The organism is Streptomyces sp. NPDC034085 (assembly GCF_055575555.1).
The window spans coordinates 115027-170075 of the sequence record NZ_JBVISL010000012.1 but is presented as its reverse complement, the minus strand read 5'-3'; the positions used below and the strand labels follow the sequence as shown (position 1 = coordinate 170075).

General features: G+C 72.7%; 55 protein-coding genes (2 of these 55 only partly in view). 23 read left to right on the top strand and 32 right to left on the bottom strand.

What is annotated here, in order from left to right; genetic code table 11:
* From ACZ501_RS30990 to ACZ501_RS30975, 4 genes are all read right to left on the bottom strand, one after another.
* Nucleotides 1-1091, bottom strand: the 5' portion of a protein-coding gene (locus ACZ501_RS30990; RefSeq protein WP_468799875.1) for an aromatic acid exporter family protein. Its footprint begins 31 nt before the window's first position; 1091 of the gene's 1122 nt are visible here — the first part of the coding sequence; it begins with the start codon at nucleotides 1089-1091; its stop codon lies off the left edge, out of view.
* 164 nt (nucleotides 1092-1255) lie between these two features.
* A complete protein-coding gene (locus tag ACZ501_RS30985) occupies nucleotides 1256-2005 on the bottom strand; it encodes an anti-sigma factor (protein ID WP_468799873.1) in 750 nt (249 codons plus the stop codon).
* Entirely contained in the window at nucleotides 2002-2589 is a 588-nt protein-coding gene (gene sigK / locus ACZ501_RS30980; RefSeq protein WP_468799932.1) for an ECF RNA polymerase sigma factor SigK, read from the bottom strand. The genes ACZ501_RS30985 and sigK overlap by 4 nt, the downstream gene beginning before the upstream one ends.
* A 359-nt stretch (nucleotides 2590-2948) precedes the next feature.
* Nucleotides 2949-3905 carry a helix-turn-helix transcriptional regulator gene (locus ACZ501_RS30975; RefSeq protein WP_468799871.1) on the bottom strand — a complete coding sequence of 319 codons (957 nt, stop codon included), beginning with the start codon at nucleotides 3903-3905 and terminating at the stop codon, nucleotides 2949-2951.
* A 93-nt stretch (nucleotides 3906-3998) separates the two neighbouring features.
* Here ACZ501_RS30975 and ACZ501_RS30970 point away from each other — a divergent pair, with 93 nt between their 5' ends.
* Complete coding sequence (locus tag ACZ501_RS30970; protein ID WP_468799869.1) at nucleotides 3999-4718, top strand: NADPH-dependent F420 reductase; 720 nt, start codon at nucleotides 3999-4001, stop codon at nucleotides 4716-4718.
* Nucleotides 4719-4727: 9 nt separating this feature from the next.
* Here the strand turns inward: ACZ501_RS30970 and ACZ501_RS30965 are convergent, their stop codons facing one another.
* The 3 genes from ACZ501_RS30965 to ACZ501_RS30955 form a co-directional block, all read right to left on the bottom strand.
* Entirely contained in the window at nucleotides 4728-5981 is a 1254-nt protein-coding gene (locus ACZ501_RS30965) for a flavin-containing monooxygenase (protein WP_468799867.1), read from the bottom strand.
* Between the two features lie 119 nt (nucleotides 5982-6100).
* Nucleotides 6101-6895: a bestrophin-like domain gene (locus ACZ501_RS30960; RefSeq protein ID WP_361608983.1), complete on the bottom strand. Its 795-nt coding sequence runs from the start codon at nucleotides 6893-6895 to the stop codon at nucleotides 6101-6103.
* A gap of 111 nt (nucleotides 6896-7006) precedes the next feature.
* Complete coding sequence (locus ACZ501_RS30955; protein WP_468799865.1) at nucleotides 7007-8071, bottom strand: alpha/beta hydrolase family protein; 1065 nt, start codon at nucleotides 8069-8071, stop codon at nucleotides 7007-7009.
* Nucleotides 8072-8178: 107 nt separating this feature from the next.
* Between ACZ501_RS30955 and ACZ501_RS30950 the strand changes: the two genes are divergently transcribed.
* Complete coding sequence (locus tag ACZ501_RS30950; RefSeq protein ID WP_361608987.1) at nucleotides 8179-8823, top strand: GNAT family N-acetyltransferase; 645 nt, start codon at nucleotides 8179-8181, stop codon at nucleotides 8821-8823.
* On the top strand, nucleotides 8820-9722 hold the full coding sequence (locus ACZ501_RS30945; protein ID WP_468799863.1) for a PaaX family transcriptional regulator C-terminal domain-containing protein: 903 nt from the start codon (nucleotides 8820-8822) through the stop codon (nucleotides 9720-9722). The genes ACZ501_RS30950 and ACZ501_RS30945 overlap by 4 nt, the downstream gene beginning before the upstream one ends.
* A 14-nt stretch (nucleotides 9723-9736) precedes the next feature.
* Here ACZ501_RS30945 and ACZ501_RS30940 read toward each other — a convergent pair whose 3' ends face one another.
* Nucleotides 9737-10906, bottom strand: coding sequence for a carboxylate-amine ligase (locus ACZ501_RS30940; protein ID WP_468799861.1), 1170 nt, complete (start codon nucleotides 10904-10906; stop codon nucleotides 9737-9739).
* Nucleotides 10907-11140: 234 nt separating this feature from the next.
* Here ACZ501_RS30940 and ACZ501_RS30935 point away from each other — a divergent pair, with 234 nt between their 5' ends.
* The 3 genes from ACZ501_RS30935 (at nucleotide 11141) to ACZ501_RS30925 (ending at nucleotide 14787) form a co-directional block, all read left to right on the top strand.
* The gene (locus ACZ501_RS30935; protein ID WP_468799859.1) at nucleotides 11141-12487 is read left to right on the top strand and encodes a serine/threonine-protein kinase; all 1347 of its coding nucleotides are present in this window, start codon (nucleotides 11141-11143) and stop codon (nucleotides 12485-12487) included.
* 208 nt (nucleotides 12488-12695) lie between these two features.
* Complete coding sequence (ctaD, locus tag ACZ501_RS30930) at nucleotides 12696-14435, top strand: aa3-type cytochrome oxidase subunit I (protein WP_468799857.1); 1740 nt, start codon at nucleotides 12696-12698, stop codon at nucleotides 14433-14435.
* A 4-nt stretch (nucleotides 14436-14439) separates the two neighbouring features.
* Nucleotides 14440-14787: a hypothetical protein gene (locus ACZ501_RS30925; protein WP_468799855.1), complete on the top strand. Its 348-nt coding sequence runs from the start codon at nucleotides 14440-14442 to the stop codon at nucleotides 14785-14787.
* 8 nt (nucleotides 14788-14795) lie between these two features.
* On the opposite strand, the gene ACZ501_RS30920 is transcribed toward ACZ501_RS30925, so the two are convergent.
* From ACZ501_RS30920 to ACZ501_RS30910, 3 genes are all read right to left on the bottom strand, one after another.
* Nucleotides 14796-15902 carry a DUF1360 domain-containing protein gene (locus ACZ501_RS30920; RefSeq protein WP_468799853.1) on the bottom strand — a complete coding sequence of 369 codons (1107 nt, stop codon included), beginning with the start codon at nucleotides 15900-15902 and terminating at the stop codon, nucleotides 14796-14798.
* 318 nt (nucleotides 15903-16220) lie between these two features.
* Nucleotides 16221-16775 carry a phosphatase PAP2 family protein gene (locus ACZ501_RS30915; protein WP_361609692.1) on the bottom strand — a complete coding sequence of 185 codons (555 nt, stop codon included), beginning with the start codon at nucleotides 16773-16775 and terminating at the stop codon, nucleotides 16221-16223.
* A gap of 126 nt (nucleotides 16776-16901) precedes the next feature.
* Nucleotides 16902-17276, bottom strand: a complete 375-nt coding sequence (locus ACZ501_RS30910) for an STAS domain-containing protein (RefSeq protein WP_361609694.1) — start codon at nucleotides 17274-17276, stop codon at nucleotides 16902-16904.
* Nucleotides 17277-17648: 372 nt separating this feature from the next.
* On the opposite strand from ACZ501_RS30910, the gene ACZ501_RS30905 reads away from it, so the two are divergent.
* Complete coding sequence (locus ACZ501_RS30905; RefSeq protein WP_361609696.1) at nucleotides 17649-17840, top strand: hypothetical protein; 192 nt, start codon at nucleotides 17649-17651, stop codon at nucleotides 17838-17840.
* On the opposite strand, the gene ACZ501_RS30900 is transcribed toward ACZ501_RS30905, so the two are convergent.
* The 4 genes from ACZ501_RS30900 to ctaC all read right to left on the bottom strand — a co-directional run bounded on the left by ACZ501_RS30900 (nucleotide 17796) and on the right by ctaC (nucleotide 21379).
* Nucleotides 17796-18329 carry a DUF6328 family protein gene (locus ACZ501_RS30900; RefSeq protein ID WP_468799851.1) on the bottom strand — a complete coding sequence of 178 codons (534 nt, stop codon included), beginning with the start codon at nucleotides 18327-18329 and terminating at the stop codon, nucleotides 17796-17798. The genes ACZ501_RS30905 and ACZ501_RS30900 overlap by 45 nt on opposite strands.
* A 167-nt stretch (nucleotides 18330-18496) precedes the next feature.
* Entirely contained in the window at nucleotides 18497-19096 is a 600-nt protein-coding gene (locus ACZ501_RS30895; protein WP_468799849.1) for a hemerythrin domain-containing protein, read from the bottom strand.
* Between the two features lie 53 nt (nucleotides 19097-19149).
* Nucleotides 19150-20214, bottom strand: a complete 1065-nt coding sequence (locus ACZ501_RS30890; RefSeq protein WP_468799847.1) for a hypothetical protein — start codon at nucleotides 20212-20214, stop codon at nucleotides 19150-19152.
* A gap of 190 nt (nucleotides 20215-20404) precedes the next feature.
* Nucleotides 20405-21379 carry an aa3-type cytochrome oxidase subunit II gene (ctaC, locus tag ACZ501_RS30885; RefSeq protein ID WP_468799845.1) on the bottom strand — a complete coding sequence of 325 codons (975 nt, stop codon included), beginning with the start codon at nucleotides 21377-21379 and terminating at the stop codon, nucleotides 20405-20407.
* A 316-nt stretch (nucleotides 21380-21695) separates the two neighbouring features.
* Between ctaC and ACZ501_RS30880 the strand changes: the two genes are divergently transcribed.
* From ACZ501_RS30880 to ACZ501_RS30855, 6 genes are all read left to right on the top strand, one after another.
* Entirely contained in the window at nucleotides 21696-22379 is a 684-nt protein-coding gene (locus ACZ501_RS30880; RefSeq protein ID WP_468799843.1) for a maleylpyruvate isomerase N-terminal domain-containing protein, read from the top strand.
* A gap of 396 nt (nucleotides 22380-22775) precedes the next feature.
* Entirely contained in the window at nucleotides 22776-24989 is a 2214-nt protein-coding gene (locus tag ACZ501_RS30875; protein WP_468799841.1) for a SpoIIE family protein phosphatase, read from the top strand.
* Nucleotides 24986-25495: a RidA family protein gene (locus tag ACZ501_RS30870; protein ID WP_361605799.1), complete on the top strand. Its 510-nt coding sequence runs from the start codon at nucleotides 24986-24988 to the stop codon at nucleotides 25493-25495. Before ACZ501_RS30875 ends, ACZ501_RS30870 begins: the two co-directional genes overlap by 4 nt.
* 189 nt (nucleotides 25496-25684) lie before the next feature.
* Nucleotides 25685-26842, top strand: a complete 1158-nt coding sequence (locus ACZ501_RS30865) for an acyltransferase family protein (protein ID WP_468799839.1) — start codon at nucleotides 25685-25687, stop codon at nucleotides 26840-26842.
* 166 nt (nucleotides 26843-27008) lie between these two features.
* Nucleotides 27009-28196, top strand: a complete 1188-nt coding sequence (locus ACZ501_RS30860) for a phospholipase D-like domain-containing protein (RefSeq protein WP_468799837.1) — start codon at nucleotides 27009-27011, stop codon at nucleotides 28194-28196.
* Nucleotides 28197-28316: 120 nt separating this feature from the next.
* Nucleotides 28317-28622 carry an STAS domain-containing protein gene (locus ACZ501_RS30855; RefSeq protein WP_468799835.1) on the top strand — a complete coding sequence of 102 codons (306 nt, stop codon included), beginning with the start codon at nucleotides 28317-28319 and terminating at the stop codon, nucleotides 28620-28622.
* A gap of 55 nt (nucleotides 28623-28677) precedes the next feature.
* Here the strand turns inward: ACZ501_RS30855 and ACZ501_RS30850 are convergent, their stop codons facing one another.
* The 4 genes from ACZ501_RS30850 to ACZ501_RS30835 all read right to left on the bottom strand — a co-directional run bounded on the left by ACZ501_RS30850 (nucleotide 28678) and on the right by ACZ501_RS30835 (nucleotide 32370).
* Complete coding sequence (locus ACZ501_RS30850) at nucleotides 28678-29637, bottom strand: helix-turn-helix transcriptional regulator (RefSeq protein WP_361605811.1); 960 nt, start codon at nucleotides 29635-29637, stop codon at nucleotides 28678-28680.
* A complete protein-coding gene (locus ACZ501_RS30845) occupies nucleotides 29534-30367 on the bottom strand; it encodes a class I SAM-dependent methyltransferase (protein ID WP_468799833.1) in 834 nt (277 codons plus the stop codon). The genes ACZ501_RS30850 and ACZ501_RS30845 overlap by 104 nt, the downstream gene beginning before the upstream one ends.
* A gap of 222 nt (nucleotides 30368-30589) precedes the next feature.
* The gene (locus ACZ501_RS30840) at nucleotides 30590-31102 is read right to left on the bottom strand and encodes a hypothetical protein (protein WP_468799831.1); all 513 of its coding nucleotides are present in this window, start codon (nucleotides 31100-31102) and stop codon (nucleotides 30590-30592) included.
* A gap of 137 nt (nucleotides 31103-31239) precedes the next feature.
* Nucleotides 31240-32370, bottom strand: coding sequence for an NADH:flavin oxidoreductase (locus ACZ501_RS30835; RefSeq protein ID WP_361605820.1), 1131 nt, complete (start codon nucleotides 32368-32370; stop codon nucleotides 31240-31242).
* A 220-nt stretch (nucleotides 32371-32590) separates the two neighbouring features.
* On the opposite strand from ACZ501_RS30835, the gene ACZ501_RS30830 reads away from it, so the two are divergent.
* The 3 genes from ACZ501_RS30830 (at nucleotide 32591) to ACZ501_RS30820 (ending at nucleotide 34864) form a co-directional block, all read left to right on the top strand.
* The gene (locus ACZ501_RS30830; RefSeq protein WP_468799930.1) at nucleotides 32591-33046 is read left to right on the top strand and encodes a MarR family winged helix-turn-helix transcriptional regulator; all 456 of its coding nucleotides are present in this window, start codon (nucleotides 32591-32593) and stop codon (nucleotides 33044-33046) included.
* Between the two features lie 97 nt (nucleotides 33047-33143).
* On the top strand, nucleotides 33144-33917 hold the full coding sequence (locus tag ACZ501_RS30825; protein WP_468799829.1) for a hypothetical protein: 774 nt from the start codon (nucleotides 33144-33146) through the stop codon (nucleotides 33915-33917).
* Nucleotides 33918-34015: 98 nt separating this feature from the next.
* Complete coding sequence (locus ACZ501_RS30820) at nucleotides 34016-34864, top strand: SCO4651 family lipoprotein (RefSeq protein WP_362454674.1); 849 nt, start codon at nucleotides 34016-34018, stop codon at nucleotides 34862-34864.
* A 130-nt stretch (nucleotides 34865-34994) separates the two neighbouring features.
* Here the strand turns inward: ACZ501_RS30820 and ACZ501_RS30815 are convergent, their stop codons facing one another.
* The 4 genes from ACZ501_RS30815 to ACZ501_RS30800 form a co-directional block, all read right to left on the bottom strand.
* Nucleotides 34995-37562, bottom strand: a complete 2568-nt coding sequence (locus ACZ501_RS30815) for an ABC transporter permease (RefSeq protein WP_468799827.1) — start codon at nucleotides 37560-37562, stop codon at nucleotides 34995-34997.
* Nucleotides 37563-37611: 49 nt separating this feature from the next.
* The gene (locus tag ACZ501_RS30810; RefSeq protein WP_361605832.1) at nucleotides 37612-38388 is read right to left on the bottom strand and encodes an ABC transporter ATP-binding protein; all 777 of its coding nucleotides are present in this window, start codon (nucleotides 38386-38388) and stop codon (nucleotides 37612-37614) included.
* A gap of 279 nt (nucleotides 38389-38667) precedes the next feature.
* The gene (locus tag ACZ501_RS30805; protein ID WP_468799928.1) at nucleotides 38668-39294 is read right to left on the bottom strand and encodes a response regulator; all 627 of its coding nucleotides are present in this window, start codon (nucleotides 39292-39294) and stop codon (nucleotides 38668-38670) included.
* 47 nt (nucleotides 39295-39341) lie between these two features.
* A complete protein-coding gene (locus tag ACZ501_RS30800; RefSeq protein WP_361605838.1) occupies nucleotides 39342-40922 on the bottom strand; it encodes a sensor histidine kinase in 1581 nt (526 codons plus the stop codon).
* Nucleotides 40923-41432: 510 nt separating this feature from the next.
* On the opposite strand from ACZ501_RS30800, the gene ACZ501_RS30795 reads away from it, so the two are divergent.
* Nucleotides 41433-41654, top strand: a complete 222-nt coding sequence (locus ACZ501_RS30795; protein ID WP_361605847.1) for a chaplin — start codon at nucleotides 41433-41435, stop codon at nucleotides 41652-41654.
* Between the two features lie 132 nt (nucleotides 41655-41786).
* On the opposite strand, the gene ACZ501_RS30790 is transcribed toward ACZ501_RS30795, so the two are convergent.
* From ACZ501_RS30790 to ACZ501_RS30780, 3 genes are all read right to left on the bottom strand, one after another.
* Nucleotides 41787-42611 (bottom strand): MBL fold metallo-hydrolase, encoded by an 825-nt coding sequence (locus ACZ501_RS30790; RefSeq protein ID WP_361610711.1) that lies wholly within the window; start codon nucleotides 42609-42611, stop codon nucleotides 41787-41789.
* A gap of 49 nt (nucleotides 42612-42660) precedes the next feature.
* Nucleotides 42661-43305 carry a dihydrofolate reductase family protein gene (locus ACZ501_RS30785; RefSeq protein ID WP_468799825.1) on the bottom strand — a complete coding sequence of 215 codons (645 nt, stop codon included), beginning with the start codon at nucleotides 43303-43305 and terminating at the stop codon, nucleotides 42661-42663.
* Nucleotides 43306-43437: 132 nt separating this feature from the next.
* Entirely contained in the window at nucleotides 43438-44406 is a 969-nt protein-coding gene (locus ACZ501_RS30780) for an oxidoreductase (RefSeq protein WP_468799823.1), read from the bottom strand.
* 153 nt (nucleotides 44407-44559) lie between these two features.
* Between ACZ501_RS30780 and ACZ501_RS30775 the strand changes: the two genes are divergently transcribed.
* The 4 genes from ACZ501_RS30775 to ACZ501_RS30760 all read left to right on the top strand — a co-directional run bounded on the left by ACZ501_RS30775 (nucleotide 44560) and on the right by ACZ501_RS30760 (nucleotide 47585).
* A complete protein-coding gene (locus ACZ501_RS30775) occupies nucleotides 44560-45174 on the top strand; it encodes a TetR/AcrR family transcriptional regulator (RefSeq protein WP_361610716.1) in 615 nt (204 codons plus the stop codon).
* 254 nt (nucleotides 45175-45428) lie between these two features.
* Nucleotides 45429-45941, top strand: coding sequence for a MarR family winged helix-turn-helix transcriptional regulator (locus ACZ501_RS30770; RefSeq protein ID WP_468799821.1), 513 nt, complete (start codon nucleotides 45429-45431; stop codon nucleotides 45939-45941).
* The gene (locus ACZ501_RS30765; protein WP_468799819.1) at nucleotides 45938-46789 is read left to right on the top strand and encodes an alpha/beta fold hydrolase; all 852 of its coding nucleotides are present in this window, start codon (nucleotides 45938-45940) and stop codon (nucleotides 46787-46789) included. Before ACZ501_RS30770 ends, ACZ501_RS30765 begins: the two co-directional genes overlap by 4 nt.
* 385 nt (nucleotides 46790-47174) lie before the next feature.
* On the top strand, nucleotides 47175-47585 hold the full coding sequence (locus ACZ501_RS30760; RefSeq protein ID WP_468799817.1) for a TraR/DksA family transcriptional regulator: 411 nt from the start codon (nucleotides 47175-47177) through the stop codon (nucleotides 47583-47585).
* A gap of 34 nt (nucleotides 47586-47619) precedes the next feature.
* On the opposite strand, the gene ACZ501_RS30755 is transcribed toward ACZ501_RS30760, so the two are convergent.
* Nucleotides 47620-47916 (bottom strand): DUF3253 domain-containing protein, encoded by a 297-nt coding sequence (locus ACZ501_RS30755; RefSeq protein WP_468799815.1) that lies wholly within the window; start codon nucleotides 47914-47916, stop codon nucleotides 47620-47622.
* 76 nt (nucleotides 47917-47992) lie between these two features.
* Between ACZ501_RS30755 and ACZ501_RS30750 the strand changes: the two genes are divergently transcribed.
* Complete coding sequence (locus tag ACZ501_RS30750; protein ID WP_361609606.1) at nucleotides 47993-48601, top strand: flavin reductase family protein; 609 nt, start codon at nucleotides 47993-47995, stop codon at nucleotides 48599-48601.
* A 35-nt stretch (nucleotides 48602-48636) separates the two neighbouring features.
* On the opposite strand, the gene ACZ501_RS30745 is transcribed toward ACZ501_RS30750, so the two are convergent.
* Entirely contained in the window at nucleotides 48637-49257 is a 621-nt protein-coding gene (locus tag ACZ501_RS30745) for an RDD family protein (protein WP_361609608.1), read from the bottom strand.
* A gap of 233 nt (nucleotides 49258-49490) precedes the next feature.
* On the opposite strand from ACZ501_RS30745, the gene ACZ501_RS30740 reads away from it, so the two are divergent.
* Nucleotides 49491-50513 carry a LacI family DNA-binding transcriptional regulator gene (locus ACZ501_RS30740; protein WP_361609610.1) on the top strand — a complete coding sequence of 341 codons (1023 nt, stop codon included), beginning with the start codon at nucleotides 49491-49493 and terminating at the stop codon, nucleotides 50511-50513.
* A 66-nt stretch (nucleotides 50514-50579) separates the two neighbouring features.
* Here the strand turns inward: ACZ501_RS30740 and ACZ501_RS30735 are convergent, their stop codons facing one another.
* The 4 genes in view from ACZ501_RS30735 to ACZ501_RS30720 are tightly spaced (at most 52 nt apart) and all read right to left on the bottom strand, a layout consistent with a single transcriptional unit that may run on beyond the window.
* Nucleotides 50580-51935 (bottom strand): GH1 family beta-glucosidase, encoded by a 1356-nt coding sequence (locus ACZ501_RS30735; protein ID WP_468799813.1) that lies wholly within the window; start codon nucleotides 51933-51935, stop codon nucleotides 50580-50582.
* 52 nt (nucleotides 51936-51987) lie between these two features.
* Complete coding sequence (locus ACZ501_RS30730) at nucleotides 51988-52827, bottom strand: carbohydrate ABC transporter permease (RefSeq protein WP_361609614.1); 840 nt, start codon at nucleotides 52825-52827, stop codon at nucleotides 51988-51990.
* Between the two features lie 28 nt (nucleotides 52828-52855).
* Nucleotides 52856-53851 carry a carbohydrate ABC transporter permease gene (locus tag ACZ501_RS30725; RefSeq protein ID WP_468799811.1) on the bottom strand — a complete coding sequence of 332 codons (996 nt, stop codon included), beginning with the start codon at nucleotides 53849-53851 and terminating at the stop codon, nucleotides 52856-52858.
* 14 nt (nucleotides 53852-53865) lie between these two features.
* A protein-coding gene (locus tag ACZ501_RS30720) for an ABC transporter substrate-binding protein (RefSeq protein WP_468799809.1) crosses the window boundary here: on the bottom strand, nucleotides 53866-55049 show its 3' portion. The gene runs 133 nt beyond the window's last position; 1184 of the gene's 1317 nt are visible here — the last part of the coding sequence; its start codon lies beyond the right edge, outside the window; the stop codon is at nucleotides 53866-53868.

Here is a 55049-nt window from a genome sequence, read left to right as displayed (position 1 = left end):
TCGCGGAGTTCCTCCAGCAGACGGCCCGCGTCGGTCACGAGGGTGCCCTGGAGAGCCGTCACGGCCGGCTGGTCCGCGGAGGCCGCGGCCTGCTCCTGGGCCCGGGCGAGTTCGGAGGACGCCCGGTCGAGGGCCGCCCGCAGGGGGCCGGGATCGGTACGCGTGCTCTCACCGATGGCGTCCATCGCAGTGGCCACCGTGCGCAGCAACGCCGTGTAGGCGCGCCGGAACTCAGGGGGCAGGGCTTCCCGCTCGCCGCCGGAGAGGGCGTGGTCGAGGCTGCGGCCGGCGGAGCGCAGGTGGTCCAGGCAGCGCTGGGCGACGTCGAGCGCCTTCCGCGCCCGCAGCAGGGCTTCGCGGGCGCCGTCGATGCTGCGGCGCGGATTGAGGCGGCTGTTCTCGAGCTCCGCGTCCACGGCCTGGCGGATGCGGTCGGCGTCCGCGGACAGCCCGCGCCAGTCGCCGCGCAGCCGGCGCACCCGGTCCCCGTCCGGCGCGTCGGTCTCGAACGCGTCGGCCAGGTCGCCGACGCCCCGCTCGATGCGGGTGAAGAGGGCGGCGACCGCTTCCTGCCGGCGCAGGGTGTGCCGGGCGGGTGCGAGGACGAGGTGCGCGACGATCCCGCAGGCGGCACCTATGCCGACCGACGCGACGAGTTGCCCGATGTAGTCGATCCTGCCGTGGCCGGAGGAGAAGGCGAAGAAACCCACGATGGCGACCTGCGTGCCGTGCGAGCCCAGACTGCCGAAGCGTCCGACGGCCAGGGCCAGGAGCGTCAGGAGTCCGAAGGACCAGCCGTGGATGCCCGCGACGGCCGCCAGGGTCGCCGCCAGGGCCGCCCCGACCGCCATCGCGAAGAGGTACTGCGCGCAGTCCCGCAAGGAGCGGTACACCGTGGCCTGCAGCGCCACCAGCGCGGTGAACGGGGCGAACGTGGATACCGCCGGCGGCAGGAGGTGGCGGGCCAGGACCCACGCGGTCATCGCCGCCGCAACGGTCTTCAGGTGGAGCACCACGTCGTCGCGCTCGCTGCCCGGGGCCCGCACGGCGCGCCGCACGTACCGGCCCGCGTCCCGCACCGTACCCGTCATCGTCCTCCACACGTGGTCACACCGCTGCACCCTCGCCGCTCCCGCCTCGCCGGGCGCCGGGAGGCGGCCTGGAGGGCGGGGTGCCCGAGGCCCGGCCGCGCCCGTGCGCCGTCGCTGATCTCCTTGTCCCGTCTGACCGGTGGGAGCCGGGGTAAACCGCGGGGTCAGGTGGGGAGGGCCAGCAGGAGAAGGGGGGCGGTGGTGGGCCGGGGTGAACCGGCGGCGGGTTCCAGGGTGAGGCCGATCGCGGTCGCGCCGGCCGGGTCGCCGTCGACGAGGACGGTGCCGTCGCCGTGGACGAGACCGGCCGGGCGCATCGTGCCGCCGTGGGCGAGCCACAGCTGGTACGTCTTCCCCGCGGCCGGGGCGGGCAGGTTGCGCGCGGTGAAGACGGCCTGGTTCTGCCGGTCGGAGGCGACGACGGTGGTCAGGGCCCCGTTCGCGGCCCGGCCGTGTACCGTCCGGGCGTCGGGCGCTGCGAGGACGGTGCCGACGGCGTCCAGGCGCTGTTCTGCCTGGCGGGCCCGCTGCTCCAGTTCCCGCCCGTGCCGCAGCTGCCACATCGCGCCGCCGCCGAACAGGGCGGCGGCCACGGTGGCGGCGAGGGCGAGCGGAACGGCCCTGCGGCGCAGGGCGCCGACGCGGGTGGCGGTGGGCGCGGCGGCGGGGACGTGCGGGGGCAGCTGGCGCACCTCGTCGACGGCGGCCATCACCCTGGGCTTCAGGGCCGCGGGCGGTGTCTGCGAGGCCGCCGCAGCCAGTCGGGCCGCGGTCGCCTCGAACCCGGCGGCCTCCTGCCGGCACGCTTCGCACTCCTGCATGTGGCGTGCGAAGGCCTCCCTCTCGTCGGGGGCCAGGGCGCCGAGGGCGTGGGCGGCCGCGAGGGTGTGGGCGTCGGATGCGTGGTGTTTCACGTGGTCACCCCCATGCAGTCGCGGAGCCGGATCAGGCCGTCGCGCATGCGTGTCTTGATGGTCGGAAGCGGTGTGCGTAGGGCTTCGGCGACTTCACGGTAGGTCAGCCCCCGGTAGTAGGCCAGCGTCACGGCCTGGCGCTGGAGTTCGGTGAGGCCGCCCAGGCAGCGGCGGACCTGTTCGCTGTCAAGGCGGGTCTCGACCTGTTCGGCGACCTCGTCGAAGGCGGTGGTGTGCTCGCGCGCGGCCTGGGCCTGCTCACGGTCGGCGGCCGCCTGGGCGGAGCGGACCCGGTCCACCGCCCGCCGGTGGGCGATCGTCGCCGCCCACGTCCTGACGCTGCCCGCCTCGGGCCGGTAGCGGGCGGCCTGCCGCCACAGGTCGATCATGACCTCCTGGGCGACCTCCTCGGACTGGGCGCGGTCGCGTACGACCTTGGTGACGATTCCGAAGACCAGGGGCGCGAGGGCGTCGTAGAGCACGGCGAAGGCCTGTTTGTCGCCGTGGGCGACGTCCCTCATGACCTCGGCGAGGTCGCCGTGCTCCGGGGCGGGGCCGGTGCCGAAGGGCAGTGGTCGGTTCACCGGGCGGACCCCGGGGGTGGCGAGGAGGCGCAGGGGCGGCCGGGGGCGGCCGTTGGGGGGAGGGGCGTCCATCGCATGCCGGTCCTTCGTCCTGGTCGCTGGATCGGGGCCGGATGGACCCCGAGGGTGCTTCGGACGTTCTTCGTAGCGGACGGGCGTGCGGATGGGCGGGCGCTCCGTCATCTTCGCCGCCGGTGACGACGCCGTTCGAGGGGGGCGGGGCGTGCGGCCCAGCCGGCGGGCCGAGCGGCGGTGAAGGGACGGGTGGGGGCAGGCGTTCCCGGCTCGGCACACCGGATAGACGGCCACGGTCGCGCTGCGGGCCTCTTGCCCGGCCCTGACCTGACCTGACGGCCGGGTCAGCCGGCGGCGTGCAGGATGCGGCGGGCGGCACCGCGCAGATGGTCGAGGACGTCCGGGTCGGCGTCGAGGGTGTAGTCGGCGGTGAGGCCCGCCAAGGTCTGGGCGATGCGGGTGAGGGAGTCGTCCGAGGCGTCGACGAGACAGGTGGCCGAGTCGACGGGGCGGATGCGGGTGGCCAGGTGGCGGCTGCGCGCGACGCGGTCGGCGGGGGCGTGGACGGTGGCGACGGCACGGTGGCGGGTGGGGGCGGCGGACAGCCGGGCGGCGACGAAGGCGGCGGGACTGCCGCCGGGCAGGTCGCGGGCAGGGGCGCGGTGTCCGGTGAGGGCCGGCCCGGTGATCCGGTCGAGGCGGAAGATGCGCCAGTCGTCCCTGGCGGTGTCGTGGCCCAGCAGGTACCACAGGTCGCCGGAGGCGACGATGTGCTGCGGTTCGACGCGGCGCGGAGCGGTCGTGGCGGTGCGGGTGGTGTAGTCGAAGGTGATGATCTCGTGGTCGCGGCAGGCGAGGGCGAGGGTGGCCAGCAGGGCGGGATCGGCGCGGGGGCCGCGGTCCTCCCAGGCGATCCCGGCGACCGCGTGCTGGAGGGCGGTGACCTGGGGGCGGAGGCGCCGGGGCAGGACCTGTTCGAGTTTGGCCAGTGCGCGCAGGGCGGTCTCCTCGATACCGGTCAGGCCTCCGGCCGCGGTGCGCAGCGCGACGGCGATGGCGACGGCTTCCCCGTCGTCGAGCAGGAGCGGTGGCAGGTCGGTTCCGGCGGCCAGCCGGTAGCCGCCGGCGTGGCCCCGGGCGCTGTCGACGGGGTAGCCCAGGTCGCGCAGGCGGTCGATGTCGCGGCGGACGGTCCGGACGGTCACCTCCAGGCGGTCGGCGAGGTCGGCGCCGGACCACTCGCGGCGTGTCTGCAGCAGGGACAGCAGTCGCAGCATGCGGGCCGTCATGTCACTGGTCATGGCTCCCACTATGACCGGGGCAAAGGACATGTCCTGTCCTGAAAGGGTCCTACGGTGGAGCTGTCCAATCACGGCAAAACGGGAGGTATCCCCATGAAGATCGCAGTACTCGGTACGGGTGGCGGCGCCCGGGCGCACACGGCCAAGCTGCTCGAGCTCGGCCACGAGGTGTTCGTGGGCACCCGCGACCCGCAGGCCACGCTCGCCCGCACCGAGCCGGACATGATGGGCAACGCGCCCTACGGCCAGTGGCTGGCCGACCACCCGGGCACCACCCTGCTGACCTTCGGTGACGCGGCGGCCGCCGCCGACGGTCTGGTCATCGGCGGCATCGACGGCCGCAACGCCGTCGCCGCCCTGACCGCCATCGCGGACGGGCTCGCCGGCAAGACGCTGATCGACTACGCCGTCCCCTACGTCTACCAGCACCGGAGCGAGCACCCCTGGCCCACGCCGTGGGGCGTCATGCCGAAGCTGGAGCCGTGCGACACCGACAGCCTCGCCGAGCAGATCCAGCGCGCCCTGCCGGCGACGAAGGTCGTCAAGAGCTTCGTCACCCAGGAGCAGGCCACCGTCGTCCATCCGGCCGCCGTCGGCGGCGGCGACCACACCATGTTCGTCGCCGGCGACCACGCGGACGCCAAGCAGCAGACCGCCGACCTGCTGGAGTCCTACGGCTGGAGCGACGTCCTCGACCTCGGCCCCCTGGTGTGCGCCCGCGGCATGGAGATGTACGCGCACCTGCACTCAGCCATCGGCTTCGGCCTCGGACAGCAGTTCGGCGGCCACTTCGGCCTCAAGGTGGTCCGCTGACCCGGCCCGCTACGTGCCCTCGGCCCCGCCGGCGGTGGCTCCGCCCATCGGGAGCCGGACGGGGGCGAGGGCGTCCTGGTCCCGGGTGGCACGGCGCTGCGCCGGGACGAACGCGGTCCGGCCGGCGAGCGCCCGGCAGATGGCCCGTGCCTCGACACCCGCCTGGTACAGCGCGCCGCTCAGCGGATTGGTGAAGCCGGCGAAGTACAGGTGCGGAGCGGCAGCACTCGTCTGCGCCCCGTGGACCACCGGCCGCCCCGACTCGTCCAGGACGTCGACACCGGGCAGGAGTTCCGCGAGCCCGGTCCGGTAACCGGTCGCGGCGATCACGGTGTCGGGCACCAGGACGGAGCCGTCTGCCAGGCGCACCCGCGCCCCGTCGAAACCGGCCACCGCTGCCACGGGTTCGACCCCGCCGGAGCGCACCGCCGCCACGAACCCGTGGTCGAGCACGGGGTTGTTCCCCTCCCGCGCGTTACGGGTGAAGGGCCCGGTCCGGGGCCGCGGGATCCCGAAGGGCGTGAGGTCCGGCACCGCGCACCGCTGGGTCAGCAGTGCGGACCGGTCCCGCCAGGCCGGCGGCAGGAACTCCGTCAGCCGGCCGGCCAGGTGCCAGCGGCTGGAGCCGCGCGGCAGGATGTTCGGCGGGGTGCGAACGGCGAGCCACACCTTCTCGGCCCCCTCGGCCGCCAGGACGCTCGCGATCTCCGTGCCGCTGTTCCCGGCGCCGACGACCAGCACGGCCCTTCCGCGGTAGGGCGCGGGACTGCGGTAGTCGGCCGCATGCAGGAGCCTGCCGCCGTACGCGTCCCGCCCGGGCCAGTCCGGGATCCGGGGGAGGTTGCAGCGCCCGGTCGCCACCACCACCGCCCGCGCCGCGAGGACGCCACCGCTGGTGTGCACCCGCCACCGTGCCGCCGCTCCGGCCGCGCCCGGCTCGATGCGGTGCACCACCGTTCCCACGCGCACCCGTAGCCCGTGGAGTGCCCGGTAGCGCTCCAGATACGCGACGAAGTCGTCCCGTGCCACCCAGGGGCCGCAGCTGCGGGGCAGCGCCAGTCCCGGCAGGTGGGAACCACCACGCGCGGTGTGCAGTTCGAGGTGGTCATAGCGCTCGGCCCAGCGCACCCCCACCCGGTCGCCGCGTTCGAGCACGAGCGCCGGCACGGCCGCCCGGTGCAGCATGGCAGCCACGGCCAGGCCGCTCGGCCCCGCCCCGATGACCACCACGGGCGGAGCGTCGACCACGGCTGCTCGGGTCATGTCGGTCGGTTTCGTCATCGGTGTGCAAACGATCACCTGCGGTCGAGGACACGGCGAACCTCTGGCCGCCGGGCGCACGGCGGGCGAGCCGTCGTCCGCGCGGCCGTCGCGTCCCAGGGCTACCGCGCCGGCCAGAACTGGGCCAGGGCCGCCTCCTTGTACGGGGCGGGGCTCACGCTGAGCTCCCCCGCGAAGGGGCGGTCCAGCACCATCACCAGCAGCAGGCTGAAGCCGATCAGCCCGGCCACCGCCGACACGAAGAGCAGCTGCATCCTCAGGCTGCGCAGGCCGAACAGGAAGGTCAGCGGGAGGATGACCAACGCCCCTCCGTAGACGAGCACCTGGAGCAGTCCCGGCAGTGAGGTCTCGGCCATGGTGACCCGCGCCCGGCGCTGTCCGGCGACGTCGTTGAGACGGGTGGCCGCCTCCGTGTAGAAGGTCTCGCTGCGCTTGCCGACCGGTTCGTAGGCCTGGAGCGCGGTGTACATCGCGTGCGTCTGGGCGGCGGTCGCCTCGTAGCTCGGCTCGCCCTCGCGCATGAGGGGCCACTGGACTTCGACGACGGCGTGCACGTAGTTCCCGACCGCCCGTTCCACGCGGGCGCGCTCGGCGGGCGGGAAGGCCTCGGCGCTGCGGACGACGAGGGCCAGGTCGGTGGCCTCGCTCGCGACGACGTTCTGGGTGGTCTCCAGTTGCGTCCAGAGGGTGACCACGACGAAGGCGAGGATGATGCCGTAGATCGCACCGAACATCCCGAGGGCGACACCGACCATCTCGTTGTGCTCGCCGCCCGCGAGGTGGGGGAAGCGGCGGCGGGCGGCCACGCTGCCGCCGAGGGCGAGGGCGACGAAGCCTCCGACGAGGAGGAGGCCGAGGGAGAACGTGCTGAGGTGGTTCAACAGCCAGAGGATCATGCCCTGTCCAACGACGACCCCCGGAGAAGAGAGCGGCCTCCCGCGCATCGGCCCGCGACCGGCCCGGTCTCCTCCGGGGGGCCTGCGTACCGGCGCCGCCCCGCCGGAGCGTCAGGGAGGGGTGGTGCCGCCGCGGCCGGGTTCGGCGAGGAACCGGCGCTGGTCGGCCAGGAATCCGTCCGCGAAGAGGGAGCGGGGGCGGAAGAGCGCCACGAGCGCGGTCGTGAGTTCCGACTCCCCGATGGACTGCTTGACCAGTGAGTGGTTCGCATCCGGGTAGCGCTCGACCGTCAACGCGCCGCCCGTCTCCAGCACCCCGCGGTAGACGCGCTCGGTGTCCGCGGTGTCGACGTTGACGTCATGGCCCGCGAGGACCAGCAGCACGGGTACGCCGCGCAGGACCGGGAGGTCCCGCGTGGCGTCCGCGGTGAAGTTCCGGGAGATGAAGCCCCACCGCCGGGCGGTCATGCCCCGCACGTCACCACCCGTGGCCCTCGCGTACTCCTCGAAGGGCGCCCGGCGTTCCAGCAGGCGGCGGGTGGTCTCGCTCCTGGCGGTCTCGGCCTCGACGCGGGCTGCCGACGCGCCGTCGGCCCGCAGCTCCGCGAGGAGGTTGTAGCGGCCCTGCCGGAGCCAGTTGACCGCGGGCGACACGGCGATGACGAAGCTGACGGGTGTCCTGGCGGCGACCTTCGGCAGGACCCATCCCGCCTGGCTCGCACCCCAGAGCCCGATCCGGGCGGGGTCGACGTCCGGGCGGGCGCGGGCCCAGGCGATGGCGGCGGCCGCCTCGTCGGCCCGGTCGTCCATGGACTGGGAGAGCCAGTCGCCGGGTGCGCCGGCGACGCCGGGTTTGTCCCAGGACAGGGAGGCGTAGCCGGCCTTGGCGTTCGCCTCCCACATGGGCCGGTACCCGCCGGCGTGCGTGGCTCCGATGGGGCCGTCGCCGTGGACGTACACGATCAGGCCGTGCTGTTCGCGGCCGTCCCGGGGAGTGGCGAGTACGCCGTTGAGGGTGTGGCCGCCGTGGCGGATCGAAACCCGTCGCTCGGTCACGTCGTAGGAGTTCTGCCACAGCACCGCCCCCACGAGGCCGGCGGCCGTGAACAGGAGCGCGACGAGTAACCACAGGGTGATGCGGAGACCGCGCCGTCGGGACCGGACCTTGGGACACATCAGCTGACCGCCTCTGTTCGGGGACGTGCCTAGAAAACTATCACTACGCATACGATCGTAGATGCGATGATAGTTCGAGATGAGGGTCGCGAAGAGGGGAGTACGACATGGCAGCGGACGTGCCGGGCAGTGGTACCGGGCCCTTGGTGGTCCGGCGGGGGATCCCGGCCGGAGCGGAGCGGCGGGCCGCGGAGCTGTACTGGGGCGCTTTCGGGCGCAAGCTCGGCCCCGCCCTGAATCCGCCGGACAAGGCGGTGGCCTTCCTCGCCGCCCACCTCAACGCCGACCGGGCGGTCTGCGCGGTCCTGGACGGACGGCTCGTCGGCCTCGCCGGTTACCAGCTCGGCGGCCGGGCCCTCACCGGGGGATCGGCCTCCGCCGTCCTGAACGCCTACGGCCACCTGCGAGGGCTGCACCGCCTCCTCGTCCTCGCCCTGTTCGAACGCCACCCGGCCCCCGGGCAGCTCGTCATGGACGGGATAGCCGTGGAACCGGGCCTGCGCGGCCGCGGCGTCGGCAGTGCGCTCATCGAGGAAGTGGCCGCCGTCGCGGCGGAGCAGGGCTGCCGCCAGATCAGACTGGACGTCATCGACACCAACCCGCGCGCGAGGCAGCTGTACGAGCGACGCGGCTTCACCGCGGTGCGCACCGAGCCCACGCCCTACCTGCGCCGGCTGCTGGGGTTCGGCGCGGTGACCACCATGCACCGCCCCGTCGGGGCGAACGGGCCGAGAGGAACGCGCACACCATGACCGAGCACATCGAGATCCCCACCCGCATGCTCGTCCATGCGCTGATCCGCGAGGACGCCACCGTCGACGCGCAGGAGCTGTACGCCGTCGCCAACACGCTGGGCATGAGCGACCAGCAGGTGCGGCTGTGCATCAAACGCCTCGTGGCCGACGGCCGGTTCACCCATCAGGGCCGTGGCCGCAAGGCGCAGCTGCACGCGACGGCGGACACCATGCGCACCCTCGCCCCCAACGCCGACTTCGTCCGGCACGCCTTCCGGCAGGACGCCGGGCTCGCCCCCTGGGACGGCGTCTGGCACCTGGCCGCCTTCGCGGTCCCCGAATCGGCGCGTACGGTCCGGGACTCCCTGCGCGAGACGCTCGTACACCTGGGAGGCGCAGCGCTCCAGGGCGGGCTCTACGTGTGCGCCAACGCCTGGGAACCGTACGTCGAGGAAGCGGCCCACCGCCTCGGCGCCCATGGCGCGCTCACCCTCCTGACCACGACGGACCTGCGCAGGGGCGACGCCCGGGAGCCTGCCGCGCTCGCCTCCCTCCTGTGGCCCTTGCGGGAGGTCGCCGACCGCTACCACCGCCTGAGCCGCCTCACCCGGCCCCGCCTCGCCCGGCTCACCGACGCCACGGCCCTCTCCCCGTCGGCCCTCCTCACCCTCGCGGTCGAGCTGGCCGCCGAACTCACCCGCGCCATGGAGCCCGACCCGCTGCTGCCTCCGGAGCTCCTGCCCCGGCCGTGGCCCGGCACCGAGGCGCGGGAGCTCATCGCCCTCAGCTGGGCGGCCCTCCACGAACGGGACGGCGGCGAAGCCCGTCCGGCCCTCTTCCGCCTCTACGCCGACATCACCCGCGAAGCGGCAGAGCGCGCCGCGCAGACGGGACGAAACGCCCCGCGGCGCGGCTGACCGCGAGGACCGGGTCAGCTGGTGGTCTGCCGGACGAGGTGGTCGACGACGTCGAGGTGGCTGTGGAGCCGGCGGTAGGCGGCGCGTTGGCGGTCGGCGCCGTTGCCCTGTCCGGCCAGGCGCTGCCGAGCCGCTCGGACGGTGGTGAGGTCGTCGGGGCCCAGGGCGGGCAGGGCGCTGCTCCACAGCTCGTCGAGGCAGCGGGAGGCGGGCCGGAGCCGGCCGGAGGGAAGGTCGATGCTCCGGCCCCGTACGCCGTCGCGCGCGGCGCGCCAGTAGGCGGCCCGCAGCATCTCCGCCTCCGGCCGCGGCCCCGGCCGTCCGTCGCGTACGGCGGTGAGGGCAGCGGTGGCGAGGCCTTTGACGGCGCCGGCCAGCACGAGGGTGTCGTCCACCGTGGGGGCGGCGTCGGCGACGCGGACTTCCAGGGTCGGCACGTGGTGGGAGGGGCGGATGTCCCAGTAGACGCCGGCGCGGTCCAGGACGGTGCCGCTCGTGACGAGCCGGCCGACGAGGTCCTCGTAGTGGCCGGCGGATTCGAAATAGGGCGGGGGCCCGGCCACCGGCCAGCGTCCCCAGCTCAGGGTGCGCCAGCTGTCGTAACCGGTGTCCCGGCCGTCCCAGTAGGGCGAGTTGCCGCTCAGGGCGATGAGTGCGGGCAGCCAGGGCCGCAGGTGGTTGCTGACGGCGAGCGCGGTGGTGAGGTCGGGGACCTCGACGTGGACGTGGCAGGCGCACACGGTCTGTTCGTGGTCCAGGGCGCGGAAGGTGGCCAGGCTCTGCGCGTAGCGCTGTCCGGCTGCCAGCGGCGGGGGAGTGTGCTGCCCCAGGACGGGTGTTCCGCTGGAGATGACGCGCAGTCCCAGGCGGGCGGCGGCGCGTGCGACGGCGCGGCGGGTGTGGCGCAGGTCCTCGTCGAGGGCGGTGAGGCTGGTGTGGGGGTGGGTCCGGACCTCGACCTGGTAACGGGTCAGTTCGGTGGTGGCCCGGTCGCCGAGTTCCGCGGCCGTTTCGGCGACGACCTTGTCCGCCCGGGTGCTGAGCTGCCGGGACACGGGGTCGATGACGAGGTATTCCTCCTCCACGCCCACCCGCACCGCGGGCACGGCACCGGTGCGAGGGGAGGAGGGGGCGTGGACCGCCGGTGAGGGGGCGGGGGCGGATGTCCGCTGCTCGCTCTTCATGGCGACCAGTGTGTCACTTACGGTAACGGCGACCAGCGAATTGGCCGGAAGAAGCCCAGGTGAGGCGCGTACCCGCATCCCCGCCACGGCCTGCGGCCCCACCGGCACCACCGCCGTGCACCCTCCCGCCTCTCCCTGGCCCCTCGCAGCGACGGCCGTTGGGGGCGGAGCTGCGTAACGCCGATCCTGACGGGCACACGCGGGGGAACCGTCCGCGAGTGGAGAGGATCCCGCATGTCGGCCCCGCCCGCCCCCACGTACGGAGCACAGCCCGGCCACGACGCCCTGCTGGGCGGTCGCTACCGCCTCCAGGCCCTCATCGGATCCGGCGGTACGGCTGACGTCTTCCGCGGCGTCGACGAGGTGCTGGGCCGTGAGGTCGCCGTCAAGGTGTTCCGCGCCGGCACGGACACCGTCACCGCCGACCGCTTCTGCGACGAAGCCCGCACGCTGGCCCGGCTCTCCCACCGCGCCCTCGTCACCGTCTACGACGCCGGCCGTCACGGACGAGGCGCCTTCATGGTGACCGAGTTGATCCGGGGCGTCACCTTGCGCACCCGCATGGACGCCGGCCCGCTCAGCCCCGTCCAGGTGACACGGCTCGGCGCCGACCTCGCCTCGGCACTCGACCACGTCCACGCCCACGGGATCATCCACCACGACGTGAAACCCTCCAACGTCCTCCTCCCCGATGGTGATTGCCCCCACCTGGCCGATTTCGGGCTGGCCAGGACCGTGCACGACCGGTCCCACAGCGCGCCCGACACCCTGGTCGGCACCCTCGCCTACATGGCCCCCGAGCAGTTCCTCGGCCAGGGCGCGAGTCCGGCCAGCGACGTCTACGCCCTGGGGCTGACCCTGATCGAAGCGCTCACCGGCCGCCGCGAGTACCAGGGGAGCCCCGTCGAGGTCGGCACCGCCCACCTGCTCCGCCCGCCCCGGCTGCCCGACGGCCTGCCGGGCGGCCTCGGCAGACTGCTGAAGGCGATGACCGAACAGGACCCGCAGGCGCGCCCCGACGCCGCCCGTGCCCACCTGCGCCTCCAGGACATCGCGCGCCCACCGGCACCCCGCGCCGCCCTTGTCGACACGGCGGACACCGGCACCTCGACGCACCGCAGGCCCTCACCGCCCCTCGCGGCCGCACGTTCCGCCGTACCGACCGCGCGAGCGGACGCACCAGCGTGGCGCAGGCACGCCACGCGGCGGCGTGCGGCCGCCATGGGGCTCGCGGCGGTGAGTGTCGCGGGCGCCTGCGCGCTCCTGACAGGCGGCCTTCCGGGAGGCGACAAGGCACCTCCCGCCTCGCAGACCGTCCACAGCCTGACCCCGTCACCGGGCACCGAGGCGGCAGCCCCCCGGCCCACGCCCCCGGCACCCCCGCCGCCCTCGGCGTCCGACATCCGTGACGCGGGGGCCCCGGCGCGGTCCACGACCCCGGAACCAGGGCCGTCCTCCACCCACGGCGATCCCCCCGCCCCGCCACGGGCTGACGACCAACCGGCGGGAACGAAGCCGGCCGTGACCAAGGACAACCGCGGAAAGGCGAAGGGCAAGAAGGAGAAGGGGCGCCCGAACTGACCGAAGGGGCCTCCGGACCGCCTCGGCATGCAAGGAGCCTGACGCCCCGTGCCCGCGCGGCGGGGCATGACGGAGCGGTTCACCTGTACGCGCCCGCGGGTCAGCGGCCACCGGGCGGCTGCGGCCGGTAGACAGGCACGAGGTGTGCGAGGCGCCGGTTCCCGGTGCCGGCACGCCCGCCGCGCCCCTTCGCCGGAAAAGGCCACGCATGGAGACGACGACCGAGCCGATCGCTCCCGTACCGATGCCCGGGCGGACGCCCGGGCAGGTGGTCGTCACGTGGTTGACGACGACGGACCACAAGAAGATCGGACACCTCTACCTGATCGCGTCCTTCGGGTTCTTCCTGATCGGCGGCGTCCTGGCGCTGCTCCTGCGCGCCGAGCTGGCGCGGCCGGGGATGCAGATCGTCTCGAGCGAGCAGTACAACCAGGTCTTCACCCTGCACGGCACGATCATGCTGCTGTTCTTCGCGACCCCCACCTTCGCCGGCTTCGCCAACGCCATCATGCCCCTCCAGATCGGCGCCCCGGACGTGGCGTTCCCCCGGCTGAACATGCTGTCCTTCTGGCTGTTCCTCTTCGGCGGCCTCATCGTGGTGGCGAGCCTGCTCACCCCCCAGGGCGCCGCCGACTTCGGCTGGACCGCCTACGCCCCGCTCTCCGGCGGCGAACGGACCCCCTACGTCGGCGGCGACATGTGGATCATGGGGTTGGCGCTGTCCGGCTTCGGCACCATCCTCGGCTCCGTCAACTTCGCGACCACGATCATCTGCATGCGCGCGCCCGGCATGACGATGTTCCGGATGCCGGTGTTCACCTGGAACATCCTGTTGACGTCCGTCCTGGTCCTGTTCGCCTTCCCCGTGCTGGCGGCGGCGCTGCTGGCGCTGGAGGCCGACCGGCGCTTCGACGCGCACGTCTTCGACCCGTCCAACGGCGGAGCGCTGCTGTGGCAGCACCTGTTCTGGTTCTTCGGGCACCCCGAGGTCTACATCATCGCCCTGCCGTTCTTCGGGATCGTGACCGAGATCTTCCCGGTCTTCTCCCGCAAACCCCTCTTCGGCTACCTCGGCCTGATCGGCGCGACCATCGCGATCTCCGGGCTCTCGCTGACGGTGTGGGCGCACCACATGTTCGCCACCGGCGCCGTCCTCCTCCCGTTCTTCTCCTTCTTGACCTTCCTGATCGCCGTGCCGACCGGCGTCAAGTTCTTCAACTGGATCGGCACCATGTGGAAGGGGTCCATCTCCTTCGAGACGCCGATGCTGTGGTCGATCGGGTTCCTGGTCACGTTCCTCTTCGGCGGACTGACCGGCATCATCCTGGCCTCGCCCCCCATGGACTTCCACGTCACGGACTCGTACTTCGTCGTCGCGCACTTCCACTACGTGGTCTTCGGCACGGTCGTCTTCGCGATGTTCGCCGGCTTCTACTTCTGGTGGCCGAAGATGACCGGCACCATGCTCGACGAACGCCTCGGGAAGATCCACTTCTGGACGCTGTTCATCGGCTTCCACACCACCTTCCTCGTCCAGCACTGGCTCGGAGCGGAAGGCATGCCCCGCCGCTACGCCGACTACCTCGCCGCCGACGGCTTCACCGCCCTGAACACGCTCTCCTCCATCGGCGCCTTCCTCCTGGGACTGTCCACGCTGCCCTTCCTCTACAACGTGTGGAAGACGGCCAAGGACGCCCCCCGGATCGCCGTCGACGACCCCTGGGGGTACGGACGCTCCCTGGAGTGGGCCACCTCCTGCCCGCCCCCGCGCCACAACTTCCTGACGATGCCGCGCATCCGCTCCGAATCCCCCGCCTTCGACCTCCACCACCCCGAGATCGCCGCCCTCGAACGCAGCGAGAACGAGGGCCGGCGCGACGTCGTCGACCAGGACCAGGCCCTCTCCCCGCCCCGCGACGTCGGCCCCGACGGCCGCAAGCCCAGGTAGCCCCGTGGAACGCCCCTCCCCGCGGGACACGGCCGCGGGCCTGGCCCGGCTCGAGGGCTACCTGATGAGCCGGGCGGCCCTCCACGAAGCGCAGACGCAGGCCGAAGCCCTGGCGCGCCGCCTGACGTGGCTGGGGCGCGCGGAACAGGAGGAGGTCGCACGCATGGTCGCCGCACACCACTTGCGGCTCCACAAGGACGCCATGACCGCGATCGTGACGCGCAGCCGGGAACTGGAAGCCGAGTACGAGGCCCGCTACGGCACCCTCCGCAAGCGCCTCCTGTTCTTCTGGCTCGTCCTGGCGCCCCTGGCCGCGGGCAGCGTCCTCGCCCTGCTCCTGACCAGACCGTAGGGGCCTGCTCAGGCCGAGGGCTCGTCCGCCTCCGCGGCGTCGACGAGAGCGGTGTAGCCCAGGTGGAGGGCGTCGGAAACGGCGACCGCGGCCAGCGTGCGCACCGCTGCCGAGGTGGCCCGCGGCCAGACCATGCGCGCTGCGGTGAGAGCGGTCGCGACCCACACGCCCAGGCAGAAGGGGCAGGTCAGCAGTGCGCCGACGGTGGGGTGGCCGGCCTTGGGCACCTCGTTCAGTTCTGCCGGCGCCCCTTCCTCCTCCACCTCGGTGAAGGGGGCGCGCAGGGGGCGGGTGACCTTGGCCTTGCCGAGCAGGCGGGTCAGCCGGAAGGTCGCCGCCGCCGTCACCAGCAGCTCCGGCAGTGCGACGGGACCCTCGCCCGGGTGGCCGCGGCGCCGTACCAGGAGGGCCCAGCCGCCGGAGTAGGCCGCGAAGGCCGCGAGCGTGAGCCCGTGCCTCGGCGCGGGCTCCCCCTGCGGGGCCGCCGCGCGGCCCCGCCGTGAACCGTCGTAGGCGGCTTCGCGCAACGCCCGCAGAGCGCGGCCGGGAGGCAGGTCCGCCAGGCAGTTGACGTAGGGATCGAACGCGAGGGGCGCCTGCGGCGCCGGCTCGGGGCCGGCACGCAGCGTCAGGGTGGCGAACGGGCGCCAGGCCTCACCGGCAGCGGCGGCGCACAGCCGGTACCGGACCGGCCCCTCCTCCAACGAGGCGGCGAGTGCGCGGAGATCGGCGGGCAGCCGCCGCTCGCCCGCCACGGGCAATGCGGCGATGACCCGCTCCCGGTCGGGGAAGCGGTAGCTCGTGAGGGTGCTGTACGGGGCGGTGGCATGCCGTCGCGGCAGGGGCAGGTGGCGGGTCAGCCGGGCGGTCCCGCTGGAGGTCAGCAGCACGTCGAACGGCCGTCCGCCGCCCGCGTCCAGGACCCGTACGGCGAGCCCCATCCCGTCGGGCAGCGGGCTGGGCAGACCGGCCGCGCGGGACCACCGCACGACCGCTTCGTACCGCCCGGGCTCGTCGAGGAGGGGAACCGCCCACACCTTCCCTGCCGGGGGAGTGACATCGACCGTACCGCTGATCACCAGCCCGTCGGGGTGGAGGGCGGGACGACGCCGCACGCGTGCGACCGCATAGGCGAGGACACGGCCCACAGCCGCCGCCCGCGTCATTTCTCCTCCTGGAAGGAGACGGGCAGCCGTCGGCACCGGGGCACCGATGACGCCGTCCCGCCCACCGGGCGTCGCGAGGAGAACGGGTCGGACCGTGCGTGCCGCACGGGGGAAAAGCGGTTCATGGGCGGCGCATGCCCCCTCCCGGCCGCCTCATGTGAGGACGGGGCAGACCGTCACCCCCATCGGGCTCGACCGTCGGTCGCGGTCGTCCCGGACCGTGCGGGCCGACGGATCCGCACGGGCGCAGGTACCCCCGCAGGGGGGTCAGGCCGGCCCCCAGCGGCGGGCCAGGAGGCGGGGAGCCATCCGGACCACGGCGCCGGCAGCGCCACCGATCGCAGCGCCGGCCGCGACGTCCGAGGGGTAATGAGCACCGCGGTGGACCCGCTCGACAGCCACCAGCGCCGCGGGCACGGCACACACCGCCCCCGCCCACGGCCAGCAGGACGCCACGGCCGCGGTGAACGCCACAGCGGCCGCCGTGTGGCCGGAGGGGAAGGAGGAACTGTCGGGCCGGTCCTGGACATCATCGTCCGGGAACCACTCAGCGGGCGGCCGGGGCCGCTTGACCAGCTGTTTCGCGACGCCGTTGGACAGCACTTCGGCGATCGCCATACCGGCGATCCCGGCGGCCGCCGCCTTGCGGCCGCGCCACCCGCCGCCCGCCGCCATGACGACGGCCGCCGCCCACCACAGCTTCGTGTGCTCGGCCGCTTCCTCGACCGCGGGCAGGAACCTGCGTACACCGGGCAGGTCCCAGGCGGCGACGCGCCGGGTCAGCCGGTGGTCACCACCGCGCAGCACGGCCAGAACCCCCATGCGGTCACGTCCCTTCTCGCTCTGCGGCCCGGCATGCCGGGCCCGGTACCAGGCCCCTCCGTGGCCTACCCGGGGAGGGCCCGCCGACACCCGCCCCCGGAAGCCGTGAGCGGGGCCGAGTCCCGGTCACATCGCCTGGGCGGCCTCCGAGTCGGGAGCGAGGGGGAAGAGGTCGGCGGCGCCGGTCAGAGCGAGCACTTCGGCGAGCTGGCGGGTGCAGGGGCCGGTGAGGACCAGGCGCTGGTCGCGGTGGTCGTGCAGGGTGTGGAAGAGACTGCTGTCGGCGAACGTGACGCGGCTGAGGTCGACGATGGTCCGCTGGGCCTGGTAGGCGGTGAGGGCGGTGCGCAGGACGTGGACGGTGTCCAGGTCCAGCTCCCCGCTGACCCGGACCAGCACCGTTCCCGGCGGTGTGTCGAGCGGGCGCGCGCTCGCCTGGGCAAGTGCGTGCGCGGGGTGCCGGGCGTCAGCGGGATGCGCGGCGTAGAGCATCTGGAACATGCCAGCCTCCGGGTCGGGTGGAGCCCTCCTGTTCCCGTGGGCGGGGAAGGAGTGCACGGTCCCTCGTGCGGGCCGTGCGGTTGAAGAGGTCCGTACCCGGAGCGCCCTCTCGTCCGAGGGGATGCGGCAGCGCGGTGGTCGCCAACGGCAGTTCCCACCCTACGCCCCGCACCCGGGCGGGGGCATAAGCGCTGGTGGGGGCCGCACGCACACGGGCCCGGTGAGGCGCTCGCCGAGGGGGAGGCGGCAGAGGGCCACCGCGCCCCCTGCTCCGCATGAATCGCCGGAGCAGGGGAAGACGCACTGGCCACGCGGCGATCACGCGTGACCGGAACCGGCACAGAGCCGGCTGATGAGCTCAAGAGGTGGAGCATGGCCTCGCAACGAGCGGGCGCACGCCCGACGGACACCCCCGCCGCCGGCAAGGACCGCCCGACGCCGTGGAAGGAATTCCACAGGGTCATCGACCAGATGTTCGACCTGATGGAAGGCGTGCACAAGGACGACGGTGCCTCCGCGTCACCCGCGGCGGCGCGCCGCAAGCCGGTCGCCGGTGGCGGATGACGGGGTTCCAGGGCGCGCGCCAGGGCGCGCGCTGTGCCTGTGCCGCAGCACGAGGGCGGGGGCGATCCAGCACGCGACGCACCAGAGCACCAGGGTCGCGTCCAGGACGACGGCCGGGGCCGCACCGGTGATCTGGCGCAGGACCACCAGGAGGCCCAGGGAGGTCATCCCGAGGAGCAGCGCCAGGCCGACCGCGACGAGGCGGGATGCCCAGGCGACCGCTTCTGGTTTCAGCTCCAGCCCGGTGACGAGCCGGTGCAGTGCCACCGGGCCGGTCAGCGCCGCCATGGCAGCGGCCCCGCACAGCACGCACACCAGGTAGAGAAACCGGTCGGTGTCGTTCAGCCGGCCGTAGGCGGGGGTGAACACGACGGCCAGCAGGAAGGCGAGCAGCAACTGCACGGCCGTGAGGACGGTCCGCGCCTCGTGCATCAGCTCCACCCAGAGGCGGTCGGCCCGCTCGTCGCACGTTTCCCGACGCTGCCCCACGTTCGACGCCCGGGCGATCACGGGGCACCACCGAGCGCACGAGCCAGGTCATCCGCGACCATGGTCGGTCACCTCCTGAGGCTTTCCATGCCCCCGACTCGCGCCTACCCGCGTCACCTGCCCCGTAACTTCCGCCCCCGCAGCCGGCCTGGGGGGCGGGGGCTTCCTCAGGCGTCCGGGTCCGTGTCCTTGGCCATGGCTCCTCGGATGGCGTCACGGGTCCGGTCCACCAGGGCGGCCACGGGGCCCAGCACCATGTTGGCCGAAGCGCTCTCCACCCCCGGATGCGGGTGGGTCGGTGCCATCTTCTCGGCGGCCTTGACCGCCTTGGCCATGGTCATCAGCCGGGCTCGGGAGCTGCTGCGGCGCAGCTGCGCGAATTCGTAGCGTTCCTCGGCACGGGCGTGCGCGAGGACGGCATCGCGCAGGGAAAGCAGCGCCGGCATGAACTTCGGGTCACCGGTGTCCATGCCGTCGAGGCGCGCCAGGAGCTCCTTGGCCGCGTTCTCTTCGGCGAGCCGCTCCTGCACGACGTCCTCACCACCGTCGAAGGCCCTGCGGGCATGGGGATGGACGACCTCCTCCTCCGCCGTCTCGTGGACGGCCAGGAGCCGCACCAGGCGGTCGAAGGCGTCCTTGCGGGTCTCGCCCCGGCTCAGCCGTACTTCGTCGAAGAGGGTGTGGATCTGCCCGTGCTGGCGTACCAGCAGAGCCACCACGTCCTCCCCGGCCGCAGGGTCACCCACCTGGTTCTCGTCGTCCTGCACACGATCCTCCTGCGAGTGCGAAGGTGCCGGCGGCACCCGGGTCTTGGGTCGGCTCACGTGCGCTGCGACGGGTCGGGATGCGGCCCCTCGGTCTCCACGCGGTGGTCCCGTCCGAACATCTCCTGGTGCTGTTCGACGACCCGGTCGCTGGGCGGCGCCTCCCCGTCGTGGATCCGCGCCTGCATGTCCTCGAACCGTTCGTGCGCCTCCCGTACGTAGCCGGCACCCAGCGTGGTCAGGTCCATCTGCGTGGCCAGGAGCTCGCGCAGGTAGGCCTTGTTCGGCTCGAAGGTGAGCACGTCGGGCAGCTCCGGCGCGAGGATCTCCTCGGGATCGCGCCCGTCGTGGCGCCGCATCATGTCGCACGCGAGCCGCAGGTGCTCCAGCTCCATGTTCAGGTGCAGCTCCCACACGGCCTTCACCTTGGGGTGGCTCTCCTGCTCCATGAAGGAGTGGTAGAGGTAGCACTCGTTGTACTCGTGGGTGACCAGCTGCTCCTTGTCGTAGGCATCGCGCACGTTGTCCGCCGGATCGCGGTGGTGCATCCGGGTCGGGCGCCCCGGCATCACCTCCGTCAGGCCGTCCACGATCGCCTCGGCCTTGCGGTGCTCGATCATCTCGTACAGGTTCGCGTACCGGTACAGGTGGTCGAAGTCCTCCAGCACCCCGAACTCGTACGCCTGCCGCAGATAGGGGTCGGGTTCCATGCGCGCCACCCACGACGTCAGGTCGACCGCGACCTGCTCGTACGCGATCGTCGTCTCCAGCACCGACGACACCCCGGGCAGCAGCCAGTTCACGACCTTCTGCTGCTGCGCCTCGATGTAACGGGTGCCGGCCAGCTGCCGCTTCACCTCGGGATCCACACAGTTGCGCGCGAGGTCGTGGCTGAAGAGGATGGCCTCCACCTCGATGCCGTTCATCGCGATGATGCGGCACCGGGTGTACGGGTCGCTCGCGTCCGGGTCGATCGGGGAGACGTTCAGCTCACGCCAGCTGCGCAGCTGGCGGTCCAGGGGGACATGACGGTCACCGGTTTCCGAGCGGTTCCTGGTCCCGGGCGCGATGCCCCGGGGACGGCAGGGGGCCCGGGATCCCATGCCGCCGGACGGCTGCACGAAGGCCGTGATCCAGGCACAGGCCTTCCCGGCCTCCTCCAGCCTTCAGCAGCCGCCCACCCGTGCGGCGCCGGACCGGCCGCGGGTCCGGCAACCCCACCCTTTCAGCCGAGCGGCCCGTGCGGGACGACGCCCTCCGGGCGCGCCGGCCCGACTGCTCGGGCGGTGCGGCCGGAGGGCGTCGTCACCTTCACAGCTTGCGCGGCTCGGAGTTCTTGACCGGTTCGGCGACGTCGATGCCCGCAGGGATGAAGCCGCGCTTGCCCGCGGCCGCCAGCTCCGCGAGGTGCTGCCGGTACCGTGTCGGGGAGACGACCTTGGCGTTGAGGAGCATGCGCGAGTGGTCGACGCCGCACAGCTCCGCGCACTTGCCCCTGAAGGTGCCCTCCCGGCTGGGCGTCACCTCGAAGACGTTGACGTTGTGCCCTGGGAACACGTCCTGCTTCATCAGGAACGGCAGCACCCAGAAGGAGTGGATGACGTCCCTGGAGGTCAAGACGAAGCGGACCTTCTCCCCCTTCGGAAGCCAGAGGGTGGGCCCCGGATTGCCCGTCTGCGGGTTGCGCGTTCCGGGGACACCGACGTCGTAGACGCCCTCGGCGCCCTCGGGGAAGGCGTTGCTGAACCTGGCCGGGATGACGTGCAGGGCGCGGTCGGCCTTCGCGTCGCCGGTGCCGGCGCTGCCGTCCACGTCCTCGATGTAGTTGAAACCCCAGCTCCACTGGAAGCCGACCACGTTGATGGTGTGGGCGGGCTTGGCGGAGAGGCTCAGGAGCTTGGCCTCGTCACGGGCGGTGAAATAGAAGAGCACCGAGACGATGATCAGGGGGACCACCGTGTACAGGGCCTCGATGGGCATGTTGTACCGGGTCTGCGGGGGGATCTCGACCTTGGTCCTGGTGCGCCGGTGGAAGATCACCGCCCAGATGATCAGCCCCCACACGAGCAGCCCCACGAGGAGCGCCGCCGCCCAGGAACCCTGCCACAAGGACAGGATCCTGGGCGCTTCTTCCGTGACGGGGGTCGGCATCCCCAGACGCGGGAAGCTCTGCCACGTGTATTCACAGCCCGAAGTCGTCGACAGGACCAGACACGCCAGGAGCACCTGCCCCGCTCTCCGCCGCCTCGCGGCCCGCCGTGCGCGGGTCCAGCCGTTGCCCTCCACTGCGCCTCCTGAAAGCCTGTCCGGACACCGGTCGGACGACGGCGGTGTCCTCGCCGTCGCTGACCTGAACCGGACACGAGGTGGGGACCGCGGTGCGGCAGGTCGTGGGAGGCAGGCCGGACACGACTCCCGGACGGCCCCGCCAACGGCAGCGCAGCGACCATTGTCGGGACGAACCGCGGGGCACCAGCCCTGCGCGGGTCCGCGCCGCGCCGCGCTCACCCGTTCGGCCGTCACGGACGTCGCGGCCGCCGGCCTCCCCCGGCTCCCCGGCCCCACGCCCCGGGCGGCGGGGTGGGTTGATAGCTTGATCATCATGAATCAGAGCCAGGTGCTGGAGGCGTTCCGCTGCGAAGCCGAAGAACTCTCCCGGGCGGTCACAGGCCTCCCGGAGGCGCAGTGGGATCTCCCGACACGGTGTGAACCGTGGTCCGTACGAGAGCTGTTGGGCCATGTGTGCGTGGTGATCGCCTGGTTGCCGGACATGCTGGACGCTCCGTCGCCGGACCACGCCGAGGTGTCCGCAGTGGAGTACTACCGGCCCGACGACCGTTTTGCCCCGGAGACCAACACGGCCCGCATCGCCCTGGCGCAGGGCCACGCGGCCGGCCGGGCCGGCGGTGCCGCGCTCGCCGAGGACTTCGCCGAGACCTGGCAGCTGGTGGACCGCCTGTGCCGTGCCGAGCCCGAGACCCGCGTCGTGCGTACTCGGCACGGCGATGCGATGCTCCTGTCGCAGTTCCTGCTCACCCGGGTCGTGGAGGTCGCCGTCCACGGCCTGGACCTCGCCGAGGGGCTGGGTCGCGAGCCGTGGCTGACCCCGCAGGCCGCGGACGCCGTCCTGGAGCTGCTGCTCGGCCCGGACCGGATGGCCGTGCCCGCCGCACTCGGCTGGGACCGGGTCACGTTCCTGCGCAAGGCCACCGGGCGCGAGCCGCTCGGGGCGGCGGAGACCGCCGAGGTCGAACGGCTCGGCATCCGGTGGCTGACACTGGGCTGACGGCGGGACGACGGACCTGCGGCCGACCGCAGGAACCGAAGGCAGCCGCGCGGCACGAAGCGGCACCGGCGAGCCGCGACCCGGCAGCCGACACGGCGCGTCCCGCCGCCCGCCGCACCGGGGCGGAGGAACGGGTGCCGTCACCGCACGGCAGGCTTATCGTCCGTATATGGGCGACGTGCGGTGCGACGGGTGCGGTACGCGGCCACGGCAGCGCGCCGCGGCGGTGGCCGGCGTGCCGGACCCGGCCGGACAGCCGGCGCGGGCAGCGGTGCCGGCGGACCGGAGGACCGGGGCCGGCCGGGCACGGACCGCGACGGCGCTGGGCGCCGGCGCCGAGGCGGCCCGGGGACGCGTCACAGGCACCCGCGGCGCTGCGGTGGCCGGACGGAACGCATGACCGGCCAGGCGCACGTTCCCTCCCCCGGAGGCGGGCCCGGCCCGGGTGCGGATTTACCGGATGACGTGCTGGGCGACATCCTGAGGGACACGGGTGCCTCGGTCGGGATGGTGTACCTGCTGGCGCCGGGGGAGCGGGTCCTGCACCTCGTACTGATCTCGGGTGTGTCCCGGCGTATCGCCGCTCCGTGGGCCCGCATCCCCCTCGACGCCACGATTCCGGTGGCGGACGCCGTCCGCCACCGGCGACTGGTCTGGCTCGGCAACCAGGAGGACGTCGCCCGCCGTTACCCCCGCCTCGGCATCGTCCTGCCGTACGACTTCATGCTCGCCGCAGCCCCGATCGCCGCCGGCACCACTGCCTACGGCGGGGTGGTGCTGCTGTGGCCCGTCTGGCACCCACCGCACCTGAGCCCGGCCGAAGAGCAGACGATCACCGCCGGCTGCCGTCGTGCGGCGGCCTTCCTCAGGCAGGCTGCCGACAGGGGCCGTCCCCTGCGGATCCCGGACGAACCGCGCCGGCTGCCGCCGCCGGACCCCCGGGAAGCCGATCCGGTGCAGGCCCTGGCCGCCCTGGGGTTCACCCGGCGCCTCCCCGTGGGCTGCTGCGCTCTCGACCTGGACGGGCGGCTCACCTTCATCAACCCGGCCGGCACCGAGCTGGTCGGGGCCGCGTCCGCCTCCTTGCTCGGCAGACGTCCCTGGGAGGTGCTCCCGTGGCTGCGGGACCCGGTGTTCGAAGACCGCTACCGGGCAGCGGTGGTCGCCCGCCAGCCGACGTCCTTCACCGCCACCCGCCCACCCGGCACACGGCTCTCGTTCCAGCTCTACCCGGACGACACCGGCATCAGTGTCCACATCTCTCCCGCCGCCGGTCCCGCGGCCGCGCCGGGACATCCGTCCTCCGCCGAGCCCGTCGGCGCGGCGGCGCTGTACCACCTGACGCACGTCGCCACTGCCCTCGCGGAGGCCGCCGGCGTCAAGGACGTGGTCGAACTGGCCGCCGACCAGATCGTGCCGGCCTTCGGCCCCAAGGCCCTGGCCCTGATGACCGTGGAGGACGGACGCCTGCGGATCACCGGGTACCGCGGCTACAGCGCCGAACTGATGGCGCACTTCGACGCGGCGTCCCTGACCTCCGACATCCCGGCGGTGCACGCCGTCACCACCGGTGCGCCCGGCTTCTTCCCCACCTTCGCCGACCTCAAGCGGGCGCACCCGCCGGCTGTCCGCCTGGACCGGATGGCCTCCTGGGCGTTCCTGCCCCTGACCGTGTCAGGCCGCCCCGTCGGATCGATGGTCCTGGGCTACGATCTTCCCCGCGCGTTCCCGCCCGCCGAGCGGGCCCTGCTCACCTCACTGGCCGGGCTGATCGCCCAGGCCCTGGACCGCGCCCGCCTCTATGACGCCAAGCACGCCCTCGCCCACACCCTGCAGACCGCCCTGCTGCCCCGCACCCTGCCGCACGTCCCGGGCCTGGACACGGCCGCCCGCTACAAGCCCGCCGGCCACGGCATGGACATCGGCGGCGACTTCTACGACCTCATCCGCTCCACGCCCACGACGGCCGTCGCGGTGATCGGCGACGTCCAGGGCCACAACACCACCGCCGCCGCCCTCATGGGCCAGGTCCGCACCGCCGTCCACGCCCACGTCACCGCCGGCGCTTCTCCCGGCGACATCCTCGCCCGCACGAACCGCCTCCTCGTCGACCTCAGCCCCGGCCTCTTCGTCAGCTGCCTCATCGCCCGCCTCGACCTCACCCACCACCGCGCCCAGCTGGCCACCGCGGGACACCCCCCTGCGCTGCTGCGCCACCCCGACGGTCGGTCCCGCACCGTCCCCCTGTCTCCCGGCCTGCTGCTGGGCATCGACCCGGACGCCGACTACCCCACCACCGACATCCCGTTCCCGCCCGGCGCCCTTCTCGCCCTCTACACCGACGGACTCGTGGAAAGCCCCGGTACCGACATCGACCACGCCACCGCCGCGCTCGCCGCCCAACTGGACGCCGCGCGGCCCGAGGACCTGAACGCCGTGGCCGAAGCCCTCCTCCAGCACGCCGAGCGATCCGCACCCCGCCACGACGACATCGCCCTGCTCCTCATCCGGGCGACGTCCGCTCGATCCCCGTTCGAGGAGTCCTCGCCTCTGTCGTGTCAGCGTCAAGGCTGCACGGCTCCGCTGGGGACGAAAGGACACGAGGAATGACCAAGTCAAGGCGCAGCTTCGGCATCGGCGCGGTGGTGGCCGCGATCGTGGCGGCGATGATCACCTTCACGGGACCGCAGGGAGCCAGCGCGCAGGACCAGGCCCGCCGCGGATGGGACCACTTCACCTTCGGGGTGCCGTGGGAGGAGTCCTACGGGTACTCGCAGGGCATCAGGGCCGGGGACACGATCTACATCTCCGGGCAGGTGTCCCACGACGCGGCCGGGAACTTCGTCGGCGCCGGCGACTTCGAGAAGCAGGTGCGCACCTCGTTCGACAACCTGGACAAGGTCCTCGCGCACTACCGGGTCCCGCGCAGCCAGATCATCAGCATGAAGATCTTCACCAAGGACCTGCGCCAGAACTTCGACACGGCCGCCAGGCTGCACAAGGAGTACGTCGGCAACCACCGCACGACCGACACCATCGTCGGCGTCTCCGACATGTCCGTCCCCGAGCAGCTCGTGGAGATCGAAGCCATCGTCCAGGTCTCACCTCGCTCCTGACCGAGCGGACTCCTGTCCCTGCGGCGAGGACCACCGGGGACCCCCGAGGCGGCGGGTCCCCGCCCCCTCGGGGGTCCGCCGGCGCGTGTCAGGGAAGAGGCGGGCCGTCCGCGGGTCCGCTAGTACAGTTCCGCTGATCTTTGCGCGGCGGTAATCGAACAGTGGTACGGGCAACGGGGCGGACGAGTGATGAGTACGGGCAGAACGGGAGCGGCGCCCCAGCGGCGCCTGGCCGTCCTCGACGGCATACGGGTCCTGGCCGCGCTGGCCGTGCTCTTCTACCACTACGTGGTCCTCGCCGGCGCCTGGGGCGAGCCGACCGCCGGGGTCTTCCCCGTCGCCCGTCGATTGGCGGTCTACGGCTGGCTCGGCGTCGAGATCTTCTTCCTCGTCAGCGGGTTCGTCATCTGCATGAGCGCCTGGGGCCGCAGCGTGGGCGACTTCGCGGTGTCCCGGGTCGCCCGGCTCTTCCCCGCCTACTGGGCGGCGGTGGCCCTGACCTCACTGGTGCTGTTCACCTGGCCCGAGGTGCGCCCGATCGCGGGGTTCACCGACGTCGTGGTGAACCTGTCGATGCTCCAGGGCGGCCTCGGGGTCCCGGACATCGACGACGCGTACTGGACGCTCTTCGTGGAACTCAAGTTCTACGTCCTGTTCGCGCTCATGGCCCTGCGCGGGGTGACCTACCGCAACTGCGTGCTGTTCTGCGGGGTCTGGACACTCGCCGGGGTGGTGGCACCCACCGCCGACAGCGGGGTGCTGTCCTTCTTCGCGATGCCGTCCGCGTCCCCCTACTTCATCGCCGGCATGGCCTTCCACCTGATGCGCCGCTTCGGGCCGAACGCCGTCCTGTGGGCCGTCGTCGGCGTGCAGTTCCTCCTCGCGCAGCACTACGTGCACGCCCGCATGGTCTCCAGCCTCGGACAGGCCGCCACCGCGCAGACGCCCTCCTGGCCCGCCCACGTGATCATCCTGCTGGGCTTCGCCGTCATGGCCGCCCTCGGGCTCGGTGCCCTGGACGGCATCCGGTGGCGCTGGCTCCGGCACGCCGGCGCGGTCACCTACCCGCTCTACCTGATCCACATGATGGTGGGGCTGACGGCCATCCACCACTTCCGCGGCCGCATCGCCCCCGTGCCCCTCGTCCTCGCCACCACCGCGGGCGTGCTGGTGCTCGCCTGGACCGTCCACCGGGTCGTCGAGCGCCCGCTGGGCCGACGGCTCGGCGCCGCACTGCGCCGCGGGATCCAGGACATCCGGACGGGAACCCCGGCCCGGCCCCCGCTCGACCGGCTGCCCGCCCAGCCCGGTGCGCCGGAGGCGGAACGCATCCCCGCCGGACCCTAGGCCGGACGGCGGCTCCCTTGACGGACGGCTCCGGGGGACGGCCGTCCGGGGCAGCGCGAGGCGTCAGTACGCTTGCCGGGGCCGGCCCGTCGGTATGAGGGCCGGCCGGTGCCACTCCGGGATCTCCGGTCCCACCACGCGCAACAGCCGGCGACAAGGAATCTGCATGCATCTCGCGGAACAGCACCGCGGCGACCGTTCGGCCGGCATCCAGCGGCTGCGTCGCCGCCTGGAGCGACTGATCGGCGTAGCCGCGACGGAGGGCAACGAACTCACCGCCCTGCGCAACGGCGATGAGATCTTCCCGGCGATGCTGGGCGCGATACGGGACGCCGAGCACACGATAGACATGATGACGTTCGTGTACTGGCGCGGTGACATAGCCTGCGACTTCGCCGCCGCCCTCGCCGAGCGCGCCCGCGCCGGAGTGCGGGTACGGCTGCTGCTGGACGGCTTCGGTGCGAGGGAGATCGAGCCGGAACTCCTGGACGACATGGACGCCGCCGGTGTCCAGGTGGCCTGGTTCCGCAGACCCTTGTGGTTGTCGCCCCTGAAGCAGAACCACCGCTGCCATCGCAAGGCGCTCGTCGTCGACGAGCACACGGCCTTCACCGGCGGTGTCGGCATCGCCGCCGAGTGGTGCGGCAACGCGCGCAACCCCCACGAGTGGCGGGACACCCACGTGAAGGTGCGGGGTCCGGCCGTGGACGGCATCGCGGCGGCCTTCGCCCAGAACTGGGCCGAGTGCCACGACGAGCTCTACGACGACCGTGACCGCTTCACCGAACACGAGCAGCCCGGCTCCTCCGTCGTGCAAGTGGTGCGCGGCTCGGCCAGCTTCGGCTGGCAGGACATGCAGACACTCATCCGCGTCATGCTCACCTCCGCCGAGCACCGCTTCCGCCTCGCCACCGCCTACTTCGCTCCCGACACCTACTTCGTGGACCTGCTGTGCGCGACGGCGCGGCGCGGAGTGACGGTCGAGATCCTGCTCCCCGGCCCCTACACGGACCAGCGGGCCTGCCAGCTGGCCGGCCAATACCATTACGCCCGCCTCCTGGAGGCGGGCGTGTCGATCCGCCAGTACCAGCCGACCATGATGCACGCCAAGATCATGACGGTGGACGGGCTGGCGTCGCTGATCGGCTCCACCAACTTCAACCGGCGGTCCATGGACCACGACGAGGAGGTCATGCTCGCGGTCCTGGACGAGGACTTCACCGCCGGCCTCGACCGTGACTTCGACGCCGACCTCGAACGCAGCGAGACCATCGACCCGCGCCGTTGGAAGCGCCGGGCGGCCCTGCAACGCGCCCGGGAGGCCGCGGTGCTGCCCATCCGCCGGTTCCTGTAGGGCGTACGTGTCTTCGGGCGCGCGGGGCACCGGTCCGCCCCGACAATGTACGGTCGCAGGTGATGGGCGGTCTGCGCCGAGGTACGACGCGGGTGGGAGGTCTGTATGGAGTCGCCGCGGGTGACGGTCCGGCCTGAGGCGGACGGTGTGTGCGTGGTCGTGTGCTCGGGGGAGTTCGACCTGGACACGATCGGGAGACTGGAGGCGGCCTGCGAACGGGAGGCTGGTGGCGCGACGCGCCTGGTGCTCGACGTCTCGGGGGTGGAGTTCGCCGACTCGTCCTTCCTCAATCTGCTGATCCACCTGCGGAACACGCGCCCGCTGCTGCTTGCGGGGCCGCTGCCGCACCAGCTCGTGCGCCTCCTGGAAATGACCGGTGCGCTCGCCCTGTTCGAGGTACGCGACAACAGTCGGCGGACGGCCTGACCACCGGACGGCGCGCCACGGGCGGGCGTCAGCGGGGGGCCGCGGTCCTGCTCGTTCACACGGCCTGTCGCAGGAGGGTCGAGGGGGCGACCCCGTAGGTCGTGCGGTGGAGCGTGGCGAACCGGCCGGGGTGGGCGAAGCCCCAGTTCGCCGCGATGGCGGTGACGGTTGTGGTGAGCGGGTCGGCAGCCCTGAGTTCGGCGTGCGCGCGGGCCAAGCGTACCCGGCGCAGGTGCGCGAGGGGCGTGGTGTTCGCGTGCCGGGCGAAGGCGTACTGCACCGCCCGGGGCGTGATCGGGACGGACGCGGCGATGTCGGCGATGGAGATGTCGCGGTGGGCGTTGTCCTCGATGAATTCGAGCACGCGGCGGAAGGTGTCGCCGGTGGCATCGTTCCGGTCGGCCGCCCGGGCCGGGAAACCGCGATGGTGCGGGAAGGCCGCCAGGGCGGTCGCCGCGACGAGTCGCGCCAGCTCGCCCGCCACCAGAGGGGTCACCGCGCCGGGGCCGGTGAGGATGTCGCGCACGTAGGCGGTGGTTGCCAGCCACCGGCGGGCCTCCCCGGTGTTCACGGGCCTGGTACCGGTGAAGCCGACCTTCCCCTTGTGCTCGTCGAGGGGCATGAGCGCGACCTTCTCGACGGCCGTGGGGTCGAGCGTGATCGCCTCGGTGGTCAGGTCGCTCGACGAGCCCCGGAACGAGGCGCCGGGTGTGTTCAGGACGATGCCGCCGCGGCCCGCCCGGTTCGCCTGCCCCGCGATCTCCAGATCGAGGAGCCCCTCGGTGGGCATGGAGAACACGATGCGGTCCAACGGGTCACAGGCGTACGACAACTCGCCCGGCACGACGAGCTCCTCCCACGCGAGCGCCCCGACGGACACCCGCTCATGGCGCAGGGGCCGGCCCGCCAGCTCACCGCGAGCCCGCAGACTCGTCCCGTAGGCACGGTCCAGGAACCCCCTCGCCTCCTCCTGGTCCCGCGTGGCGAAACAAGTCCGCGCCACTTCCCGCGCCACCTTCGGCTCCTTCCCCACCCGTACCCGGACCCGATCGACGACGCCCGCTGCGCGCCCGGGCCGGGGATGCCCGTACGCAGCTCTCCGGCGGGCAGCATAAATGATCTCGCCCCCGTGCCCGGCCCCGCCGGGGGACACCGGGCCGATGAGGGGGCGGTCGGGGACGCAGGGCGTAACAGCGGAGCACGTCGATGTCGGCGACCCGTACAGCGGACCAGCCGGCGGTGAGTGCCTCCGCCTCGGCAGCGGTGATCGCGAGGTCCCTCAGGGGGCCCGCGTTCTTGCGCGGACCTGCGACTTCGGTGACGACCGAGAAGACACCGCCGGGCGCCAGTACGCGTCGTACCCGGTCGAGGAAGGCGGGCTTGTCGTCCACCCACCGGTAGACCAGGCGGCAGGTCACGGCCGCGTAGGCGGGCTCCGGCAGGGCGGAGAGGTCGTCGGCGGTGAAGTCCGTCAGCCGCCAGGCCGGCCCGGGCACCGGCCCGGTGCCCCGGGCGGCGGTGATGGCACTGGGGGCGCAGTCGAGGCCGGTGGCGCGGTAGCCGAGCCGGTGGTGGAGGTACCGTGCGAGAGCACCGTCCCCGCATCCGATGTCGAGGGCGGGCCGACCACGACCGGGGCCGAGGTGCTTGTGGAGGAAGTCGGTCTCGGGTCCCGTCAGCGGACGGTAGCGGCGGCCATCCGCCCAGAGCGGCTCCCAGTAGGCGGCGGGTGTCGTGGCGGTCACCGAGCTCCTTGGCGAGAGGTGGCTTGAGGCGGATGGCTACCCTCCCTCCCGGGGAGGGAAGCCGCACGGGTCATGCGTTCCCCGACTGCCACGTGCCGATGCCCCCGTCCTCGCCCCCGGCCGGGTCGGCACATGGCGCCGCAGCGGACGGGAACCGCACGGGCCTCGTTCACCGGCTCCCCGACCACGAGACGGGCCCGGTGTCCGCGTACCGGCGCGGTGCTAGGACGCGTCCTCGGCGCCGTCCGCGGAATCGTGCTTCGTGGCCGTGAAAGAGAGCACGCTGTCCCCCTCCTGGAGGGCCGACAGCGCGTCCGGACCCATGACGGCGGACAGCAGACTCCAGTCGCCCTTCTTGTACTGGACGAGGGTGCCTTCATCACGCCTCCTGACCCACCCGAGGCGTTCCAGTTCAGCCCCGGCCGTAGTCCACGCCGTCTGCGCGGCCGGGGTTTTGACGGTGGCGAACCAGTCGAACATGTCCGGACGCTTCATGCCGTTGCGGACCGGGGTGGACCTGCCCGTCGCCGGGTCGATGCCGGCCTTGCGGAGTGCGGCCACGACGTCCGCCTCGACGGAGTCACGCGTCGGCGCGGCGGCAGTGGACGCGGGCGAGGAGGAGGCCTTCGCGGGAGAGCCGCCGCCCGTTCCGGCGGGTCCGCAACCCGTGAGGATGATGGCGGCGATGAGCACGAGCACGCCGCGCTTCGCCGGCATGCCACTGCGTAGGTCCATGGTGGTGCACTCCCCCTGTGAATGATCAAAGAGGGAGTCTCGCACCTGAACCCGCCGGGGAACATGGGGTTTGTCGGAGCGCCGGGGCCCCGTGGCCTCGGCGGACCGACGTCACGGGGTTCCCCCACGGCTGGCGGCTAGCGGCTGAGCGACTTGAGTGCCGCCGCGTCGTACGGCTTCAGCTCGTCGAAGCGGTTGCCGAGGACCTTCGCCGCCCACTGCGGGTCCTGGAGCAATGCCCGGCCGACGGCGACCATGTCGAACTCGTCGCGCTCCATGCGGTCCAGGAGGTTGTCGATGTCGCCGAGCGCCGCGCCCTCGCCGGCGAAGGCGCGGAGGAAGTCGCCGTCGAGGCCGACCGAGCCGACGGTGATGGTCGGCCGGCCGGTGAGCTTCTTGGTCCAGCCCGCCAGGTTCAGGTCCGAGCCCTCGAACTCCGGGATCCAGTAGCGCCGGGTGGAGGCGTGGAACGCGTCGACGCCCGCAGCCGCCAGCGGGGCCAGGATCGCCTCCAGCTCGTCCGGGGTCTGCGCGAGCCGGGCGTCGTAGGCCTCCTGCTTCCACTGCGAGTAGCGGAAGATCACCGGGAAGTCGGCCGCGACGCGCTCGCGGACGGCCGCCACGATCTCCGCGGCGAACTTCGTACGGGCCACCGCGTCCCCGCCGTACGCGTCGGTGCGGCGGTTGGTCCGCTCCCACAGGAACTGGTCGAGCAGGTAGCCGTGGGCGCCGTGGAGTTCGACGCCGTCGAAGCCGATCCGCTCGGCCTCCGCGGCGGCGTCGGCGAACGCGCCGATGACGTCGTCGAGGTCGGCGCTGGTCATCGCCTTGCCGGCGCCCTCGGTGCCGTCGACGCGGATGCCGGAGGGACCGACCGCGGGCGCGTCGGCGTACGGCGCCTCGCCCTGCTTGCGCACCATGCCTATGTGCCACAACTGGGGAACGATGGTGCCGCCCGCCTCGTGGACGGCCGCGGCGACCTTCGCCCACCCCGCCAGTTGGTCCTCGCCGTGGAACCGGGGCACCCGGTCGCTCTGCCCGGCGGACTCGTGCCCGACGTAGGTGCCCTCGGTGACGATCAGGCCCACCCCCGCACCGGCCCGGCTCGCGTAGTACGCCTGCACGTCCTCGCCGGGCACGCCGCCGGGGGAGAACATCCGCGTCATCGGCGCCATCGCGATGCGGTTGGGGACGGTCAGGCCGTTCAGCTTGACAGGCCGGGACAGGATCTCGGCCGCGCGGGAGGCGGTGGACGTGGTGACGGTCATGCGGGTCCTCCGGTGTGAGGCTGGGGCTCGTCGGGGTGGCAACGAGAAGTGCATCATACACATGTTGTGTATCATGCATATTGCGGCGCCCCGGCCCCCGTGGGAGCCGCCCGCGGGCCACCCGTCCCGAGGTCCGCGGCACACGGTTCGACCGGTCCGCGATAATGGAGCGCCGAGAGGAGCGGGAGGCGCAGTGCTGGAGAAACTGGAGCGGGAGCTGATGCTGCTCTCGCGGCACCAGGTGCTCGCCCTGCGCGAGCGCGACCCCGAGCGCCTGGAGCGGTCGGCGTACCTGCTGCTCAGCCGGATCGACACCCAGGGCCCCATGTCCATCGGGCAGTTGGCGGAGGCCTTCGGGCTCGACACCTCGACCGTGAACCGCCAGACGGCCGCACTGCTGCGCTGCGGACTGGCCGAGCGCGTCGCGGACCCGGACGGCGGCATGGCCCGCAAGCTGCGCATCACCGCCGAAGGCGCGCGCCGGCTCGCAGCAGACCGTGAGGCCAACCGCTCCTGTCTGGCCCGGGTGGTCGCCGGCTGGTCCCCCGAGGAGGTGCAGGAGCTGGAGGACGTCCTGGTCCGGCTCAACCGCAGCGCCGAGGCCCTCGAAGGACGCCACTGGCCGCGCGCGGAGGAAGACGACGCCCGCACCGCCTGCCGCCCGCAGGCCCCGTAGACCCCCGCACCGCAGGAAGCGCCCGCGTTCGAGCCGATCCTCGAACTCCGTCCGGAGCGGCCGGAGGCGCAGGAGAGCGCTGGGCTAGGTTGGGGCGGTGTCACATGATCGGGATCCTTGGTCCGCCTGCCACCGGGCGCTGCTGCCCTGGGCGGCGCGCTTCCAGGACGACGGTCCCCACCGCGCGGTGAGGACCGCCGTGGAACGCGCGCTCACCGGGCTGTGGGGCCGGTTGGACCCGGAGGGGCAGGCGACGGACGCCGACGTGCGGGCGATCGCCGTCGCGTGCGATGCCTACCACCAGGGCTGGTTCGACGCCGTGATCGGTGCCGGGACCAGGCGAACCGGCCCGAACGGGGCCTGGCCGCCTTCGCTGCGTCCGTGGAGGGACGCCTCGTACGGCCACGGCCGGGGCAGAGCCTTCCGCAGCACGATCGGCGGGCACCTCGACGTCTTCGCCAGATTCCGTTTCCAGGCCACGCTGGACATGCTCGGGCACGCCGAACAGGCCGCCCGGGCGGCGACGGGCGACGCTCCACAGCGGGCGGCGGATGCCGTGGTGGAGGTGCTGAAGGGGGCTTGGGCCCGGGCCGCCAGACTCGGCTGGGACGACGCCGAGTGGTACCAGTACGTCGAGGTGTACGAGCTGACCGGCTGGACGGTGGCGGCCCTGCGGGTTCCGGGCCCCAGCCCGTCCCAGGCCGCCGAGGAAGCAGAGCGGGTCGCCGAGCAGTTCCCCGACGGCCTGGACGGCTGGTCCCCGTGGACCTCGAAGGAACTTCCGGCCGAGTTCCTCGACCGGGTGGCGGAGGCCGTGCGGACTGTGTTCGCCAGCCCCCGTCCGAAGTGCGGCGGGCCGTCGGCGCTCTGACGGCGAGCCACGTCCCCCGGTCGTACGGGAAATGTGCGCACGAGTTCGATTCCAGCGGGTAGATTTCTCCGGTCATCAGCACAGGCAGGGGTGGGGAAATGAAGCTGGGCAAGGCCGTCGCGAGCGCGGCGGCGGTAGGGGTCATGTCCACGGGTCTCGTGGGCTGTTCGTTGTCGGGCAAGCAGGCCGCCGACACGGCCAAGGCCGTGAAGCAGGAGGCGGCGGACACCGCCGACGCGATGCTGGCGGCCCTGACCAAGGCATCCGACGCGGCGTCGCAGGCCGGCTCGGCCGAGGTCAAGATGACGGTGTCCATGGCCGAGACGGGCGGCCGGCCCACGGTGATGACCGGTGTCTACTCGTGGGGCAACGGCGTGGCCATGGAGGCCGAGCTCCCGGCCAAGGACGTGCAGATGGAGGAACTGGTCAAGGACGGCACGGTCACCTACCGCCTGGTCCAGGGCGCCTACTACTACCAGGTCGACCGGGCGGAGTCCGGCCCGTTCGAGGGGAAGACCTGGCTGAAGGTCGACGCCTCGGCCGTGCTGGGCGACAAGGGCGCGGCCGCGATGAACGGCCCGAACAACGACCCCACCGCCGGCCTGAAGACCCTCAAGTGGGCGAAGGGCGTCAACAAGGTGGGCAAGGAGGACGTGAACGGGAAGCCCTCCGTCCACTACAAGGCCACCATCCCCGTGGAGAAGCTGGACAAGCAGACCGCAGGGGCGGCGTACGAAGCCCTGGGCGGTGCGGGCACCGAGCTCGTGACCGACGTGTGGGTGGACGAGAAGGGCATGCCGGCCCGCCTGAGCCAGGTCTTCGGGAGCACCGCCATCTCCATGGACTTCCTCTCCTTCGGCGCGGCCAAGGAGATCGCCGCCCCGCCCGCCGCCGAGACGGCCGACATCACGGCGGCGTTCAAGGAGGCGAACAAGGCGCAGGGCTGATCGGCGCTCGTCGCCGAGTGCCCACGGGACGGCCGTCACCCGGGAACGGGTGGCGGCCGTCGATCGCTGCCGGTCCCGGCGTTGGTCGCGCGGAGACGGGGGCCGGTGAACCCATCGCGGAGTGCGGCTCTCAGCTGTCCGTGACGGCGCGCAGGGGGCCGAGGGCCGCCGCGCGGCGGGCGGGCAGGGCGGCCGCAGCGGCGCCGGCGCACAGGGAGAGCAGGACCACGCAGGCCAGGGTGCCCCAAGGCAGGGAGAAGGAGTACTGCGGGATCGCACCGTTGGCCAGTCCGCTGACCTTCCACGCCCCGAACAGGCCGCCCAGCAGCCCGAGCAGGGTGCCGAAGGCGGCGACGCAGACGGCTTCCAGGCAGATCATGCGGCGGACGCCGGAGCGGTCCATGCCGATGGCCCGCAGGACGCCGATCTCACGGGTGCGCTCCGAGACCGACATGGCCAGGGTGTTGACCATGCCGAGCCCGGAGATCAGTACGCCGATGGCGAGCAGGCCGAACACCATGGTCATCAGGTCGCCGGCGACGCCGGCCTGCTCCTCGACGAGCTCCGCACGGTTGTGGACCTTCAGCAGCGGGCTGTCGCTCACGGCGGCGCGCAGGCGCTTCTCCAGGTCCGCGGAGACCGCCCCGCCGGTGGTGCGGACCAGGACGCGCTGCACGGAGTCGTGCAGGAAGCCGCGCTCCTGCACGTCGGTGCGGTAGCCGATGGCGTCCTGGGCGGTGGGGTTGTCCCGGTAGACGCCGACGACGGTGAAGGACTCGTCGCGGTCACCGGATCCGGGGCCGATGGCCGCCCGGATCCGCTCGCCGGTGGTGACGTGCTGGTCCCGGGCGAAGCTCTGCGAGACGGCGATGTGCCCCGGGCGCAGGGTTTCGGCGGAACCGCTGACGAAGTGCAGCTCCATCACGTCGTCCACGGTTTCCGGGTCGACCCCCGAGATGGTCTGGACGCGGCCGCCGGCGCTGATGGTGGAGTCCGCCACGGCCGAGGCGGTCCGTACGCCGGGCACGTCCGCGACGCGCCTGACGTCGGCGGCGGCGACGGCCGTGGTGGTGTCGCGCGCGCTGATGACGTAGTCGGCGCTCAGACCGGCGGCGGCCTGGGCATGGAGGGCCCGGCTCGTGGACTGGTCGATGACGGCGAGCCCGGTGACCAGCGCGGTGCTGAGCAGCAGGGTGGCGGCCGTGGCGGCGGTACGGCGCGGGTCGCGCAGGGTGTTCTCGCGGGCGAGGTCGCCCGCCACGCCGAAACGGGTGGTGAACCGGCCCAGGAAGCGCACCACCGGGCCGGCGAGCAGCGGCGCCGCCAGGACGAGGCCGAGTACGAGCAGGCCGGCGCCGGACATCGCGGTCCGCAGGTTCTCGTCGGAGGCACTGTCGGCGTTGCCGAGCGAGAACAGCAGCCCCACGCCCGCGGCGACCAGGACCAGCCCGGCGCCCGCACGGACGCGGGACGCCACGGCGGACGGCGCCTGCTCGGCCGTGCGCATCGCCTCGACGGGAGCGATCCGTGCCGCGCGCCGCGACGGCAGCCAGGCGGCCGACACGGTGACGCCGACGCCCACGACGAGCGGGGCGAGGACAGCGGCCGGGCTGATCACCAGCGGTCCCCCCGGCAGCAGGTCGCCGGAGGTGCCCAGGACGTCCGGCAGCACCGCGGCCACCCCGAGGCCCGCCGCGAATCCGAGCGCGGACGCGGCGAGCCCGACCAGGGCCGCCTCGGCGAGGACGGACAGGAGCACCTGGCGGCGGGTGGCGCCGACGGCACGCAGCAACGCGATCTCACGGCTGCGCCGTGCCACGAGCATGGTGAACGTGTTGACGATGAGCAGCGTGCCGATGAACAGCGAGACCACGGCGAAGAGCACGGGCAGCCGCTCGTAGCTGTGGATCTTGCTGTTGACGAAGACGGCCTGCTGCGCGGCTTGCGCGGCGCCGGTCGTGGCCTCGGCGCGGTCGGCCGGCAGCACCGCGGTGACCCGCTGGGACAGCAGGGGCTGACCGGTGCCGGCCGTGGCAGTCAGGTCGATCCGGTTGTAGTGCCCCGGCGCGGCGAAGAGCCGCTGGGCCGTGCCCCTGTCGAAGACCGCCAGGGTGCCGCCGGCGTTGACCCGGCTGTCATCGGTGGACACCAGGCCCACCAGCCGCATCCTGAGGACCGGTCCGTCCTTGGCGAGCGTGACGGTGTCGCCGAGCACGTAGCCGCCTGCGGCCGCGGTCCCGCGGTCGAGGGCGACCTCACCGCTGTCGCGGGGGGCGCGCCCCGCCGTCAGCGGGTGGCGGCCGTCCTTGCCGTCGGGGCCGGGAACGTAGGCGACACCGAACCTGCCCATCATGCTCGTGGCCCGCATCGGTGTGCCGTCCTTGGCGGCCAGGGTGACCGAACCGTCCGCGGCCGGGCGGACGGAGGCGACACCGGCGACGGCGGACAGCTTCCGCACGAGCACGTCGTCGAGCGCGGCGTACTGCTCGGCCTCCTCGGCGCCCGGACGGGATGTCGGCGTCACGCTCACGTCGATGTCCGCGTAGTCCCGTGACATGGAGGCGCGGAAGGCGGCAGTGGTGGAGTCGGCGAAGACCAGGGAGCCGGTGATGAACGCGACCCCGAGACAGACCGCGAGCACGGTCATGGTCATTCGGGCCTTGTGCGCGAGGACGTTGCGCAGGGCTGTTCGCAGCATGGTGGGCTTTCGAAGAGTGCGGGAGGTGAACGGCGGGCCGGGAAGGCCGTCAGGTGGTGCGGCCCTGGGCTTCGAACGCGAGCATCCGGTCGAGTACGGCGTCGGCGGTCGGGTCGTGCAGCTCGTCCACCAGCCGGCCGTCCGCGAGGAACACCACCCGGTCCGCATGGGCGGCGGCCACCGGATCGTGCGTCACCATCACGACGGTCTGGCCCAGTTCGCGCACCGAGTCGCGCAGGAAGCCCAGCACCTCCGCTCCGGACCGGGAGTCGAGGTTGCCGGTCGGCTCGTCGGCGAAGACGATCTCCGGGCGGGACAGCAGGGCACGGGCCACCGCGACCCGCTGCTGCTGGCCGCCGGAGAGCTGGGACGGGCGGTGCGCGAGCCGGCCCGCGAGCCCTACCGTGTCGACGACGGTGTCCAGCCACGCCGCTTCGGGACGGCGGCCGGCCAACCGCAGCGGCAGCAGGATGTTCTCCAGCGCGGTCAGGGTGGACAGCAGGTTGAAACCCTGGAAGACGAAGCCGATCTTCTCCCGTCGCAGCTCGGTGAGCTGCCGGTCGTTCAGGGTGGACAGTTCGACACCGCCGATCCGGGCCGAGCCCGAGCTGACCGGGTCCAAGCCGGCCATGCAGTGCATCAACGTGGACTTGCCGGAGCCGGAGGGACCCATCACGGCCGTGAACCGGCCCCGCGCGAACTCCACGGACACCGCGTCCAGCGCGGTGACGCGGGTCTCCCCCTTCCCGTACGTCTTGGTCAGGCCGGACGCACGTGCGGCCGGCTCCGTGGGAGGGGTGCCGGGGGAGGGGAAAGCAGCTCGCATGGGGACTCCGCGTGGGGTGCGACGACCCGCGACCAACGCCGCGGGCCGGGGGGACGCATCCATCCTCACGGCCCTGAACTGCGCAGACATCGTCCTACGGGCGGGAGTCGGCCTCTGCCGAAGGACCGGCCCGCCCCGGCTTCGCTCTGCCGAAGGTCAGGGACCGGGCCGCGGGGACTCCGTCTCGGGGCGGAGACGCGGCAGGCGTGCCGCCGGCGTCGGGGACCCGCTCCCGCCGGAGACGCAGCGGGTGGGCCGCCTGCCTGCGGGCTCCCGTCGTCAGGAAGCCAGGCCGGCCCGGTGGGCCAGCAGCGCGGCCTGGACCCGGCTCGCCGTGCCGGTCTTGTCCAGGATGGCGCCCACATGGGTCTTCACCGTGCCGACCCCGATACCGAGCCGCCCGGCGACGTCCTGGTTCGAGAGCCCCTGGCCCAGCATCGCCAGGACCTCCCGCTCCCGGCCGGTGAGCCGGCCGATCCGCTCGTCCGCGGCCACGGCCCCCGTGTCCTGCGAGGCATCGGAGCGCAGCATCCGGGAGATCACCGCCCCGGTCACGCCCGGCGAGAGTACGGCGTCCCCCGCGGCGGCCGCCCGCACCGCGCTGATCAGCTCCTGCGGCCCCTCGTCCTTCAGCAGGAACCCGGCGGCGCCCTCCCGCAGCGCCCGCACGACGTTGTCGTCGTCACCGAAGGTCGTCAGCATCACCACGCGGGGCGCCGGATCGAGGGCGAGCAGCGGCGCGATCGCGGCCAGCCCGTCGCACACCGGCATCCGGATGTCGACCAGGGCCACGTCAGGGCGGTGCGCGGCGGCCTCCTCGACCGCCGCGCGTCCGTCGGCGGCTTCGGCGACCACCTCGATGCCCTCGGCGTGGCGCAGGATCAGCCGGACCCCGTGCCGGATCATCGCCTCGTCATCGGCGAGCAGGACACGGATCGGCTCGGTGGACTGGTTCACGGGGTCTCCCAGGGCGGTGCGTCCCGTACGGACGCGACGGTGAAGCGGTCGATGGAGATGAGACGCTGCGCAGCGTCGAAGCAGTAGCGGGTGACGGCGAAGGCACCGGGGCGGGGACCGGGCCCGGCCGCCGGGTAGACACACCCCGCCGCGCCCACGGGACGCGGCGGTTCGTGCCCGGTCGCCGCGGCCCGCACGGCCGGACTGTCGAAGACCCCCTTCAACTCCTGGTACGTCATCCCCAGGCGCGGCGTCGGAGGCGGGACCACACCCCTCGGCTGGCTGTAGACCATCGTGACCGAGAGCGCCATCAACACCCACAGCGCCGCCGCGCCGAGACCGGACGCCACGGCCCTGACCGTCCGCGGGCCGCGCCCCAGCGCCCCCACGGAGCCGTCGAACGCCTCGGGTGGAGTGGCTGCCACGCCGCCTGCGGACGCGTTCCTCGCGACGGCGTCCTCCGGTTCCGCCGGGACGGCCGCCGACACCAGGAAACCGCCGGACGGCAGCGCACCGGCCTCGAAGACGCCGCCGAGCAGCTGGACCCGTTCGCGCAGGCCCGGCAGGCCACGCCCGGTCCCGACCCCGTCCGGCGCCGCGGCGGACGCGGCGGACGCGCCGTTGCGGACGGTCAGACGCACCGTCCTCTCGCCGTGCTCGACCCGGACGAGGACGTGGGAGGCCGGCGCGTACCGGTGCACGTTCGTCAGGGCCTCCCGCACCACCCGGTGCACCGCCCGCCGTACCTGCGGCGGACGGGCGTCGAGGTCGGGGCCGCTCCACTCCAGCCGGACGGCGATCCCGCCGTCCCGGGACTCCGCCACCAGCGCCTCGACGTCGGCCCGGGTGCCGGTGGCGTCGGTGAGCACGTCCGGCCCGGTGTCCCGGCCGAGCGGGCCGAGGACCCCGAGCGCCTGCCGCAGTTCGCGCATCGCGTCCCCGGTGGTGCGCCGCACCAGCGCAGCCTCCTCGCGCAGCTCCGGGTCGCACGCGCCGAGGGCGAGCTCCAGGCCGCCGGCGTGCAGCGAGATGAGGCTGAGCCGGTGGCCCAACAGGTCGTGCATCTCGGCGGCGATCCTGGAGCGCTCGTGGGTGCGGGCCTCGCTGTCGGCGAACCGCCGGGCCCGCTCGGCCGCGTCACCGCGTTCGCGCAGCGCCAGCAGCAGCCGGGCCTGCTGCCCGTACACGGTTCCGACCAGGCCGGGTACGACCACTGCCGTCACCGCCATCACCAAGGCCAGCTCCAGCGCGCGGGTGACCGAACCGGGGCCGAGCGAGGGCCCGGTCGCGGCCGCCGACGCCGTGATCAGCAGGCCCGCGCCGCCGAACAGGCGGGCGTGCCGACGCGGGCGCACCGTACCGGTCGCCACCGCGTACGAAGAAGCTGCCGTGACCGGGCCGACGACGGGCGCGGCGCCGGTGAGGACGGCGAGGACCAGGAGCACGACGCCGGGCCGGCGCCGCCGCAGGGGGAAGAGAGCGGCGGCGGCCGCGATCGCGCACAGTTGGAACCCGGCGTGCGGCAGATCCCCCAACCGCCGGGAGACCACGAAGAGACAGAGCGCGGCGACCGTCACACCGGCGGTCTCGCAGACGGCCCGACCGACTCCGCCCGGACGCGCCGGACCGTCCGCCATGGGAGGGGCACACTGACGGAAACGGCTGATGAGCGACACATCGCCCAGTATCGATCCCGTCGGGTGGGTGGGCGTCGGCCTCTGGACCGATCCGGGCTATGTCTTTGGGCAGAGCCCCGGCGACGTACGGACTGCCACGGAGCCGCAGGAGAATCCGGCCGCGAGGGCCCGGACCGACGGCGACCGGCCGGGCGGGGCACGGTCGTCCGTCGCGGCCATGTTGGCCAACAACCGCACCCCGCGTGTCCACCCTACTGCGGCAATGCGGGGGCGGACGCCGAGCAGGGGCCGGGGGTGGGGGCCCGGGCGCGGGGGAGGGGCCGCCGCCCGGACGGCCGTCGTCGGCAGCGTGACTTTCCGGGAGTGCGGGCGTTAAGGATCATGCCTGGCCTTCCGGCGAGGATCCGTCTCCCCTGTTCCTAGGAGCTTTTCGTGTTCTCCAAGTTCAAGATCACGTTTGCCGTTCTCGCCGCGGGTGTCGCGGTCGCCGGTGGCGCCGGTGGCGCCGCCGCCGACGCCGGTGCGCAGGCCGCGGCCCTGAACTCGCCCGGCGTGGTCTCCGGCAACGTGATCCAGGTACCGGTTCACGTGCCGGTCAACGCCTGCGGGAACACGGTCGACATCATCGGCCTGCTCAACCCGGCCTTCGGCAACACCTGCGTCAACGCCTGACCGCTCCCGAGTTCCCGGCGGCCCCGCTCGGCCGGCCTCCTACGGCGCGAGCGGGGCCGCCGGGCGTCGTTCGCCGCCGGCGCCGATCCTCCGGGTGACCACCCCCGCCCCGGCCTCGGCGACAGGGCCGGGTCAGGCCGGGACGTGGAAGTCGACGCTGAGCGGCAGCAGGAAGTCGGCCTGGCCGTGCTCGGGGTAGCGGCGGACCATCTCGGCCGTGGCCTGCTCCCGGTTCGTGGCGGCGGCGGTGACGTCGAGGAAGTCCTCCAGGTAGCGGCGGATCTCCTCGTAGCGGGCGGCATCCCCCGCGGGTCCGTGGCCGGGGTGCACGACGACTTCGGCGCCGTAGCGCTCGCGCAGCGTGTCCAGGGCCGACAGCCAGGCCTCGATCTTGTCCCGTGTCACCTGCGGGCCTTCCCAGGCGTGCACGCCGGAGTAGACCAGGTCGCTGGTCAGCACCGCGTTGGCGTCGGGGACGTGGACGACGGTCGTGTGATCGGCCTCCGCCGCGGGCCACTCGGTGTCCAGACGCAGGACCGCACCGCCGGCGAGAGTGAGTTCCGGTCGGTCGGCCACGCGGAGGAGGCCGTAGTCGAAGCCGTCGGGGTGGGCGGCGGAGCGGGGCTTCATCGCGGGTTCGGCGTCCAGCCAGCCGACGGACTCCATCCACGCGGTGAAACCGCTGACGTCGGCGGCGATCTCCGGCGAGGCGACCAGGAGGGGAGCCTGCGGAAACCGTTCGGCGAAGGTGCGCAGCCCGATGTAGTGGTCGGGGTGGCCGTGGGTGACGAGCACCCCGAGGAGCTGCTTTCCGGTGGCGGCCACCCGGTCGGCCAGCTCGGCGGCCTCGGCGCTGCTGCGCAGGACGTCGACGACGATGATGCTGCTCTCGTCGGCGACCAGCCAGCTGTTCACACTGGCGGTCGGCGCGGCGAAGCGGGTCACGGTTACGGCCATGGGAAGAGTCTCCGACGGATCCGCGCTCCACGCCTGCGCTGAGCCGCTCTCAGTGCTCGCTTCCCAAGCCGCGGTCGGGTGCGCTCATGTCCCCCGTGGCGGGAGTCCCGGCAGCCAGGCCGTAGCGCAGGAACACGGTGCCCTTGGGGCCGGCCGCCGGAGGCGAGAGGAGCGTGAGGTTCGTGGGCACCGCGCCGTCGTCGAAGACCTTCTTCCCGACCCCGAGCACGACCGGGTGCACCCACAGGTCGAGACGGTCGAAGAGCTTCTCGCGCAGGAGGGTCTGCACGAGGTTCAGGCTTCCGACGACCTTCACGTTCTCGTGGCGGTCACGGATCTCCCGCACCCCTGCGGCCAGGTCTGGTCCGAGCTGTGCGGACCCGGCCCAGGAGAGGTCGGGCGTGCCGCGCGAGGCCACGTACTTGGGCACGCTGTTGAACAGCGTGGCGATCTCGTTGTCCTCGCCGCCCTCCTGGTGGGGCCAATAGGCGGCGAAGATGTCGTACGTCCGCCGGCCGAGCAGCAGGGCGTCCGTGCCCTGGTACGCGGCACCGACCTGCGCCCCGGCGACCTCGTCCAGCAAGGGGGCCTGCCAGCCGCCGAAGGGGAACCCGATCGGGTCCTCGTCAGGCCCGCCGGGTGCCTGCCCGACGAGGTCGAGGGTCGCGAACATCTCGATGTGGATCAGGCCCATGACGTGCTCCCGTTTGCTCGGTCGACTCCTGTCATAGGGACAGACCCCCGCGAGCGTGCGAACTCATCGGCGCGGCGGAGTCCGGTTTCACCCGTTCCCCGCAACTGCGCGGGCACCGCGGGCCCGGAAGGGTCAGGGCAACGGGTAGCGCACCCCGGTCAGCCGTTCCGAGAGGGTCCAGAGCCGGCGGGCGGTGGTGAGGTCGTGGAGGGCGCGCTCCCGGCCGCGCGGGACGGGTTCGCCCCGGAGCTGGAGCGGCCCGTCGGGTACGACGTAGCTCCCTCCGGGCAGGCCGGGGACGGTCGCGGCGTACAGGGAGGTCTTGGCGCCCTCCGGGGTGGGCCGGAAGGCGCTGCGCAGCAGCAGGCGCGTGAAGGCGCGGTACGTGCGGCCCCGGGCGGTGTTGGCGCCGCCGGTGAGGACGTTGGAACGGGTGAGTCCGGGAGCCACGGCCATGCTGCGCAGTCCGAGCCCTGCGGCGTCGGCCTTGCGCTGCAGTTCCACGGCGAAGTAGAGGTTCGCCCGCTTCGACTGGAGGTAGGCGAACAAGGCCCGGTAGCCGCGCTCGGCGTCGAGGTTGCCCAGGTCGAACCGGGCGAACCGCTGGCCCTCACTGCTGACCGTGACCACGCGCGGGTCGGGGGCGCGCAACAGGTGCGGCAGGAGCAGGCCGGTGAGCGCGAACGTGCCGAGGTGGTTGACGCCGAACTGGGACTCGAAGCCGTCGGCGGTCCGGGAGAAGGGCACCATGGCGATGCCGGCGTTGTTGACCAGCAGATCGAGACGGTCGTGGTCGTGGCTCCAGTCCCCGGCGAAGCGGCGGACGGACTCCAGGTCGGCGAGGTCGAGCAGGCGCAGTTCCGCCCGGGCCCCCGGTATCTCGGTCCGCAGGCGCTCCACCGCCGTGCGCCCGCGCTCCTCGCTGCGGCAGGCCAGGACGACGTGGGCACCGCGGCGGGCGAGTGCGCGGGCAGTGGCGTAGCCGATACCGCTGTTGGCGCCGGTGACCACGGCGAGGCGCCCGGACTGGTCCGGGATGGTGTCGGGCGTCCAGCGCTCGCCCGGCGCGGTGTGGGCGGGGGCCTGGGGTGCAGGGGTCATGGGAACCTCCATCGACGGGTGGGGGCGGTGGCGGGCCGGGTTCCGGGTCCCGGCCCTGACCGGCGTAGGGCACAGCCCACCCGTATCGCAACCGCCAGTTGCATTACCCTGATGCTGTCGCATGCACCGCCAATAACGCAACTAGGAGTTGCAATGAAGTCCGTCGAGTCGTCCTCGGACCGCGGCCCCGCCGTCGGGCGCGGGCCCAGGATGCGCGCCGCCGTACTGGCGGCGACCATCTCCGAGCTCACCGCGGCCGGGTACGCCGCACTGACCGTCGATGCCGTCGCCCAGCGGGCCGGCGTGCACAAGACCACGATCTACCGGAACTGGAAGACCTCCGACGAGCTGGTCGCCGACGCCCTGACCGGCCACTTCGCCGCGGACATCCCGATCCCCGACACCGGGGCGGCGGAGAGCGACCTGCGCGCCCTGGCCCGCTCGCTCGTCGCGACCATGACCACGGACGCGGGCCGGGCCCTGCTCACCACCGCCCTCTCGGACGCCGTGCGCACGCCCCGGCTGGCCGAGATCAAGCGCGCGCTCTTCGAGGACCGCTTCCGCCGGGCGGAACCCGTCGTCACCCGCGCCGTCGAACGCGGTGAACTGCCCGCGGGTACGGACCCGGCCGAACTCCTCAAGGCCCTCGTCGCGCCGATCTGGTTCCGCCTCGCGTTCACCGGTGAGCCGGTCGACGAAGCGACCGCCGACCGGGCCGTGGCCGTCGCCCTCGCCGCCGCGCACGCCGGCGTCCTCCGGTCGCCCTGACCCAGCCCGGCGCCTCCGTCCGCCGGGGCAGGTCGCTGCCGGCACGGCGGAATCGGTCACCTGGCAGGGGGGAATGCGCCTTTCCATTGACGTCCACACCGGCTCCCCCAGTCGGCTGCCGTACCGGGCGGGGTGCTTCGACGTGGCACGCCCGCGGCCCCTGGGGTCGAACCCGCGAACTCCGCGGCGGCCCCTGGGGATACGCGTGGAACAGAACCTGGTCACGACGACACTGAAGGTGTCATGATGACACCATGAGTGGCGTCGAGCGCACCGGGCCGGACCACCTCGCGGGCCCCCTGCTCTACGAAGTGATCCGCAGCCTGTGGCCGCTGCACCGTACGGTCGTGCGTGCCGTGGAGCGGGAGCTGGTGGGCACGGGGATGACGGCCGGGCAGCACGCGGTGATGGACGAGTTGCGCAGGGCCGGACCCCGAACGGTGCCTCAACTGGCCCGCCTCCTGGGCCTGGACCGGCAGCCGGTCCAGCGTCTGGTGAACGACGCGACAGTCCTGGGGCTGGCGGAGAGCACCCCGAACCCGGAGCACCGGCGCTCGCGCCTGATCCGGCTCACCCCGGAAGGGGAAGCCACCATCAGGGGCATCCAGGAAGCCGAGGAAGCCGAGCTGCGGCGCCGGCTCTCCGACCTCTCCGCCGGTGACGTCATGACGGCCCTGCACGTACTCCGGCGCCTCGGCGAGGAGTTCAGGGACCTCGCACAGGACGCCCCGCCGCACCCCGCGGATCGAGGAGAGGACGCACCATGACGCATCCCCGGACGAGCCCGGTCACGGCCGGCACCGTACCCGTCGAGGCGGGCGAGCTCTTCTACGAGTCGGCCGGCGAAGGACCCCCCGTCGTCCTGCTCCACGGCGGCATGCTCGACCTGCACATGTGGGACGAGCAGTTCACCTGGCTCGCGGGCCTGGGCTTCCGCGTCATCCGCTACGACGCCCGCGGTCACGGACGTTCCTCCACCGTCACTCGGGACTACGCCCACCACGACGATCTGCACGCCCTGCTCACCCGCCTCGACGTCGCCCGTGCCACGCTGGTGGGCCTTTCCCTCGGCGCCCGGACCGCCGTCGATACGGCGATAGCCCGTCCGCATTCCGTGTCGGCACTGGTCCTCGCCTCGCCCGGGGTGAGCGGCCGCCCCTTCACCGACCCCTACGTCGCGCACCACACCGCACAGCAGATGGCCGCGGTGGGCGACCCGGACGACGGCGCACAGCGGTTCGTGGAGCACTTCCTGCGGATGTGGGTGGACGGCCCCCACCGCGAACCGTCCCAGGTCGAAGGCGGACTGCGTGAGCGGTTGCGTGCGTCGGCGTACGCCAACGTCGTGCGGCACGCCCGCGGCCTCGGCGCGGGGACACCGAGGGAAGTCGGTGCAGCGGACCGGCTGGCTGCCATCGCCGTGCCCACCCTGGTCCTCGACGGAGAACTCGACAGCAGCGACATCTCGGCGAACGCCCGGGCCATCGCCCGAACCGTTCCCGATGCCAGGCACCGGCGGCTCGCCTCGGCGGCACACATGGTCAACCTGGAGAGCACGGAACTCTTCAACCCCGCGGTCGCATCCTTCCTCGCTGCCGTGACCGGCTCCAACTGAGCCTGTCGGCAAGCCGCTTCAGCGACCGGCTCCACCTCCGACGCGCCGCCGGCCCGCCCGGCCTGCCCCCAGCCGGGGCCGGGCGCGGTGTCCGTACGGTTCGTGTCCCTGCGAGGGCGGTCCGCCCGAGCGACTGGTCCGACGGGTACTGCGTGATCGTTTCGGTGATGATCCGCCAATGACCTGCACGGCGACCTGCTGCCGGTGGACGGCCGAGCGCCTCCTCGTCGCACAGCTGGCGCTCCTAAACCCGGGGGGCATGCGCGCCCCGGCACTGCGCCGGCAGTTCACCGGGGCGGGCGCCGGCGCCTGCCCCACGCGCGCACCTCCTGCGGCCGCTGCGGCCGGGAGGAATCGGCGGCCGCGATGCGGCGTTGTCGCAGACATGGGCGATGCATCCCGGCGCGACCCCGGCGAGCGCGGTCCGTCGACCCTCGCGGACGTCCGCGCACGCCTCGCGGCCGACCGCGCCGACACCCTCGCGCGGACGGCCGCGCTGAGCCGTGACTTCGAAGCGATCGTCGCGGCGAACGCCCTGGTGGCGGTGGACGACGAGCACGACCCCGAGGGGGCCAGCACCGCCTTCGAGCGGGCCCACGTGGCTGCGCTGATGGCGCAGGAGCACGAGCACCTGGAAGAACTGGACCGGGCACTGGAACGGCTCGATTGGGGCGCGTACGGACAGTGCGACCTGTGCGGCCAGGCGATTCCCCCCGAACGCCTGGAAGTGAGACCGGCGGCGACCACCTGCGTCCGCTGCGCCGGATCCGGCCCCCGACGGCCACGCCCCGCCTGACGCCCGGGCACCGCCACGGCACCGGCCGGACACTTCACGCGTGCGGTGCCGGTCCCGGGCGACGCACACGGCGGATGCGGATCGGGCCACGGGCCTGCCCCGGATCGACCGGGCGACCGCCCTGGGTGATCTCGACTTTCCCCGCCGTGACCAGCCGCCGGGCAGCGAGGCGGGCCGGTTCCATCAGCGCTCGCCACCCCTCGTCATCCCCTCCGTACACGGCCCGCGCCGCGTCGGAGGGGCAGATCGTCGCCTGCGGATCGCGACGTTCCAGCAACTCCAGGATGGCCCGCTCCAGGCGCCGGCCCGTCTCCCGCTCGATGTCGCCCACCCGGCCAGTGTCGCACCGCGCCGGATCGCAGGCCCTGCCGCCGGACGCGCACCACAGGTGCCTGATGATTACGGGTATGCGCACTGAATACGACCCGGCCCTGCTTGACCGGACCGCGGTCTACCGCCTGCTGACGTCGACCGTCGTGCCCCGGCCTATCGCGTGGGTGTCGACCGTTTCCGCCGAGGGCGTCGACAACCTCGCCCCCCACTCCTTCTTCACCATCTCGTCGCTCACGCCGCCCATCGTGCAGTTCACGTCGGTCGGCCGGAAGGACTCGCTGCGCAACGTCGAGGCGACCGGGCAGTTCGTGGTGAACCTCGCCCCCGAAGCGCTCCTCGAGAAGATCAACGAGACCGCCACGGACTTCCCGCCCGAGGTGAGCGAGTTCGACGCTGTGGGCGTCGAGCGCGAACCGGGCGTGCGGGTGAAGGCTCCGCGCGTGGCCGGCTCCCCGGTGGCCCTCGAATGCGAGCTGCACAGCACCCTTCTGCTCGGTGACTCGACCGTGGTCTTCGGGCGGGTCGTGCACTTCGCCGTCGACGACGCCGTTCTGGACCAGGATCATCCGGAGGTCACGCGGCTGCGGCCCCTCACGCGGCTGGGCAAGGACGAGTGGGGCACGCTCGGCGACGTCCGAGACCTGCGCCGCATCCGCTACGCCGACTGGTCCCCGTCGAGCTGAGCGCTCCGGCGGGGTGACCAGGCCGTGGCGTGGCCTCAGCCCTTGGGCACGCGGATGACGACGGTCCCGCACACCTTATCGGCGAACGTCTGCCTCTTGGCGTCCCACAGCGGCCACAGCCAGCCGATCTGGCAGGGGAGACCGTCGAGGACGTGGGCCAGCTTGCGGACGAAGGCCTTGCCGAAACCGAGGGTGGTGCCGTCAGCCTCGCGGCGCAGGCTGATGCCCACCGCCTTCTTGCCGATCGTCTGCCCGGTCGAGCCCTCCTTGAAGAGCTGGAAGAAGCCCATGGCAGCCGCGTACAGGAGGCCGATGGCGAAGAAGACGCCGGGCTGGGCCGTGGCCGGGTCGGGGGCGTTGAACAGGTCGATGAAGCCGAGGGCGTACATCGGGCCCGTGATGATCAGCACGTCGAGCGCGTGCGCACCGACGCGCAGGCCCCAGTGGGCAGGTAGGGGCATCCCGCCCGGAATACCGGGAGCGGCGTAGGCGCCGTAGGGGGCGCCCAGCGGGGCCGGCTGCGCGTAGCCGTACGGCGGGGGCGGCTGGGTGTGGCCGAACTGCGGGGGCACGCCCTGCGGAGCCTGCTGGGGGAAGCCGGGCTGACCCTGCGGGGACTGCTGGGCGTAGGGGTTGGTCGGGTCGCCGAAGCTCATGGTGCAGTCTCTCCGGTGTCGGAAACGGGGACGATGCGGACGGAGCGGAGCAACGCACCACGTGACCGGTCCCGCCCCCGAAGTCATGATGTTGACGGGTCATCGTGGGCGGCCCATCGGCCACTTGTCCAATCCGTCTCGAAGGGGAGGCGGTCCGGCGCATGCGTACGGAGCGGCCGTGACCGCGCCCGTCCTTTGAACGCGTTCAGGGGTAAGTGCGTTAATGTGCGCACATGAAGAGACACGCCCCCACGCTGGAGGACGTCGCGCGGGCCGCCGGAGTCTCGCGGGCCACCGTGTCTCGAGTGGTGAACGGGGTGCGCAACGTGGATCCCGACATCCAGGAACTGGTCCGTCATGCGATCGCGCGCACCGGGTACGCGCCGAACCGGGCGGCGCGCTCCCTGGTGACGCGGCGCGCGGAGACCGTGGCCCTCGTCATCTCCGGCGCGGGGGATGGCTTCGCGGCGCGGGTGTTCGCCGATCCGTTCTTCGGCCGCATCGTCACCGGCGCCCTGGGGCACCTGCGGGCACGCGCCATGCACCCGGTGCTGCTGTTCGCCGAATCGGAGGCGGCCCGCAGCCAGGTAGTCGACTACGTACGGCAGGGCAGTGTCGACGGAGCGCTGGTGGTGTCGGTCCAGGGCGACGATCCGCTGCCCGGGCTCCTGCTCTCCTCCCGCATTCCGACGGTCCTGTTCGCGCGGCCTTCCCGGCCGATGCCGGTCAGCTACGTCGACCTGGACAACCGCGCGGGCGCGCGGCTGGCCGTGGGTCACCTGCTGGCGCGCGGCTGTCGCCGTGTCGCCTCCATCTGCGCCCCGCAGGACCTGCCGGCCGGCCGGGAGCGGCTCGCCGGGTTCCGCGAGGCCCTCGCCGAGGCCGGCCAGGTCGATCCGCCGGTGGCCGAGGGGGCCTTCACCCTCGACAGCGGTGTCAGGGCGATGGCCCGCCTGTTGGCGGAGGACGCCGGCATCGACGGCGTCTTCGTCGCGAACGATCTGATGGCCCAGGGTGCCTGCCAGCTCCTCCGGGAGAAGGGGAAGCGGGTCCCCGAGGACGTGGCGGTCGTGGGCTTCGACGACTCGAGCATCGCCGTGACGTGCCGGCCACCGCTCACGACCGTCCGTCAGCCGGTGGAGGAGATGGCCTCCGCGATGGCGAAGCTGTTGGCCGACGCGGTCCAAACGGCGCCGGCCGCGGAGCCCGGCGTACTGATCTTCCAGCCGGAGCTGGTGGTCCGGGAGTCCGCCTGACCCGGGCCCCGGCCGGCGGGCCCGCGTCCGCTGCCGGGCCGCCTCGGCGGATGCCGCTCGCGCGCGTCAGGACCACAGCTGCCGGTGGCTGCGGATGATGTCGGCGTACCGGCGGCCGCTGGTCTTGACGGTGCGCTTCTGGGTGGCGTAGTCGACGTGGACCAGGCCGAAGCGCTTGTCGTAGCCGTAGGCCCATTCGAAGTTGTCCAGCAGCGACCAGGCGTAGTAGCCGGCGAGGGGCGCGCCCTTGCGGACGGCGCGCGCACACGCCGCCAGGTGCTGTTCGAGGTACCGGGTGCGGGCGGGGTCGTCGACGCTTCCGTCGGGTCCCACGGTGTCGGGGAAGGCGGATCCGTTCTCCGTGACGTACAGCCTGCGCACGCCGTACTCGTCGGTGAGGCGCATCAGGAGTGCTTCGAGGCCGTCGGCGTCGATCTGCCAGTCCATGCCGGTGCGCGGGACATCGGTGAGCCGCACCTCCCGGGCGTGCGGCACGGGCCCGTCGGGGTCGTCGGTGACGGTGGCGGGGAAGTAGTAGTTCAGGCCGTGCCAGTCCAGCGGCGTGGCCATGGTGTCGAGGTCGCCGGGCCGCTCGGGGAGGTCGACGGCGTAGAGCTCGCGCATGTCGGCGGGGAACCCGCGGCCGTAGACGGGGTCGAGCCACCACCGGTTGGTGTGGCCGTCCATGCGGGTGGCGGCGGCGAGGTCCTCGGGCCGGGTGCCCGCCGGCTCGACGGTGGAGTGGTTGGTCACCAGGCCGACCTGTGCTCCGGGCGCCGCGGCGCGGATGGCCTGCGCGGCCAGGCCGTGACCGAGCAGGAGGTGGTAGGAGGCCCGGACGGCGGCGGTCAGGTCGGTGAGGCCGGGCGCCATCCGGCCTTCGAGGTGTCCGATCCAGCCGGAGCACAGGGGTTCGTTGAGGGTGGCCCAGTGGGTCACCCGGTCGCCGAGGCGCTCGGCGACGACCGCCGCGTAGGCGGCGAGGTGTTCGGCGGTGTCGCGTTCGGTCCAGCCCCCGCGGTCCTGGAGGGCTTGGGGCAGGTCCCAGTGGTAGACGGTGACGTTCGGGGTGATCCCGGCATCGAGGAGGCCGTCGATGACGCGGTCGTAGAAGTCCAGGCCGGCGGCGCTGACGGCTCCGCTGCCGGCCGGCACGACGCGGGGCCATGCGAGCGACATGCGGTAGGCGTTGGTGTTGAGCCGCTTCATCAGGGAGATGTCCTGCGGCCACCGGTGGTAGTGGTCGCAGGCCACGTCGCCGTGGTCACCGTTCTCGGTCTTGCCGGGCGTGTGGGAGAAGGTGTCCCAGATCGAGGGCCCGCGGCCGTCTTCGGCGACCGCTCCCTCGATCTGGTACGCGGACGTGGCGGTGCCCCAGGCGAAGTCGTGCGGGAACGCGGCGAGGTCGATGGGTTCGGACACGGGAAGCCTCTCGGAGGTGGGGTCGGGGCAAGGACGGGCGGGCGCGACGGGACTACTTGACGGCGCCCGCGGTCAGGCCCGTGACGAGGTAGCGCTGGAGCAGCAGGAAGCCGGCGACGACGGGGACGCTCACGACGAGCGAGGCGGCCATGATCTGGTTCCAGTACACGTCGTTCTGCGTGGAGTACCCCTGCAGCCCGACGGCCAGCGTGCGGGTGGTGTCGTTGGTCATGACGGAGGCGAAGAGGACCTCGCCCCAGGCGGTCATGAAGGCGTACACGGCGACCGCGACGATGCCGGGCGTCGCGGCGGGCACGATGATCCGCAGGAGTGCGCCCAGCGGTCCGCAGCCGTCGACCTTCGCCGCTTCGTCCAGGTCGCGGGGGACGGAGTCGAAGTAGCCGATCAGCATCCAGATCGAGAACGGCAGCGAGAAGGTCAGGTAGGTCAGGATGAGGCCCGCCCGGGACCCGAACAGGGCGATGCCGGTGGCGTTGCCGATGTTCACGTAGATGAGGAAGAGGGGCAGCAGGAAGAGGATGCCCGGGAACATCTGGGTGGACAGCACCGTCACCGTGAAGACCCGCTTGCCGCGGAAGGAGTAGCGGCTGACCGCGTAGGCGGCGAAGACGGCGATGACGACCGAGCACGCCGTCGCGGAGCCCGCCACGATGAGGGAGTTCGTGAAGTAGTCGGCCAGCGGCACGGTGCGCCAGATGTCGATGTACGGGCGCACGGTGAGGCCCGAGGGGACCCACTGGAACTTCCCCGACACGTCCTGGAGCGGCTTGAGTGAGCTGGACACCATCACGTACACGGGCAGCAGTACGAACGCCGTCAGGAGCGTCAGGAAGATCCTCCTGCTCCACAGGAAGGACTGCGGGGCCGCCATGGGCGAACGGGGGGTCCGCCGGGATCGCCTAGGCATCGGCGGCCTGCCTTCCGCGGGAGGTGAACAGGAGGTACAGGCCCGTGACCACGAGCAGGAAGAGCAGCAGCAGGACCGACATCGCAGAGCCCGTGCCGAAGTTCCAGGTCTGGAAGGAGGACTGGTAGATGTGGATGGAGATCAGGTCCGCCGCCTGGGGCGCCGACTTGCCGAACAGCACGAACGGCGTGTTGAAGTCGTTGAACGTCCACAGGAAGAGGACGAGGACGAGGACCTGGTTGACGGGGCGCAGTGACGGCAGGGTGATGCGGCGGATCTGCTGCCACACTCCGGCCCCGTCCAGGGCGGCGGCCTCGTACATCTCCCTGGGGATGTTCTGCAGTCCGGCCATCATGATGAGGAAGGCGAAGGGCCAGCCCTTCCACACCGAGACCACCAGCAGGGTGACGAAGCTGTTGTCGCCGATGAGCCAGAACGCGGGGCTGTCGGTCAGGCCGAGCTGGTCGTGGAGCACGTGGTTGACGAGCCCGTTGTCGCGCTGGAACATGAACGCCCAGGTGATGACCGCGGCGTAGACGGGCAGCGCGTAGGGGACGAGGAAGACGGTGCGCAGCAGTCCGCGGCCGCGGAAGGTCTCCTGCATGAAGATCGCGGCGGCGGTGCCGAGCAGCCAGCACAGGCCGACCGACAGCAGGGTGAACTGGCAGGTGGTGAGGAACGACTTCAGGAGAGCTTCGCCGACGGGGGCGTCGAAGTCGATCGTGAGCCTGTAGTTGTCGGTGCCGGCCCAGGGCGCGGTTCCCCAGTCGCGCAGGTAGAACTGGGTGAGTTCCTTGAAGCTGACGACGATGCCGATCAGCATGGGGACCAGGTGCACGAGCAGTTCAAGGACCAGGGCGGGCAGCAGCAGCAGGTAGGGAAGCCCGACGCGGCGCAGCCGCCCGGAGCGGCGCCGGCGGGGCGCCGCTCCGGGCCGGGTGGCGCGGCCGGCCCGCTCGCCGGCGGTGGGGGCAGCGGTGGTGGTCATGGTGGTGTCCGTGCTCACTTCTTGGGCATCTGCTGCTGGGCCTTCTCGAGCTTCGCCCTGACCGACTCGGTGGTGGCGGGCCGGCCGGCCGCGGCCTCGGCGAAGAGCTCCTTGACGGCGGTTCCGACCACCGTCTCGAACTGGGACTCCTCCGGGACCTGGGGCAGGGCGGTGGCGCTGGTCGCGAGGGTGTCCCGCAGGACGGCGAGGGCCGGGGTGTTGAACGCGGGGTCCTGCTGGGCGCTCTTGACCGGGGGGACGGAGCCGTAGGCCGTGTTGAGGATGGTCTGCTCCCCGTCGCTGGTCATGAACTTCACGAACTTCTTCGCGCCGTCGATGTTCCTGGTGTTCTTGAACACCGCCAGGTTGATGCCGGCGACCATGGAGTTGGTGGCGGTGCCCTGGCCCGGCGCCCCGGAGGGGACGGGCGCCGGGGCGACGCCCCATTCGTCCTCGGTCATGCCCTGGGCCTTGAACGTGGCGGAGGCGGTCTGCCACAGCACCATGGCCGTGTTGCCGTTGGCGAAGTCGCTCAGGGACTGGTTCTGCGCGTACTCGGCGTTGCCCGGAGCGACGATCTTGTCCTTGCCCATCAGGTCGACGTACTGCTTCACCGCGGCGACCGCTCCGTCGGAGGTGAAGTCCGCCTTGCCGTCGGCTGTGAAGAAGTCGACGCCGTGCTGCTTGCCGAGGACGAAGACCTGGTGGATGTTGTTGGACAGGTTCGAACCCTCGGCCCCCAGGGCCCACTTGCCGTCCTTGGACAGCTTCTTGCCGGTCTCCACCAGCTCGTCCCAGGTCGCCGGGGGCTTCTCGATGCCGGCGTTCTTGAACATGCTCTTGTTGTAGTAGAGGGCGTAGGCCATGGAGTACAGCGGGACGGCGGCCGGGTCCTGTCCCCGGACGCCGGTGGAGCCCAGAGCGGACGGGACGAAGCGGTCCTTGCCGCCGATCGCCTCGAAGTTCTCGGCGTCCCACGGCAGCAGGGCGCCGCTGGACTGGAGGGAGGCGCTCCAGGTGTTGCCGATGTTCAGGACGTCGGGTCCCTGGCCGGAGGTCGTCGCCGTCAGGATCCGGTTGAGGAGGTCCGCCCACGGGACGACCTCCAGCTTCACCTTGATGCCGGTCTCCTTCTCGAACTTGTCGAGTTCGGGCTGGAGGACCTTCTTGTCGACCTCGATACTGGCGCCCTGGTTGG

Excerpts from the sequence above, each read along its gene's own strand:
- ACZ501_RS30910 (WP_361609694.1), bottom strand. The coding sequence starts at position 17,276 with ATGTTCCAGATGCTCTACGCCGCGCATCCCGCTGACGCCCGGCACCCC.
- ACZ501_RS30740 (WP_361609610.1), top strand. The coding sequence starts at position 49,491 with ATGAAGAGACACGCCCCCACGCTGGAGGACGTCGCGCGGGCCGCCGGA.
- ACZ501_RS30945 (WP_468799863.1), top strand. The coding sequence starts at position 8,820 with ATGACCGAGCACATCGAGATCCCCACCCGCATGCTCGTCCATGCGCTG.
- ACZ501_RS30765 (WP_468799819.1), top strand. The coding sequence starts at position 45,938 with ATGACGCATCCCCGGACGAGCCCGGTCACGGCCGGCACCGTACCCGTC.
- ACZ501_RS30790 (WP_361610711.1), bottom strand. The coding sequence starts at position 42,611 with ATGGCCGTAACCGTGACCCGCTTCGCCGCGCCGACCGCCAGTGTGAAC.
- ctaD (WP_468799857.1), top strand. The coding sequence starts at position 12,696 with ATGGAGACGACGACCGAGCCGATCGCTCCCGTACCGATGCCCGGGCGG.
- ACZ501_RS30960 (WP_361608983.1), bottom strand. The coding sequence starts at position 6,895 with ATGATCCTCTGGCTGTTGAACCACCTCAGCACGTTCTCCCTCGGCCTC.
- ACZ501_RS30815 (WP_468799827.1), bottom strand. The coding sequence starts at position 37,562 with ATGCTGCGAACAGCCCTGCGCAACGTCCTCGCGCACAAGGCCCGAATG.
- ACZ501_RS30835 (WP_361605820.1), bottom strand. The coding sequence starts at position 32,370 with ATGACCGTCACCACGTCCACCGCCTCCCGCGCGGCCGAGATCCTGTCC.
- ACZ501_RS30970 (WP_468799869.1), top strand. The coding sequence starts at position 3,999 with ATGAAGATCGCAGTACTCGGTACGGGTGGCGGCGCCCGGGCGCACACG.
- ACZ501_RS30745 (WP_361609608.1), bottom strand. The coding sequence starts at position 49,257 with ATGAGCTTCGGCGACCCGACCAACCCCTACGCCCAGCAGTCCCCGCAG.
- ACZ501_RS30805 (WP_468799928.1), bottom strand. The coding sequence starts at position 39,294 with ATGATCCGGCACGGGGTCCGGCTGATCCTGCGCCACGCCGAGGGCATC.
- ACZ501_RS30780 (WP_468799823.1), bottom strand. The coding sequence starts at position 44,406 with ATGACCCCTGCACCCCAGGCCCCCGCCCACACCGCGCCGGGCGAGCGC.
- ACZ501_RS30775 (WP_361610716.1), top strand. The coding sequence starts at position 44,560 with ATGAAGTCCGTCGAGTCGTCCTCGGACCGCGGCCCCGCCGTCGGGCGC.
- ACZ501_RS30940 (WP_468799861.1), bottom strand. The coding sequence starts at position 10,906 with ATGAAGAGCGAGCAGCGGACATCCGCCCCCGCCCCCTCACCGGCGGTC.
- ACZ501_RS30770 (WP_468799821.1), top strand. The coding sequence starts at position 45,429 with ATGAGTGGCGTCGAGCGCACCGGGCCGGACCACCTCGCGGGCCCCCTG.
- ACZ501_RS30810 (WP_361605832.1), bottom strand. The coding sequence starts at position 38,388 with ATGCGAGCTGCTTTCCCCTCCCCCGGCACCCCTCCCACGGAGCCGGCC.
- ACZ501_RS30860 (WP_468799837.1), top strand. The coding sequence starts at position 27,009 with ATGCATCTCGCGGAACAGCACCGCGGCGACCGTTCGGCCGGCATCCAG.
- ACZ501_RS30820 (WP_362454674.1), top strand. The coding sequence starts at position 34,016 with ATGAAGCTGGGCAAGGCCGTCGCGAGCGCGGCGGCGGTAGGGGTCATG.
- ACZ501_RS30935 (WP_468799859.1), top strand. The coding sequence starts at position 11,141 with ATGTCGGCCCCGCCCGCCCCCACGTACGGAGCACAGCCCGGCCACGAC.
- ACZ501_RS30880 (WP_468799843.1), top strand. The coding sequence starts at position 21,696 with ATGAATCAGAGCCAGGTGCTGGAGGCGTTCCGCTGCGAAGCCGAAGAA.
- ACZ501_RS30730 (WP_361609614.1), bottom strand. The coding sequence starts at position 52,827 with ATGGCGGCCCCGCAGTCCTTCCTGTGGAGCAGGAGGATCTTCCTGACG.
- ACZ501_RS30830 (WP_468799930.1), top strand. The coding sequence starts at position 32,591 with ATGCTGCTCTCGCGGCACCAGGTGCTCGCCCTGCGCGAGCGCGACCCC.
- ACZ501_RS30975 (WP_468799871.1), bottom strand. The coding sequence starts at position 3,905 with ATGACCAGTGACATGACGGCCCGCATGCTGCGACTGCTGTCCCTGCTG.
- ACZ501_RS30750 (WP_361609606.1), top strand. The coding sequence starts at position 47,993 with ATGCGCACTGAATACGACCCGGCCCTGCTTGACCGGACCGCGGTCTAC.
- ACZ501_RS30760 (WP_468799817.1), top strand. The coding sequence starts at position 47,175 with ATGGGCGATGCATCCCGGCGCGACCCCGGCGAGCGCGGTCCGTCGACC.
- ACZ501_RS30965 (WP_468799867.1), bottom strand. The coding sequence starts at position 5,981 with ATGACCCGAGCAGCCGTGGTCGACGCTCCGCCCGTGGTGGTCATCGGG.
- ACZ501_RS30725 (WP_468799811.1), bottom strand. The coding sequence starts at position 53,851 with ATGACCACCACCGCTGCCCCCACCGCCGGCGAGCGGGCCGGCCGCGCC.
- ACZ501_RS30840 (WP_468799831.1), bottom strand. The coding sequence starts at position 31,102 with ATGGACCTACGCAGTGGCATGCCGGCGAAGCGCGGCGTGCTCGTGCTC.
- ACZ501_RS30865 (WP_468799839.1), top strand. The coding sequence starts at position 25,685 with ATGAGTACGGGCAGAACGGGAGCGGCGCCCCAGCGGCGCCTGGCCGTC.
- ACZ501_RS30870 (WP_361605799.1), top strand. The coding sequence starts at position 24,986 with ATGACCAAGTCAAGGCGCAGCTTCGGCATCGGCGCGGTGGTGGCCGCG.
- ACZ501_RS30915 (WP_361609692.1), bottom strand. The coding sequence starts at position 16,775 with ATGGGGGTTCTGGCCGTGCTGCGCGGTGGTGACCACCGGCTGACCCGG.
- ACZ501_RS30785 (WP_468799825.1), bottom strand. The coding sequence starts at position 43,305 with ATGGGCCTGATCCACATCGAGATGTTCGCGACCCTCGACCTCGTCGGG.
- ACZ501_RS30950 (WP_361608987.1), top strand. The coding sequence starts at position 8,179 with ATGGCAGCGGACGTGCCGGGCAGTGGTACCGGGCCCTTGGTGGTCCGG.
- ACZ501_RS30905 (WP_361609696.1), top strand. The coding sequence starts at position 17,649 with ATGGCCTCGCAACGAGCGGGCGCACGCCCGACGGACACCCCCGCCGCC.
- ACZ501_RS30955 (WP_468799865.1), bottom strand. The coding sequence starts at position 8,071 with ATGTGTCCCAAGGTCCGGTCCCGACGGCGCGGTCTCCGCATCACCCTG.
- ACZ501_RS30875 (WP_468799841.1), top strand. The coding sequence starts at position 22,776 with ATGACCGGCCAGGCGCACGTTCCCTCCCCCGGAGGCGGGCCCGGCCCG.